This window comes from Candidatus Effluviviaceae Genus I sp., assembly GCA_016867725.1.
Classification (GTDB): domain Bacteria; phylum Joyebacterota; class Joyebacteria; order Joyebacterales; family Joyebacteraceae; genus VGIX01.
This window is the reverse complement of the sequence record VGIX01000006.1, coordinates 1-57671: the sequence shown is the minus strand read 5'-3', so window position 1 is coordinate 57671 and position 57671 is coordinate 1. Positions and strand designations below refer to the sequence as shown.

Annotated in this window: 51 protein-coding genes, 5 tRNA genes and 1 other RNA gene (1 of these 57 running past the window's edge); 3 read left to right on the top strand and 54 right to left on the bottom strand. The window is 70.3% G+C overall.

All coding sequences use genetic code 11. The annotated features are described in order from the left end of the window. The 32 genes from FJY74_03150 to cobO all read right to left on the bottom strand — a co-directional run. Positions 1–391 carry the start of a 3-ketoacyl-CoA thiolase gene (locus tag FJY74_03150; GenBank protein MBM3307300.1) on the bottom strand. The gene continues 851 nt to the left of window position 1, outside the view, so only the first 391 of its 1242 coding nucleotides appear in the window; it begins with the start codon at positions 389–391; its stop codon lies beyond the left edge, outside the window. Further along, the gene (locus FJY74_03145) at positions 388–1758 is read right to left on the bottom strand and encodes a 3-hydroxyacyl-CoA dehydrogenase family protein (GenBank protein MBM3307299.1); all 1371 of its coding nucleotides are present in this window, start codon (positions 1756–1758) and stop codon (positions 388–390) included. The genes FJY74_03150 and FJY74_03145 overlap by 4 nt, the downstream gene beginning before the upstream one ends. 12 nt (positions 1759–1770) lie before the next feature. Further along, a complete protein-coding gene (locus FJY74_03140) occupies positions 1771–2370 on the bottom strand; it encodes a thymidine kinase (GenBank protein ID MBM3307298.1) in 600 nt (199 codons plus the stop codon). After that, positions 2363–3130: a biotin--[acetyl-CoA-carboxylase] ligase gene (locus tag FJY74_03135; GenBank protein MBM3307297.1), complete on the bottom strand. Its 768-nt coding sequence runs from the start codon at positions 3128–3130 to the stop codon at positions 2363–2365. Before FJY74_03135 ends, FJY74_03140 begins: the two co-directional genes overlap by 8 nt. Further along, on the bottom strand, positions 3124–4197 hold the full coding sequence (locus FJY74_03130; protein MBM3307296.1) for a Glu/Leu/Phe/Val dehydrogenase: 1074 nt from the start codon (positions 4195–4197) through the stop codon (positions 3124–3126). The genes FJY74_03135 and FJY74_03130 overlap by 7 nt, the downstream gene beginning before the upstream one ends. A gap of 29 nt (positions 4198–4226) precedes the next feature. Then, positions 4227–5012: an enoyl-CoA hydratase/isomerase family protein gene (locus FJY74_03125; protein MBM3307295.1), complete on the bottom strand. Its 786-nt coding sequence runs from the start codon at positions 5010–5012 to the stop codon at positions 4227–4229. A 50-nt stretch (positions 5013–5062) separates the two neighbouring features. Continuing rightward, positions 5063–6178: a butyrate kinase gene (buk, locus tag FJY74_03120; GenBank protein MBM3307294.1), complete on the bottom strand. Its 1116-nt coding sequence runs from the start codon at positions 6176–6178 to the stop codon at positions 5063–5065. A gap of 3 nt (positions 6179–6181) precedes the next feature. Continuing rightward, positions 6182–7339 carry an acyl-CoA dehydrogenase family protein gene (locus tag FJY74_03115; protein MBM3307293.1) on the bottom strand — a complete coding sequence of 386 codons (1158 nt, stop codon included), beginning with the start codon at positions 7337–7339 and terminating at the stop codon, positions 6182–6184. 56 nt (positions 7340–7395) lie between these two features. Then, on the bottom strand, positions 7396–7971 hold the full coding sequence (locus FJY74_03110; protein MBM3307292.1) for a biotin/lipoyl-binding protein: 576 nt from the start codon (positions 7969–7971) through the stop codon (positions 7396–7398). Further along, positions 7926–9428: an acetyl-CoA carboxylase biotin carboxylase subunit gene (locus tag FJY74_03105; protein ID MBM3307291.1), complete on the bottom strand. Its 1503-nt coding sequence runs from the start codon at positions 9426–9428 to the stop codon at positions 7926–7928. The genes FJY74_03110 and FJY74_03105 overlap by 46 nt, the downstream gene beginning before the upstream one ends. Further along, a complete protein-coding gene (locus FJY74_03100) occupies positions 9425–10216 on the bottom strand; it encodes an enoyl-CoA hydratase/isomerase family protein (protein ID MBM3307290.1) in 792 nt (263 codons plus the stop codon). Before FJY74_03100 ends, FJY74_03105 begins: the two co-directional genes overlap by 4 nt. A gap of 16 nt (positions 10217–10232) precedes the next feature. Further along, a complete protein-coding gene (locus FJY74_03095) occupies positions 10233–11840 on the bottom strand; it encodes a methylcrotonoyl-CoA carboxylase (protein ID MBM3307289.1) in 1608 nt (535 codons plus the stop codon). A 3-nt stretch (positions 11841–11843) separates the two neighbouring features. Further along, a complete protein-coding gene (locus FJY74_03090) occupies positions 11844–12239 on the bottom strand; it encodes a Zn-ribbon domain-containing OB-fold protein (GenBank protein ID MBM3307288.1) in 396 nt (131 codons plus the stop codon). A 19-nt stretch (positions 12240–12258) separates the two neighbouring features. Continuing rightward, positions 12259–13416, bottom strand: a complete 1158-nt coding sequence (locus FJY74_03085; GenBank protein MBM3307287.1) for a thiolase domain-containing protein — start codon at positions 13414–13416, stop codon at positions 12259–12261. A 70-nt stretch (positions 13417–13486) separates the two neighbouring features. Continuing rightward, a complete protein-coding gene (locus FJY74_03080; GenBank protein MBM3307286.1) occupies positions 13487–14533 on the bottom strand; it encodes a hydroxymethylglutaryl-CoA synthase in 1047 nt (348 codons plus the stop codon). A 67-nt stretch (positions 14534–14600) separates the two neighbouring features. Then, the gene (locus FJY74_03075) at positions 14601–15647 is read right to left on the bottom strand and encodes a leucine dehydrogenase (protein MBM3307285.1); all 1047 of its coding nucleotides are present in this window, start codon (positions 15645–15647) and stop codon (positions 14601–14603) included. After that, positions 15644–16087, bottom strand: a complete 444-nt coding sequence (locus FJY74_03070; GenBank protein ID MBM3307284.1) for a VOC family protein — start codon at positions 16085–16087, stop codon at positions 15644–15646. The genes FJY74_03075 and FJY74_03070 overlap by 4 nt, the downstream gene beginning before the upstream one ends. A gap of 11 nt (positions 16088–16098) precedes the next feature. Beyond that, complete coding sequence (locus FJY74_03065; GenBank protein MBM3307283.1) at positions 16099–17760, bottom strand: methylmalonyl-CoA mutase; 1662 nt, start codon at positions 17758–17760, stop codon at positions 16099–16101. Continuing rightward, positions 17757–18293 carry a hypothetical protein gene (locus tag FJY74_03060; protein ID MBM3307282.1) on the bottom strand — a complete coding sequence of 179 codons (537 nt, stop codon included), beginning with the start codon at positions 18291–18293 and terminating at the stop codon, positions 17757–17759. Before FJY74_03060 ends, FJY74_03065 begins: the two co-directional genes overlap by 4 nt. Before the next feature lie 22 nt (positions 18294–18315). After that, positions 18316–19836 (bottom strand): acetyl-CoA carboxylase biotin carboxylase subunit, encoded by a 1521-nt coding sequence (accC, locus tag FJY74_03055; protein MBM3307281.1) that lies wholly within the window; start codon positions 19834–19836, stop codon positions 18316–18318. Between the two features lie 20 nt (positions 19837–19856). Beyond that, positions 19857–21407: a methylmalonyl-CoA carboxyltransferase gene (locus tag FJY74_03050; GenBank protein MBM3307280.1), complete on the bottom strand. Its 1551-nt coding sequence runs from the start codon at positions 21405–21407 to the stop codon at positions 19857–19859. Between the two features lie 49 nt (positions 21408–21456). Then, the gene (locus FJY74_03045; GenBank protein MBM3307279.1) at positions 21457–22314 is read right to left on the bottom strand and encodes an MBL fold metallo-hydrolase; all 858 of its coding nucleotides are present in this window, start codon (positions 22312–22314) and stop codon (positions 21457–21459) included. Positions 22315–22363: 49 nt separating this feature from the next. Continuing rightward, positions 22364–23515, bottom strand: a complete 1152-nt coding sequence (locus FJY74_03040; protein MBM3307278.1) for an acyl-CoA dehydrogenase family protein — start codon at positions 23513–23515, stop codon at positions 22364–22366. 9 nt (positions 23516–23524) lie between these two features. Beyond that, the gene (locus FJY74_03035) at positions 23525–23935 is read right to left on the bottom strand and encodes a cobalamin B12-binding domain-containing protein (protein ID MBM3307277.1); all 411 of its coding nucleotides are present in this window, start codon (positions 23933–23935) and stop codon (positions 23525–23527) included. 58 nt (positions 23936–23993) lie between these two features. After that, positions 23994–25604 (bottom strand): methylmalonyl-CoA mutase family protein, encoded by a 1611-nt coding sequence (locus tag FJY74_03030; GenBank protein MBM3307276.1) that lies wholly within the window; start codon positions 25602–25604, stop codon positions 23994–23996. Positions 25605–25692: 88 nt separating this feature from the next. Next, positions 25693–27684 (bottom strand): CoB--CoM heterodisulfide reductase iron-sulfur subunit A family protein, encoded by a 1992-nt coding sequence (locus FJY74_03025; protein ID MBM3307275.1) that lies wholly within the window; start codon positions 27682–27684, stop codon positions 25693–25695. Positions 27685–27721: 37 nt separating this feature from the next. Beyond that, positions 27722–28696, bottom strand: a complete 975-nt coding sequence (locus FJY74_03020; GenBank protein ID MBM3307274.1) for an electron transfer flavoprotein subunit alpha/FixB family protein — start codon at positions 28694–28696, stop codon at positions 27722–27724. Then, positions 28697–29485: an electron transfer flavoprotein subunit beta/FixA family protein gene (locus tag FJY74_03015; GenBank protein ID MBM3307273.1), complete on the bottom strand. Its 789-nt coding sequence runs from the start codon at positions 29483–29485 to the stop codon at positions 28697–28699. 64 nt (positions 29486–29549) lie between these two features. Next, positions 29550–30674, bottom strand: coding sequence for a (Fe-S)-binding protein (locus FJY74_03010; protein MBM3307272.1), 1125 nt, complete (start codon positions 30672–30674; stop codon positions 29550–29552). A gap of 27 nt (positions 30675–30701) precedes the next feature. Further along, positions 30702–31844, bottom strand: a complete 1143-nt coding sequence (locus FJY74_03005) for an acyl-CoA dehydrogenase (GenBank protein MBM3307271.1) — start codon at positions 31842–31844, stop codon at positions 30702–30704. A 36-nt stretch (positions 31845–31880) separates the two neighbouring features. Then, positions 31881–32831: a methylmalonyl Co-A mutase-associated GTPase MeaB gene (meaB, locus tag FJY74_03000; GenBank protein MBM3307270.1), complete on the bottom strand. Its 951-nt coding sequence runs from the start codon at positions 32829–32831 to the stop codon at positions 31881–31883. Between the two features lie 23 nt (positions 32832–32854). Then, complete coding sequence (cobO, locus tag FJY74_02995; protein MBM3307269.1) at positions 32855–33382, bottom strand: cob(I)yrinic acid a,c-diamide adenosyltransferase; 528 nt, start codon at positions 33380–33382, stop codon at positions 32855–32857. Between the two features lie 521 nt (positions 33383–33903). Here cobO and FJY74_02990 point away from each other — a divergent pair. Continuing rightward, positions 33904–34377, top strand: a complete 474-nt coding sequence (locus FJY74_02990; protein ID MBM3307268.1) for a hypothetical protein — start codon at positions 33904–33906, stop codon at positions 34375–34377. A gap of 127 nt (positions 34378–34504) precedes the next feature. Here FJY74_02990 and ssrA read toward each other — a convergent pair. The 16 genes from ssrA to smpB form a co-directional block, all read right to left on the bottom strand. Further along, positions 34505–34862, bottom strand: a transfer-messenger RNA (tmRNA) gene (gene ssrA / locus FJY74_02985). A gap of 108 nt (positions 34863–34970) precedes the next feature. Then, on the bottom strand, positions 34971–36143 hold the full coding sequence (locus FJY74_02980; protein ID MBM3307267.1) for a 4Fe-4S binding protein: 1173 nt from the start codon (positions 36141–36143) through the stop codon (positions 34971–34973). 87 nt (positions 36144–36230) lie between these two features. Next, positions 36231–37661, bottom strand: coding sequence for a phenylacetate--CoA ligase family protein (locus tag FJY74_02975; protein MBM3307266.1), 1431 nt, complete (start codon positions 37659–37661; stop codon positions 36231–36233). Positions 37662–37698: 37 nt separating this feature from the next. Further along, the gene (locus FJY74_02970) at positions 37699–39084 is read right to left on the bottom strand and encodes a DUF362 domain-containing protein (GenBank protein MBM3307265.1); all 1386 of its coding nucleotides are present in this window, start codon (positions 39082–39084) and stop codon (positions 37699–37701) included. After that, a complete protein-coding gene (locus FJY74_02965) occupies positions 39044–40207 on the bottom strand; it encodes a glycosyltransferase family 4 protein (GenBank protein ID MBM3307264.1) in 1164 nt (387 codons plus the stop codon). The genes FJY74_02970 and FJY74_02965 overlap by 41 nt, the downstream gene beginning before the upstream one ends. Positions 40208–40250: 43 nt before the next feature. Beyond that, complete coding sequence (locus tag FJY74_02960; GenBank protein MBM3307263.1) at positions 40251–41513, bottom strand: glycosyltransferase family 4 protein; 1263 nt, start codon at positions 41511–41513, stop codon at positions 40251–40253. A gap of 71 nt (positions 41514–41584) precedes the next feature. Further along, positions 41585–41661: transfer RNA gene (locus tag FJY74_02955), tRNA-Lys, on the bottom strand. 40 nt (positions 41662–41701) lie between these two features. Continuing rightward, positions 41702–42136, bottom strand: coding sequence for a single-stranded DNA-binding protein (locus FJY74_02950; protein MBM3307262.1), 435 nt, complete (start codon positions 42134–42136; stop codon positions 41702–41704). Between the two features lie 198 nt (positions 42137–42334). Further along, positions 42335–42410, bottom strand: a tRNA-His gene (locus tag FJY74_02945). A gap of 6 nt (positions 42411–42416) precedes the next feature. Then, positions 42417–42493, bottom strand: a tRNA-Arg gene (locus FJY74_02940). Between the two features lie 3 nt (positions 42494–42496). Continuing rightward, positions 42497–42574: transfer RNA gene (locus tag FJY74_02935), tRNA-Pro, on the bottom strand. Positions 42575–42995: 421 nt separating this feature from the next. Further along, a complete protein-coding gene (locus tag FJY74_02930; GenBank protein MBM3307261.1) occupies positions 42996–43547 on the bottom strand; it encodes a non-canonical purine NTP pyrophosphatase in 552 nt (183 codons plus the stop codon). Between the two features lie 74 nt (positions 43548–43621). Next, positions 43622–44488, bottom strand: a complete 867-nt coding sequence (locus tag FJY74_02925) for a glutamate racemase (GenBank protein ID MBM3307260.1) — start codon at positions 44486–44488, stop codon at positions 43622–43624. A gap of 23 nt (positions 44489–44511) precedes the next feature. Beyond that, positions 44512–45060, bottom strand: coding sequence for a GerMN domain-containing protein (locus tag FJY74_02920; GenBank protein MBM3307259.1), 549 nt, complete (start codon positions 45058–45060; stop codon positions 44512–44514). A gap of 2 nt (positions 45061–45062) precedes the next feature. Next, positions 45063–46526, bottom strand: a complete 1464-nt coding sequence (locus FJY74_02915) for an N-acetylmuramoyl-L-alanine amidase (GenBank protein ID MBM3307258.1) — start codon at positions 46524–46526, stop codon at positions 45063–45065. Next, entirely contained in the window at positions 46523–46993 is a 471-nt protein-coding gene (gene smpB / locus FJY74_02910) for an SsrA-binding protein SmpB (GenBank protein ID MBM3307257.1), read from the bottom strand. Before smpB ends, FJY74_02915 begins: the two co-directional genes overlap by 4 nt. 191 nt (positions 46994–47184) lie before the next feature. Between smpB and FJY74_02905 the strand changes: the two genes are divergently transcribed. Then, a tRNA-Leu gene (locus tag FJY74_02905) sits at positions 47185–47272 on the top strand. Positions 47273–47332: 60 nt separating this feature from the next. Then, positions 47333–48424 carry a DUF362 domain-containing protein gene (locus FJY74_02900; protein ID MBM3307256.1) on the top strand — a complete coding sequence of 364 codons (1092 nt, stop codon included), beginning with the start codon at positions 47333–47335 and terminating at the stop codon, positions 48422–48424. Between the two features lie 19 nt (positions 48425–48443). On the opposite strand, the gene FJY74_02895 is transcribed toward FJY74_02900, so the two are convergent. The 6 genes from FJY74_02895 to FJY74_02870 all read right to left on the bottom strand — a co-directional run. Next, a complete protein-coding gene (locus tag FJY74_02895) occupies positions 48444–48749 on the bottom strand; it encodes a hypothetical protein (GenBank protein MBM3307255.1) in 306 nt (101 codons plus the stop codon). Then, entirely contained in the window at positions 48746–51853 is a 3108-nt protein-coding gene (locus FJY74_02890; GenBank protein ID MBM3307254.1) for an efflux RND transporter permease subunit, read from the bottom strand. The genes FJY74_02895 and FJY74_02890 overlap by 4 nt, the downstream gene beginning before the upstream one ends. Then, on the bottom strand, positions 51850–52932 hold the full coding sequence (locus FJY74_02885; protein ID MBM3307253.1) for an efflux RND transporter periplasmic adaptor subunit: 1083 nt from the start codon (positions 52930–52932) through the stop codon (positions 51850–51852). The genes FJY74_02890 and FJY74_02885 overlap by 4 nt, the downstream gene beginning before the upstream one ends. Positions 52933–52942: 10 nt before the next feature. After that, entirely contained in the window at positions 52943–54304 is a 1362-nt protein-coding gene (locus FJY74_02880) for a TolC family protein (protein ID MBM3307252.1), read from the bottom strand. Next, the gene (locus tag FJY74_02875) at positions 54301–54903 is read right to left on the bottom strand and encodes a TetR/AcrR family transcriptional regulator (GenBank protein MBM3307251.1); all 603 of its coding nucleotides are present in this window, start codon (positions 54901–54903) and stop codon (positions 54301–54303) included. Before FJY74_02875 ends, FJY74_02880 begins: the two co-directional genes overlap by 4 nt. A 192-nt stretch (positions 54904–55095) precedes the next feature. After that, a partial coding sequence (locus tag FJY74_02870; GenBank protein MBM3307250.1) for a hypothetical protein occupies positions 55096–57671 on the bottom strand: 2576 nt, incomplete at its 5' end.

Below are 57671 nucleotides of genomic sequence, written 5' to 3'. Positions count from 1 at the left end.
CCGTGTTCTGCACCTCGACGCCGATCGTGAGCACCGTCTCGGCGGTCTCCGCGAGGATCGATCGCACGGCCGTCGCGAGCGCGAGCCCGCCGGAGCCGCACGCGCCCTCGACGCGGATGAGCGGCTTGTACTCGAGCTTCGGGTCCACGAGCGGCATCATCGCGGCGAGGTTGCCCTGCCGGTTGAAGCGCGCCGCCATGAAGTTGCCGATGACGCCCTCGTCGATCGCGTCAGGGCCGCTGACCTGCGCGAGCGCCCCCTGCCCCGCTTCCTTGATGTAGTGCTCGAGCCCCGGCCGCGGCTTCTTGGGGTGGAACTCCTTCCGCCCGGTGCCGAGCGAGATGGTGTTGCTTCCCGCCGTCATGAACACGCGCCGCCTGAGCTTCTTCATCGGACGCCTCCCGCGCCGCCGACCATGGACGCCGCATACTCGTTGATGGGCCCGTAGAGGTGATAGAACCCGTTCGTCATCACGCCGTTCACGTCGTCGGCCGAGTTGGCCACGCCGTCGGCCACGAGCTTCTCGCCGATCTCCATCGAGCGCCTGAGGTACGCTCCGGCGAGCCGCCCGCCCTCGGTGTTCAGCGACGCGAGGGCGGCGAAGTACGACGCGAGCTTCTCCCCCTTCTTGGGGTCCGCGAGGAGCGCGCGCCACGGCGCGTGCCCGGCGGGGAGCGGCCCGAGCTTCGCGTCGGCCTTCGAGGTCCAGTCGCCGTCCGAGAAGAGCCGGTAGCCGCGCTTCGAGAGATCGTAGATGCCCGCCGGCCGTCCCTTCTCGTACTTCACGATGCCGTCCTTCTGGCTTCCGTCGGCGTACTGGCCGCCGAGGACGCCCGCGGCGGCCATCCGGTCGAGCAGGTCGTCCTTGAGCGCCACGCCCGGCGTGTGCTCCGTCATGACCTGCATGATGAACCGGCACACGTCCACGCCGACGTAGTCGATGAGCTGGAAGATGCCCATCGGCCGCACGAGGAAGTCCTGGCTGATGCGGTTCATCGCGTAGACGGCGCCGGTCTCGCCGAGCTCGCCCGACAGCCTCCTGACCTCGCCCGTCGCGTGGAGGATGTCCCGCATGAAGTGGCCGTTGCCGATGAACCCGGCGATGTCGTTCGCGAGGAACACCTTCTTGCGCAGCCGACCGGCAAGCTCGGTCCCGAGCTCGACGACCGCGGGCAGCGTGCGCTTCGAGCTGATGAGCTCGAGGAGCTTCTGGACCGCGGGCGGGTTGTAGAAGTGGTAGCCGATGATGCGGCCGCCGAGGTTCGCGCCCTCGTCCAGCACGGTGATCGGGATGGACGAGGTGTTCGTGAGGTAGTAGGCGCCCGGGCACAGCGCGTCGAGCTTCCGGAAGACGTCGATCTTGATGCCCTTGCTCTCGATGATCGCCTCGAAGATGAGGCGCGACCCGGCGACGCTCTCGAGCTTCGAGCTCGGCCGCGCGATGGACATGGCGCCGTCCACGAACGCGGCGATGACGTCGTAGTTCTCGACGAGGTCCTCGCGGCCCGCGTACGCCGCGCGCAGCGCCACGATGCTCTTCTCCGCGCTCTTCGTGAGCTGGTCCCGCAGGTAGCCCAGAAGCCCCGACAGCGCCTCCTCGCTCACGTCGACCAGGTGAAGGCAGTAGGGCCGCTTCGCATGCTCGGGCTCGAGCTTCCGCATCGCCATCTCGGTGGCCAGGAGCAGCGCGATGCCGCTTCCCATCTTCCCGGCCGCGCCGAGCACGGCGACGTTCTCCAGTCTCTCATCGAGTTTCACTCGCCACCCCCTTCAGGACTTCTCGGACGGTTCCTCGGGCCTTCGCCCGCCTGGTTCCTCCGGGTTCCAGCAGTGCCGGCACCGCGCCTCGTACGCCTCGGACGCGCCGACGACGACCCGCTCGCGCGACGCGATGATGCGCTGCGTCCGGTTCGCGGGTCTTCCGCACTTCACGCACACCGCGAGCGTCTTCGTGATGTACTCGGCCACCGCGAGGAGCGCCGGCATCGGCTCGAACGGGCGGCCGAGGTAGTCCTGGTCGAGGCCCGCCACGATGACGCGCACGCCGCGCCCCGCGAGCGTCTCGCAGACCCGCGGCAGGTCCGGCCCGAGGAACTGCGCCTCGTCGATCCCGACGACCTGAGCGTCGTCGGGCACGCGCCGCAGGATCTCGGCGGCCCGGTCCACGCGCATCGACTCGATGCGGCGCTCGTCGTGCGAGACGATGTCCTCTTCGTCGTAGCGGTCGTCGATCCGCGGCTTGAACGCCACGACCTTCTGCCTGGCGATCTTCGCGCGCCTGAGCCTGCGGATGAGCTCCTCGCTCTTGCCGGAGAACATGCTCCCGCAGATGACCTCGATCGCGCCGGCCTCCTCGCGCCTGTCAGCCATCGGGGCCTCCCGGCACCCTCACGTCCCCGTGCCGGACCTCGGTCCGACGCCCGTCGTCCGTCTCGACCACGAGCGCGCCGTCCGGCGAGAGGTCCACCGCCGTCCCGCGCACGGTCCGCGCCGCGGTCGCCGCCTCGACGGGCCGGCCGAGCGTCGCGGAGAGCTCGAGCCACCTGGCGCGGAACGCGGTGAGCCCGCTCTCGGCGAACAGACGAGCGTCCGCATCGAGGCGCTCGAGGAGCGACCGGAGCGTCTCCTGCCGCGACACGCGGCGGCCCAGAAGCGTCGAGAGCGACGTCGCCGAGAGGGCGATCTCGGCAGGGAACTCGTCGGGCGCGACGTTCACGTTGATCCCGACGCCGACGATGACGCTCTCGACCGCGCCGCCCGCGGCCTGCCGCGACTCGAGGAGCACTCCGCCGAGCTTGCGCCCGCCCACGACGATGTCGTTCGGCCACTTCACCCGGGCGTCCACGCCGGGCGCCCCGCGGAGCGCGCTCGCGACGGAGAGCGCCGTCGCCACGGAGAGCCCCGCGACCTCCGCCGCGGGGCGGTTCGGCCTCAGGAGGAACGAGAACCACAGCCCGCGGCCCGCCGGCGAGAACCACGGGCGCCCGGCGCGGCCGCGGCCGGCGGTCTGCTCGTCGGCGACCAGGACGGTCCCCTCGGGCTCGCCGGCGTCGGCGAGCGCGCGGAGCTCGGTGTTCGTCGAGCCCACGCTCGCGACGCGGACCACGCGCCGCCCGACGACCGTCAGCATCGTCCCCTCACCCGTCCCGACAGCGACGCGACCTCCCGGATCCTCCGCTCGGCGAGCGCGTCGGCGGCCTCGGCCGTGTTGACGCCGCGCTCGCGCGCGACCGCGAAGACCTCCTTGAGCGCCGCGCCGATGTCCTCGGCCCGGCGCATCGCCCGCTCCTGCGAGAACCCGGCGATCTCCTCGGTCACGGCGATGAGCGCGCCGGCGTTGAACACGAAGTCCGGCGCGTAGAGGATGCCCCGCTCGGCGAGCATGCCGGCGTGGCGCGGCTCCGCAAGCTGGCTGTTCGCGGGCCCCGCGACGATCTTCGCGCGGAGCCGCGGGATGGTCCGGTCGTTCAGGATCTCGCCCACGGCGCACGGGCTCCAGACGTCGCACGGGACGTCGTAGATGCCTTCCGGCGGGGCGACCTCGATGTCGAAGGACGCCCGCGCCGCCTCGACGGCCGCGGGGCTTGCGTCGCTCCCGACGACCGTCGCGCCCTCGTCGAGCAGCCGGCGCACGAGGGCGCGGCCGCCCCGCCCGAGGCCCTGCACCGCGACCGTGAGGCCGCGCAGGCTGGGCGGCGCTCCGGTCTCCTCGAGGCACGCCTTCATGCCGGCGATCGCGCCGTGCGCCATGATGGGCGCGGTGTCGCCGCAGCCGCCGTACGCGGCGTGCAGCCCCACGACGTGCCTCGTCTCGAGCCGGACGCACTGCATGTCCTCGACGTTCGTGCCGAGACCCTGCGAGGTGATGTACCGTCCGTTCAGGCTCTCGATCCGCCGGCCCAGCGCCCGGAAGAGGACCTCGGTCTTGTCCCGCCGCGGGTCGCCCATGATGACCGCGGCCCCGCCGCCGAAGTTGAGCCCCGCGGCGGCGGCCTTGTAGGTCATCCCTTTCGCCAGCCGCAGCGCATCCTCGAGCGCCTCCTCGTCGCGCGCGTACTCGCGCATCCGCGTCCCGCCGATGCCGGGCCCGAGCACGGTGCTGTGGATGGCGATGATGCCGCGCAGCCCGGCGGCCTCGTCGAACACGAACGAGACCTGCTCGTGGTCGGACTGGGCGAGCGCCTCGAACACCTTCATCGGGAACCTCCGCCGGCCGCCGTCACGCGTCAGCTCTTCTTCCGCGACCACGAGGGCGTCCTCTTCTCGAGGAACGCCCGGATGCCCTCCTGCGCCTCGCCGAGCGCGAAGCACGTCCCGAAGGTCTCGGACTCGTACGAGCCGCCGACCTCGATGTCCGCGTTCACGCCCCGCACGACGCACGCCTTGATGAGCGCGACCGCGGCCGGGCCGCGCGACGCGATGGTGAGCGCGAGCTCCTTCGCCGCGGCCATGAGCGCGTCGGGCTCGACGACCTTCGTCACGAGGCCGTAGCGGAGCGCGGTCTCGGCGTCGATGGGCTCGCCGACGAGCAGCATCTCGAGCGCGCGGCCGAGCCCCACGAGCCGCGGGAGCCGCTGCGTGCCGGCGAACCCCGGCGTGACGCCGAGCTTGACCTCGGGTTGCCCGAGCTTCGCCTTCGTCGAGGCGATCCTGATGTCGCACGCCATCGCGAGCTCGAGGCCGCCGCCGAGCGCGAACCCGTTGAGCGCCGCGACGACCGGCTTCGGCAGGTTCTCGATGCGCGAGAACGTCTCCTGCCCGAGCCTCGACGCCTCGCGCGCCTTCATCGCGCCGAGCTTCGAGAGCTCGACGATGTCCGCCCCGGCGACGAACGCCTTGCCCGCTCCGGTCACGATGACCGCCGCCACGCCGTCGTCGACGCCGAGCTCCTTCATCGCCTCGTTGATCTCGGACATCGTCGTCGTGTCGAGCGCGTTCAGAGCGTCCGGCCGGTTGACGGTGACGACGGCCAGGATGCCGTCCCTCTCGACCTGGATGTTCCGGTAGCTCACGGTGCGTCCTCCCCCGTCGTGATCGTCGGCCGGCGGCGCCGGCCGCCTGGTCAGTGGCAGCCGCCGTCGTCCACGGTCTCGGGATAGACCCGGACCTCTTCCTCGCCACGGAGCGCGCGCAGGCAGCCGAGGGCCAGCTCGCGGAGCTCGTCCTCGCCGGGCACGACGATGACGCGCCCGAGGAAGCGGACTTTCGCCGCGATGCGCTCCGCGATGACCTCGGACTTCACGATGCCGCCGGTGAGCACGACCGCGTCGAGGTCCTTGCCGACCACGACCGCCATCGCGCCGATCTCCTTCGCAATCTGATAGACCATCGCGGCGAGCACGCCGCGCGCCCGCGCGTCGCCGGCCTCCTCGCGCCGGAGGACCTCCGCGACGTCGCTCGTCCCGAGGTAGGCGACGAGCCCGCCGCCGCCGACGAGCTTCCGCATGACCTCGGCTTCGGTGTACGAGCCGGAGAAGCACATCTTCACGAGATTCACGGTGGGCAGCGTGCCCGCGCGCTCGGGCGTGAACGGCCCAGCCGACAGGCCGTTCGAGACGTCCACCATGCGCCCCTTTCTGAGGGCGCAGACGCTCACGCCCCCGCCGAGGTGCGCGACCACGAGGTTCGCGTCGCAGACGCCCTTGCCGAGGTCGGCCGCGACCGTCCTCGCGACGGCCTTGATGTTGAGGGCGTGCACGAGGCTCGTCCGCTCGATCTCGGGGATGCCGGAGTAGCGCGCGACGGGGTCCAGCTCGTCCACGCACGGCGGGTCAACGATGAACGCCTCGAGGCCGTGGTCCCATGCGATGCCGTACGCGAGCACGGCGCCGAGGTTCGAGGGGTGCGGCCCCTGCACCTCGTCGCGGGCGTCGGCGATCATCTCCGGGTTCACCCGGTAGGTGCCGCTCACGGTCGGGCGGAAGGGCCCGCCCCTGCCGACGACGGCCGAGAGCGACCGGAGCGCGATGCCGTGGTCGGCGAGGAACTCGAGGACGGCCGCCTTGCGGTACTCGTACTGGTCCCAGATGCGCTCGAACCTGCCGAGCTCGAGTGAGCTGTGGCGGACGACCCCCTCGCAGAGGCACTCGTCCCCGTCGAACACCGCGAGCTTCGTCGAGGTGCTCCCGGGGTTGATCGCGAGGACCCTCTCCGCCTTCCGTCCCTTGGGGTCCGACATCGGCTAGTGGCCCCTCTCCCTGTAGACCTCGCGCTGGATGATGAACCGCATAATCTCCGCGGTCCCGCCGCCGATGGTCATGAGCCTGGCGTCGCGCGCGAGCTGCTCGGTCCGGTTCTGCTTCGTGTAGCCGTCCCCGCCCGTCACCTGGAGCGCCTCGTAGGCGATCTCCTGCGCCGCGAGTGTGGCGAAGAGCTTCGCCGTCGCGCCCTGCCGCGTCGCCGGGAGACCTGCGTCGATGCGGCGCGCGGCCTCGAGCGTCAGGAGCCTCGCGGCGTCGAGCTTCGTCGCCATGTCGGCGATCTTGAACGAGATGCCCTCGAACGCGCGGATCTCCTTCCCGAACTGCTGCCGCTTCACCGAGTGCTCGACGGCGATCTCGAACGCGGCGCGCGAGTAGCCCACCGCGCCCGCGGCGAGCGAGGTGCGCTCGGTGTCGAGCTCGTCCATGAGGACGGCGAAGCCCTTGTTCACCTTCCCCACGACGTGACGTGCCGGAACGCGGACGCCCTCGAACTTGAGGTGCGAGACGCGCGCCCCGCGCATCCCCATGAGGTCGTAGTCCTTCACGACGCTGAAGCCAGGCCACGACGTCTCCACGACGAACGCGGTCATGCCGTCGCGCGCCTTCACCGACGGGTCGGTGATCGCGAACACGAGGATGAAGTCGGCCTGGCTCCCGTTCGTGATGAAGCGCTTCTCCCCGGTGATGACGAAGTCGCCGCCGTCCTTCACGGCCTGCGTTTTCATGCCCGCGGTGTCGGAGCCGACGTCGGGCTCGGTGATGCCGATGGCGCCGATCTTCTCGCCCGTGACGATCGGTCGCAGGTACTTCTGCCGAAGCGCGTCCGAGCCGAACTTGTGGACCGGCGGCGCGAAGTAGACCGAGGTCACGCCGCGCGACACGTCCACGACCGGCGAGACCGCCGAGATCTCCTCGGCGATGATGGTCTCGGCGACCATCCCCTTCCCGGTCCCGCCGTACTCCTTCGGGATCATCGCGCCCATGTAGCCCGCCTGGCCCACGCGGCGCAGCACCTCGCGCGGATACTCGGCCGTGCGCTCGATCTCGTCGGCGAACGGCCCGACCTCCTTCTCTGCGAAGGCCCTGACCTCGTCGCGGAACGCGTTCTCGTCCTTCGTGTAGAACATGCTCAGCATGCGCATCCCCTTCTCGCGGCGGCCGGAGCGGCCGCCCGGCGTCGTCGCACCCGGCCCTACGCCGCGCCCGTTTCCGCGGCGGGCTCGATCTCGACCATGGCCTCGGTCGTCCCGACGGAGGCGCCCGGCGCGACCGTCACCTTCCTGACGGTCCCGGCGACCGGGGCCCTGACGTCGTTCTCCATCTTCATCGCCTCGACGATGACGAGGCTCTGCCCGAGGGCCACCTCGTCCCCTTCCTTCACGAGCACCTTGACGACCGTGCCGGGCATCGGCGCCTTCACGCTGCCGCTCGCCCGGCCGCCGTGCCGCGCGCCGCCGACCGCGTCGTCGGCCGCGCCCGTCTCGAGGTCGAAGCGGCGGCCCGCGACCCAGACGGCGAGCCCGCCGTCGCGCCGCGCGACGCGCGCGGTGAGCGACCTGCCGTCCACGACCATCGAGATCACGCCGCCCGGGATCGTGGCCCAGTCGAGGCGGCGCCCGTCGCGTCCGTCGACCGAGACGTTCGCGTCGGAGGGCTTCCCTTCGACCGTGACGACGTGCGCCCGGCCGCCGACAGTGAACTCGAAGCGCAAGGGCTCCCCCTTCAGGATGACCTGCGGCCGATGCTCCACGCCCCAAGCGTGTCCCACGGCGACTGCTCGCGCCGCCTGCCGCCGGCGCGCGCGGGCGCCGACCCGGCGGACAGGAAGATCGCGCCGGCCACGAGCGCGGCCTCGAGCGCGGCGGCGTCGGCCGCGCCCGCCGGCCGCCCCGCCATGTGCTTCTCGATGAAGTCGGTCTGCGTGTCGCCCTTCGCGAACGGCTCGCTCGCGACGATCTCGCGCAGGTAGTCGATGGTCGTCGCGATGCCGAGCACCACGAAGTCGGACAGCGCGCGGAGCATCCTCAGGCGCGCGGTCTCGCGGTCGGCGGCGTGCACGATGAGCTTCGAGAGGATGGGATCGTAGTGGACCGGCACGTCCCACCCCTCGTAGATGCCGCAGTCGTGCCGCACGCCGGGGCCGGCCGGCTCGCAGAGGCTCAGGATGCGGCCGGGCGACGGGAGGAAGTCGTTCGCCGGGTCCTCGGCGTAGATGCGGCACTCGATGGCGTGGCCCCGCTGCGCGAGGTCGGACTGCTTGAGCGTGAGCGGGCGGCCCGACGCGACGAGGATCTGCTCGCGCACGAGGTCCACGCCCGTGACGAGCTCGGTGACGGGGTGCTCGACCTGGATGCGCGCGTTGACCTCGAGGAAGTAGAAGCTCCTGTCCTCCGCGAGAAGGAACTCGACCGTCCCCGCGTTCTGGTACCCGCACGCCTTCGCCGCCTTCACGGCCGTCTCGCCCATCCGGGCGCGGAGTTCCGGCGTGAGCGCCGTCGAGGGCGACTCCTCGACGATCTTCTGGTGCCGCCGCTGGATGGAGCACTCGCGCTCGAAGAGGTGCACGACGTTGCCGTGCCGGTCGGCGAGGACCTGGAACTCGACGTGGCGCGGCCGCTCGATGAGCTTCTCGACGTAGACCGTGTCGTCGCCGAACGCGGACTTCGCCACGCGGCGCGCGGTCGCAAGCGCGTTCGGAAGGTCGGCCGCGCTCCGGACGACCTGCATGCCCTTCCCGCCGCCGCCCGCCGACGCCTTGACGAGCACCGGGTAGCCCATCTCGCGCGCCTTCGCGGCGCACGCCTCGTCACCGCCACCGGCGTCGAGCATCCCGGGGATGATGGGAACGCCCACGCCGCGCATGGTCTCGCGGGAGCGGATCTTGTCGCCGACGAGATGGAGGGCGGCCGACGGCGGCCCGATGAACGTGAGCCCCTCGTCCTCGCAGCGCCTGGCGAACTGCCAGTTCTCGGCGAGGAACCCGTAGCCCGGATGGACCGCGTCGGCGCCCACGGTGCGCGCGGCTCCGATGACGGCGTCCACGTTGAGGTAGCTCTCGAGCGCCGGGGCCGGCCCGATGCGCACGGCCTCGTCGGCCTCGAGCACGTGGAGCGACGCGCGGTCGGCGTCGGAGTAGACGGCCGCCGCCGGGATGCCCGCGTCGCGGCAGGCCCGCGCGACGCGGACCGCGATCTCGCCCCGGTTGGCGATGAGGATCTTCTTCATGAGCCCCTGTTCCAGCGCGCCTTCCGCTTCTCGAGGAACGCCGCCATGCCCTCGCGCGCCTCATCGGAGGCCCGCACCTCGGCGATGACGCGCGCCGTGTGGGCCTTCGCCTCGGACAGCGGCATGAACATCACGTCGTCGAGGAGGTCCTTGCACACGCGGAGCGCCTCCGGCCCGCCCGAGAGCGTGCGCTTCGCGATCGTCGCGACCTCGTCGTCGAGCGCCTCGCGCGGGACGACCGCGTTGACGAGTCCCAGCCGGAACGCCTTCTCGGCCGTCAGCCGCTCCCCCGTGAGGAAGAACTCGCGGCACGCGCCCGCCCCGGCGCGGAGCACCACGTACGGCGAGATGCACGCCGGCACGAGACCGATCTTGACCTCGGACAGGCTGATGACCGCGGTGTCCGCGGCCACGACGATGTCGTTGGCGGCCATGAGCCCGGCGCCGCCGCCGATCGCGTAGCCGTTCACGCGCGCGATGGTGGGCTTCGGGAGCGTGTGGATCGCCTCCATCACGTCCGAGATGACCATGCCGTCGGCGTAGTTCTGCTCGAACGTGTACGCGCCGGTGCGCCGCATGTAGTTGATGTCGGCGCCCGCGCAGAACGAGTCGCCCTCGCCGGTCAGCACGACGACGCGCACGGACGGATCGTCGGCGAAGGCGCGGTAGACCTCGAGCAGCTCGCGCAGCATCGCGTCGTCGAAGGCGTTCTTGACCTCCGGCCGCGAGAGCGTGACCGTCGCGATCTCGCCGGCGACGGCGGTCCGAAGCGTTGTGTGTCCGCCCATCGTCTCCCCCGTGGCCCTACATTCTGAACACGCCGTACTTCTGGTCAGGGACCGGCGCGTTGAGCGCCATCGCGATGCCGAGCGCGAGCGCCGCCCGCGTGTCCAGCGGGTCGAGGATGCCGTCGTCCCACAGGCGCGCCGTCGAGTAGTACGCCGACGCCTCGTTCTCGTACCGCTCGATCACCGGCGCCTTGAACGCCTTCTGCTCCTCGGGCGTCATGACGACGCCCTCCTTCTCGAGCTGCCGCATCTTCACGGTGAGGAGCACGTTCGCCGCTTGCTCGCCGCCCATGACGCTGATCTTCGCGTTCGGCCACATCCACAGGAGCCTGGGGCTGTAGCCGCGCCCGCACATCGCGTAGTTGCCGGCGCCGTACGAGCCGCCGACGATGACCGTGAACTTCGGCACGTCCGCGTTGGCGACCGCATGGACGAGCTTCGCGCCGTCCTTCGCAATGCCGCCGTGCTCGTACTGCCGCCCGACGATGAACCCCGTGATGTTCTGAAGGAAGACGAGCGGGATCTTCCGCATCGTGCAGAGTTCGATGAAGTGCGCGCCCTTGAGCGAGCTCTCCGAGAAGAGCACGCCGTTGTTGGCGAGGATGCCGACCGGGTATCCCATGACGCGCGCGAAGCCCGTCACGATGGTGGGGCCGTAGAGCTCCTTGAACTCCTGGAAGCGGCTGCCGTCCGCGATGCGGGCGATGACCTCCCGCATGTCGAACGCCTTCCGAAGGTCCGTCGGCACGATGCCCAAGAGCTCCTCGGGGTCGTACGCCGGGTCCTCGGGCTCGTCCGCGTCGAGCTCGAACCGCTTCGGCGCGTCGAGGTTCTCGATGATGTTCCGCGCGACGGCGAGCGCGTGGGCGTCGTCGAGCGCGTAGTGGTCGGCCACGCCCGAGATGCGGCAGTGGACGTCGGCACCGCCGAGCTCCTCGTCGGTCACCTCCTCGCCCGTCGCGGCCTTCACGAGCGGCGGCCCGCCGATGAAGATGGTGCCTTGCTCCTTCACGATGACCGCCTCGTCGCTCATCGCCGGGACGTACGCGCCGCCCGCCGTGCACGAGCCCATGACGATCGCGATCTGCGGGACGCCCACCGCCGAGAGCCGCGCCTGGTTGTAGAAGATGCGGCCGAAGTGGTCGCGGTCGGGGAAGGTGCCGGCCTGGTGCGGCAGGAAAATGCCGCCGGAGTCCACGAGGTACACGCACGGGAGGCGGTTCTCCATCGCCACCTCCTGCGCCCGCACGTGCTTCTTGATGGTCATCGGGAAGTAGGTGCCGCCCTTCACCGTCGCGTCGTTCGCGACGACGAGGACCTCGCGCCCGTGGACCCGCCCGACGCCCGTGACCATGCCGGCCCCCGGGGCCTCGTTGTCGTACATCCCGTATGCCGCGAGCGGCGAAAGCTCGAGGAACGGCGTGCCCGGGTCGAACAGGCGCTCGAGCCGCTCCCGCACGAGGAGCTTCCCGCGCTTCCTGTGCCGCTCGCGCTGCGACGTAGGCCCGCCCTCCTTCGCGCGGTCGAGACGCTCGCGGAACTCGTCCACGAGCGCGCGCATCCTCGCGCGGTTCTCCTGGAACGCGGCGCCCTTCGTGTCCACCCTGCTCTCGATGCGGTACATCGGTCACCTCGCAGGCACGAACTTGTACCCGTAGCAGAGGATGCCGGCCTCGCCTTCCTCGCGGAGCTTCCGGAACTCGATGCGGACCGGCATCCCGACCGTGAGCTCGTCGAACTCCACGTCCGCGATCTGCGCGGTCAACCTCACGCCGCCGTCGAGCTCGGCGATGCCCATCGCGTACGGCGTCTCGTTGCTGAACGCGCTCGGGCCGATCCTGATGACGGTGTGCGTGAGAAGCCTGCCGGCATCAGGAAGGACGACCTTCTCGAACTCCCGGCCGCGGCACGTGTTGCAGATGACCCGCGGCGGGAAGTGCACCTTGCCGCACTTCCGGCACTTCGCGGCCTCCAGCCGGTAGCGCTGCGGGATCTCCCTCCAGTACCTTGCTGACGTCGACATCGCGTGACCTCCTCAGGGGCTAGACGGAACCAAGGATGTGGACCGCGCAGGAGCCGGCGACGCCGCCCATGTTCTGCGTCATGCCGATCGTCGCGCCCTTCACCTGGCGCCCGCCGCACTCGCCGCGCAGCTGCTTCACGACCTCGAGCACCTGGGCGACGCCGGTCGCGCCGACCGGGTGCCCCTTCGACTTGAGGCCGCCCGACGGGTTGACGGGGATCCTGCCGCCGACGGCCGTCTCGCCGCTCTCGGCGCCGCGCCCGCCCTTCCCCCTCTCGAAGAACCCGAGCGCCTCGATCGCGCAGATCTCCGCGATCGTGAAGCAGTCGTGCACCTCGACGAAGCTGATGTCCTTCGGCCCCAGGCCGGCGGCCTTGTACGCCTTCTCACCTGCCTTCTCGACCGCCGAGAGCCACGAGATGTCGGGGCGCGAGTGGAGCGCGATCGTGTCCGTGGCGTGCGCGGACGCCAGCACCTTCACCGGCGGCCTCTTCGACAGCCGCTTCGCCATGTCGAGCGGGCAGAGGATCGCGGCCGCCGCGCCGTCGGTGATCGGCGAGCAGTCGAGGATCGTGATCGGGTCCGCCACGAGGAGCGACCCGGCGACCTGCTCGAGGGTGAGCTCGTACGGGTACTGCGCGAGCGGGTTCCTGGAGCCGTTCCTGTGGTTCTTGACGGCGACGTGCGACAGCTGGTCGCGCGTCGTGCCGTACTTGTGCATGTGGTCCACGGCCATCATCGCGTACAGGCCGGGGAACGTGACCCCGTGGTAGACCTCGTACTCGGCGTCGGCCGCGGTCGAGAGCGCGTGGGTCGCCCCGCCGCCGTCGATGTCGTTCATCTTCTCGACGCCGCCCGCAAGCACGATGTCGTGAACGCCGGACGCGACGTCGATGAACGCCTGCCGGAAGGCGACGCCGCCCGACGCGCACGCGCTCTCCACTCTGACCGACGGGATGGGCGCCACGCCGAGATAGTCGGCCATCACGGAGCCAAGGTGCTCCTGGCCGACGAACAGCCCGCTCGTCATGCACCCGACGTACATGGCGTCGATGTGGTCGACGCCCGCGTCGTCGATGGCGAGGAGCGCGGACTCCGTGAAGATGTCGCGGAGCGACTTCTCCCACAGCTCGCCCCACTTCTGCATCCCCACGCCGATGACTGCTACGTCCCTCATGAGTGTTCTCCCAGGTTGATCCGTCGTGTTGAGGCCGCCCGCGTCGGACCGGCCGCGCGGGCTCCCGCCGCTACTCGCCCATCCGGATCTTGCGACGGAACTTCGCGTAGGTGCCGTAGTCGATGTAGCGCTTGTTCGCGTCGAGCATCGCGCGGGTCTTCGGCGCGGCGTCGCGGACCTCCTCGATCCTGTCGGTCACCTCGTAGATGAACCCGTCGCTGCCCGCGCCCGAGCCGTACGAGACCATGAGGATCCTGTCGCCCGGCTTCGCCACGTCGAGCGTCGCCGTGAGGCCCATCGGCGACGACCCGGAGTAGGTGTTCCCGAGCGTCGGCGAAAGCCACCCCGGCTCGATCTGCTCCTTCTTGAATCCGAGCATCTGCCCCGCGCGCATCGGGAACTTGCCGTTCGGCTGGTGGAAGACCGCGTAGGCGAAGTCGGCCGGCTTGGCGCCCGCCTTCTCCATGAGGCCCTTCGCGCAGCCCAGCACGTGCTTGAAGTACGCGGGCTCGCCGGTGAACCGCCCGGCGTGGCGCGGGTAGTGCATGTGCTCGCGGCGCCAGAAGTCGGGCGTGTCGGTCATGAACGCGTACGTGGTCAGGACCTTCGCGACGCCGGGGCCCTTTCCGATGATGAACGCGGCGGCGCCGGCCGCGGCCGAGTACTCGAGCGCGTCGCCGGGGGCGCCCTGCGAGGTGTCGGCGCCGACGGCGAGCCCGTACTCGATCGCCCCGCCGTCCGCGAGGCCCATGCAGACGAACATGGCCTCGGAACCCGCCTTGCACGCGAACTCGAAGTCGGCGCAGTGCACCTCCGGCGTGGCGCCGATGGCGTCGGCGAGCACCGTGCCCGAGGGCTTCACCGCGTACGGGTGCGACTCGGAGCCCACGTAGACCGCGCCGATGCGCTTCGGGTCGATCTTCGCGCGCCGAAGCGCGTGCTTCGTGGCCTCGACGGCCATCGTGATGGTGTCCTGGTCGGGTGACGGGACCGCCTTCTCCCGGAGCATGAGCCCCTTCTTGTAGCTCGGCGCGTCGGCCCCCCAGACCTTGGCGATCTCCTCAACCTTGATCCTGTTCCGGGGCATGTAGGCGCCGTATCCGATGATCCCTGCCATGCTGTCCTCGCTTCCCTCCGCCTCGTGGCGGCGCGAGCGCGCCGCCGGCCCATGCCGACTGCCGGTCTCAGCACATGATGTTCCGCACCGTGCCGATCCTCTCGACCCGCCGCGCCGCCCGGTCCACCGCCACCCGGTACGGCGTCGCGTCCGCCTTCTTCGCTTCGGTGATGAGCGCGGCCATGACGTCGTGGATCCGCGTCGCCTCCTCGCGGAGCCGCTCGCGCGTCGCGTCGCGGAACTCCGGTTCGGTCTGGTACAGCTCCGCGCCTCCGATGACGAAGTCGGGCGCGTAGAGGATGCCCCGCTCCTTGAGCGCGTCGGCGTGCCGCGGCTCCTCGAGGACGTCGGACGCCGCGCCGGCGACGATGCGGCAGCGGAGCCGCGGGATCGTCTCGTCGTTCAGCACGCGGCCCACGGCGCAGGGAGAGAACACGTCGCACGCGACGGACACGATCTCGTCCGGCCGCACGACGCGCACGCCCGCGTGGCGGTCCTGCACCGCCTTGATCTGGTCGTAGCGGACGTCGGTGACCGTGACCTCGGCGCCCTCGGCCCCAAGCTCGTCCACGAGGAGCTGCCCGACCTTGCCGACGCCCTGCACCGCGACGTGCCGCCCCTGGAGGCTCGAGGTCCCGAACAGGTCGCGCACGCACGCCTTCATGCCGGCGATGACACCGACGGCGGTGAGCTCGTGGTTCCCCTCCATGGGCACGACGCTCGTCGTCTCGCGGCGCACGTGGCGGAACTGCCGGTCGGTCGTGCCGAACCCGGGATACGTGAGGAAGAGGCCCTTCAGGCCCTCGACGAACCGCCCGAACGCCCGGAAGTACGCCTCGTCGGGCTCGGCGGGATCGTCGGCCATGAGCACCGCGGCGCCGCCGCCCATGTCGCCCTCGAGCGACGCGCTCTGGAAAGTCATCGTCTCCGAGAGCCTGAGCGCGTCCACGACGGCCTCGTCCTCGCCCGCGTACGCCATGAGCCTCGTCCCGCCCACGGACGTCCCGAGCGTCGTGTCGTGGATCGCGATGATCGCGCGCAGCCCCGTCGGCCGGTTGAAGCAGAAGACGAGTTGCTCGTGGCCGCCCTTCTTCATGCGCTCGAAGATGCTCATGGCTTCTCGAACTCCTTCTTGTCGCACAGCTCGATCATCGCGCCCTGCGTGCTCTTCGGGTGGAGGAACGCGATCCTCCCGCCCTCGACGCCGGGCTTCGGCTTCTCGTCGATGACGCGGATCCCGCCGGCCGCGACGTCCGCGAGCGCGCGCGGGAGATCGGGGACCTCGAACGACACGTGATGGAACCCGGGTCCCCGCTTCTCGAGGAGGTCCTCAAGAGGCCCCGGCCCGAGGGGCTCGATGAGCTCGATCATGACGTCGCCGGCGCGCAGGAACGCCGCGCGCACGCCGTGGAGCTCGGAGTTCTCGACCTTCACGACCTCCATGCCGAGGAGGCCGACGTAGAACTCCATCGCGGAGTCCACGTTCCGGACGAGGATGGAGATGTGGTCCACGCGCGTCACGGCGTTCGCGCGGCCCGGCGCGGGGTTGTCCACGGCGATCCCTCCTACCACGCGCGCCCCGACGGGCGGTACCGCCCGTGCACGCCCTCGAGGGCCGCGGTCATCTCGCCCAGCGTGGCGCGCGCCCGCGCGCACTCGACGAGCGCCGGCATCGCCGGCCCTCCCGCGCGCGCAGCCTCCGCAAGCCGCCTGAGCGACGCGGCGACGGCTGCTCCGTCGCGCCCCGCCCTGAGGTCGGAAAGCGCCTCCGACTGGGCCTCGCGCAGGCGCGCCTTCACGCGCAGCGTCTCGAAGCGCGCCGGCTCGTCCACGCGGTGCCGGTTCACGCCGACGATCCCGCGCGTCCCCTCCTCGATCTCCTTCTGCTGCCGGTAGGCGCTCCGGGCCATCGCGCGCTGGTAGTGTCCCTCTTCGATGGCGGCCGTCGCGCCGCCGAGCGCCTCGATCGCGCGCATCTCCTCGGCCGCCTCGGACTCGATGCGGTCGGTGAGCCACTCGACGAAGTACGAGCCGCCCAGCGGGTCGGCGACCGACGCCGCGCCGCTCTCCTCGGCGATCACCTGCTGGGTGCGGAGCGCGAGCCGCGCGCTCTCCTCGGTGGGGAGCGCCAGCGCCTCGTCGCGCGAGTTCGTGTGGAGGCTCTGCGTGCCGCCGAGCACCGCCGCGAGCGCCTGAAGCGTCACCCGAGCGACGTTCACGTCCGGCTGCTGCGCGGTGAGCGCGACGCCGGCCGTCTGCGTGTGGAAGCGGAGCATCTGCGCGCGGGGCGAGGCGACGCCGAAGCGGTCGCGGACGATCCGCGCCCACATCCGCCGCGCGGCGCGGAGCTTCGCGACCTCCTCGAAGAGGTCCATGTGCGCGTCGAAGAAGAACGACAGCCGCTCGCAGAACGACGCGACGTCGAGGCCGCGCGCCTTCGCCGCCTCGACGTACGCGATGGCGTCGGCGAGCGTGAACGCGACCTCCTGCACGGCGGTCGCGCCCGCCTCGCGCATGTGGTAGCCGGAGACGGACATCGCGTTCCAGCGCGGGACGCGCTCGTTGAGGTACGCCGCGAGATCGAGCGCGAGCGCGACGGACGCCGCGGGCGGGAACACGTAGGTCCCTCGCGCGGCGTACTCCTTCAGGACGTCGTTCTGCACGGTCCCGCGCAGCGAGCGCGGATCCGCGCCGGTCTCCTCGGCGGCCACGACGACCATCGCCATGAGCATCGGCGCCGTGGCGTTGATGGTCATCGAGGTGCTCACATCGGAAAGCGGGATGCCGTCGAAGAGCGCTTTGAGGTCCTCGACCGAGCAGATCGAGACGCCGACGCGCCCGACCTCGCCCTCGGCCATCTCGTGGTCGGCGTCGTAGCCCATCTGCGTCGGGAGGTCGAACGCGACGGACAGGCCGGTCTGGCCGTGCTCGAGGAGGTATCGGAATCGCCGGTTCGTCTCCACGGCGTCGCCGAACCCGGAGTACTGCCGCATGGTCCACAGGCGCCCGCGGTACATCGTGGGGTGCACGCCGCGCGTGAACGGGAACTCGCCGGGCAGACCGAGCGCCTCGCCGCGCGCGCCGCCGAGGTCGCTCACGTCGTACACCGGCCCGACCTCGATGCCGGAGAGCGTGCGAAAGCCCCCCGTCCGCTCGGGCGACTGCTGAAGCCACGGACGGAGCGTCTCGCGCTCCCAGCGCTCCCTGTCGGTCCCGTCCTCCTTCACCGCGCGACCTCCGCCTCGCCGGCGGCCTCCCCGATGACCAGGAGCGGCTCGCCCTGCGCGACGCCCTGCCCCACCTTGACGCGGACTTCCTTCACGACGCCTCCGCGCTCGCAGCGGAGCTCGTTCTCCATCTTCATGGCCTCGAGCGTGACCACCCCGCGCCCCGCCTCGACGCGCGCGCCGACCTCGACCGAGATGCCGACCACGATGCCGGGCATCGGCGCGGCGACGGTCTCGCCGCCGCCGCCTTCCTGCCCGCCGAGCGACGCCGCCGCGATGAGGAGCGCGTGCTCGTCGAGGACCTTCGCCGCGTACGTCTCGCCGTGAAGCACGATCTCGTGGACCCCGTCGCGGCGGTTCACGGAGAACTCGTACGAGCGGTCGCCGAGGAGAAGCGAGTACACCGGCGAGGGGCCGACGCGCACGAGGTCGGCCGCGCGCGTCTCGCCCCCCGAGGTGACCTCGAGACCCGAGGCGGTGCGCTCGACCACGACGCCGATGTCCTCGCCCCCGATCCGGACCACGTACTTCACGGCGCCCCCTCGCGCTCCCGCGTCACTTCTGGTGGAGCTGCCAGCCGCCCCAGGTCCCGGACCGCGGCCCGCGCCGCCATCCGTCGGACGGGCGGGCGTCGCCCGTTGCGAGCGGTCGTTCGCGTCCCGCCTCGCTGTGGGCCACGAGCGCCGCGGCGATGGCCGCGATCTCCGGGATCTCCATCCGCCGTCCGGCGTACTTCGGGAAGAACTCGTGCTCGACGAAGCCCGTGTCGAACTCCCCGCGCCGGAACGCGTCGCTCTCCATGACCGCCTTGTGGAACGGGATGGTCGTCTTGATGCCCTCGATGTAGTACTCGGAGAGAGCGCGCTTCATCCGCTCGATGGCGTCGGCGCGCGTCCGCGCCCAGACGATCAGCTTGGACACGAGCGGATCGTAGTAGACGGGGATCTCGTAGCCCACGTGGAGCCCGCTCTCCACCCGCACGCCGGGCCCCGCCGGCTCGCGGAGCCGCTCAATGACCCCGACGGACGGGAAGAAGTTGTTCTCGGGGTCCTCGGCGCAGATGCGGCACTCGATCGCGGCGCCGCGCGGCGCGACCTGCGACTGATCGAAGGAGATCTTCTCGCCGGCCGCGACGCGCAGCTGCTCGCGGACGAGGTCGAGGCCCGTCACGAGCTCGGTCACGGGATGCTCGACCTGGAGCCGCGCGTTCACCTCGAGGAAGTAGTAGCGCTTCTTCCCCTCCAGGAGGAACTCGACGGTGCCGGCGTTCGTGTAGCCGGCGGCGCGGACCGCCTCGACGGCCGCGCGCCCCATCTCCTCGCGCAGCGCGGGCGTCAGCGCCGGCGACGGGGACTCCTCGACGAGCTTCTGGTGGCGCCGCTGGATGGAACACTCGCGCTCGCCGAGGTGAACCGCGGCGCCGTGCCGGTCGGCCAGGACCTGGAACTCGATGTGCCGCGGCCGCTCGATGAGCCTCTCGATGTAGATGCGGTCGTCCCCGAACGCGGACCCGGCCTCCGAGCGCGCGGCCTTCGCCGCGGCCGCGAGCCCGGCCTCGTCACGGACGACGCGCATGCCCTTCCCGCCGCCGCCGGCCGCCGCCTTCATCATGATGGGGAAGCCGACACGCCGCGCCTCAGCGACGATCTCGCTCTCGCTCGCGAGCGGTCGCTCGCCGCCGGGCACGACCGGGATGCCCGCGGCGGTCATCGTCCTGCGGGCCTCCATCTTGTCGCCGAGGAGCGCGATGGCACGCGAGTCGGGGCCGACGAACGCGATCCCCGCGTCCTCGCAGGCCTTCGCGAACGCCGCGTTCTCCGCGAGGAACCCGTAGCCCGGGTGCACGGCCTCGGCGCCGACCCGGCGCGCGATGGACACGATGGCCTCGATGCGGAGGTAGCTCTTCGCCGGGAGCGCCTCGCCGATGCAGTAGGCCTCGTCCGCGTAGCGCACGTGCCGGCAGGCGCGGTCGGGCTCGGAGTAGACGGCCACCGACGCGATGCCCATCTCCTTGAGCGTGCGGATCACGCGGATGGCGATCTCGCCGCGGTTGGCCACGAGGACCTTGCGGAACAACGTCTCCCCCTGTCGCCCGCCTAGAGCGGGATGTTGCCGTGCTTCCTCGGCGGGTTCGAGTCGCGCTTGTTCCTGAGCATGGTGAGCGCGTCGATGACGACGGGCCGCGTGTCGCTCGGCACGATGACCCGGTCGATGAACCCGGCCTCCGCCGCGATGTACGGGTTCGAGAACTTCTCCTTGAACTCGGCCGTGAGCCGCTTCCGAAGCTCGTTCGGGTCGGCCGCCTCCGAGAGCTCCTTCCTGTAGAGGACGTTCACCGCGCCCTCGGCGCCCATGACCGCGATCTCCGACATCGGCCACGCGAGGTTCATGTCGCCGCGGAGGTGCCGGCTGCTCATGACGACGTAGGCCCCGCCGTACGCCTTCCGCGTGATGACCGTGATCTTTGGCACCGTCGCCTCGCAGTACGCGTAGAGGAGCTTCGCGCCGTGCCGGATGATCCCGCCGAACTCCTGGCCCGTGCCGGGCAGGAACCCCGGCACGTCCGTGAACGTGAGGAGCGGGACGTTGAACGCGTCGCAGAACCGCACGAACCGCGCGGCCTTCACCGACGAGTCGATGTCGAGGACGCCCGCGAGGAACGCCGGCTGGTTGGCGACGATGCCGACGGGCCGGCCGCCCATGCGCGCGAACCCCACGACGATGTTCTTCGCGAAGTGCGCGTGGACCTCCATGAAGTCGCCGTGGTCCACGACGCGAGCGATGACCTGCTTCATGTCGTACGGCTTGTTCGGGTCCTTCGGCACGATCTCGTCGAGCTCGCCGTCGCGGCGCGCCGGATCGTCGGTGCACCGGCCGACCGGCGGGTCCTCGGTGTTGTTCGACGGAAGGAACGAGAGGAGCCTCCTGATGTCGTCGAGGCACGCGGCCTCGCTCCGGCACGCGAAGTGCGCGACGCCGCTCTTCGTGTTGTGGACGGCGGCGCCGCCGAGCTCCTCGTGCGTGACCTCCTCGTGCACGACGGTCTTGATGACGTCGGGGCCCGTGAGGAACATGTGGCTCGTCTTGTCCACCATGAAGACGAAGTCGGTGATCGCGGGCGAGTAGACGGCGCCCCCGGCGCACGGCCCCATGATGGCGGAGATCTGCGGGACGACGCCCGACGCGAGGACGTTCCTGAGGAAGTACTCCGCGTAGCCGCCGAGGCTCCAGACGCCCTCCTGGATCCTCGCGCCGCCTGAGTCGTTGAGCCCCACGACCGGCGCGCCGTTCTTGAGCGCGAGGTCCATGATCTTGCAGATCTTCTCGCCGTGCGCCTTCGAGAGCGAGCCGCCGAACACGGTGAAGTCCTGCGCGAAGACGTACACCAGCCGTCCGTCGATGGTGCCGTAGCCGGTGACCACGCCGTCGCCTGGGTAGCGCTTCTTCTCCATCCCGAAGTCCGCGCAGCGGTGCGTGACGAGGGCGTCCATCTCGCGGAGGCTCCCGTCGTCGAGGAGGACCTCGAGACGCTCCCACGCGGAGAGCTTCCCCGCCTCGTGCTGCTTCTTGATGCGCGCCTCGCCGCCGCCCAGGCGAGAGGCCTTCATGCGGTCTTCGAGGTCCTTGAACTTCTCGTGGTCCGCCATCGGATCCGAGCCTCCCACGAAGCGGCGCCGCCTGCGCGCCGCGCGTCGGTCAGCGCCCCAGGTCCCTGAACACGAACCTGCCCTTCGCGTCCTCGACGATCCGGCCGATGTTGCCGATGGCGTCGTGGTCGAGGATCACGATCCATTCCTCGTCGACCGCCTTCCTGAGGACTTCCTGCTTCCGCGCGATGACGTCGAGCGGAAAGAGGTCGATGCCCGCGACGTACGGGATGCGGACATGGTAACGGCTCGGCACGAGGTCGGCGGGGTAGATCGCTGTCCCGCCCTCGTTGGCGATCACCGCCATGAGGTGCCCGGCGGTGTGGCCGCCGGTGCGCTCGACCGACACGCCGTCGCCGAGGTCCGCCCGGTCGCCGACGAGGTCGAGGAGCCCCCCCTCGCGGAGGGGCGCGAAGTCCTCGCCGCGGTACGCCGCCGCGCTCCGGGGGTCGGGGTCGAACGCCGCCTTCCACTCGGCCTCGTGCACGACGTACCGCGCACGGGGGAACGTCGGCGTGAGACGCCCGTCGTCCCGGAGCGTCGTCGCCGCGGCCGCGTGGTCCGAGTGGAGGTGCGTGAGGACGACGGTGTCGACGTCCTCGGGCGCGACGCCCTCGGCCGCGAGCGCCGTGGCCACGTTCACGGAGGGGTCGAACCCGTAGTACTTCACGTCCTTCGCGACCTGCGAGCCGCCGAACCCCGTGTCCACGAGCACGGTCCTCGACGGGGTGCGGACCAGAAGCGGCGAGATGGTGAGCGGGATGCGGTTCTTCGCATCGGCCGGGATGAGCGTCTCCCACAGCACCTTGGGGACGCCTCCGAACATCGCGCCGCCGTCGTAGTAGAAGACGCCGGCGTCGAGGCTCGTGAGCGTGGCGGGCCCGAGTCTGATCGAGGTGCTGGCCATCGTCGCCCTCCACGCCGCGCGCCGGGACGCGACCCCGGCGGCCTGCCGATCAACGCCGGAGCTCGTGCCCCGCCACGACGAGCTTCTGGATCTCCGAGGTGCCCTCGATGATCTCGAGGACGCGGGCGTCGCGGAAGCAGCGCTCCGCCGCGTGGAGCCCGCGGACGACGCCGGCGCCGCCGTGCACCTGCAGGCACCGCGACGCCGCGAACGACGCGGCCTCGGAGGCGAAGAGCTTCGCCTGGGCCGCAAGCTCGGTGACCGCCGCGTCACCGCGGTCGGCCGCGAGCGCCGCGTGGTACGCAAGCGCCCGCGCGGCCTCGAGCCTGGTCGCCGCCTCGGCGATCATGAACTGGACCGCCTGGTGCTTCGCGATGGGCTGCCCCTGCGTCACTCGCGCCTTCGCGTACGCCTTCGCGCCGTCCAGAGCGGCCTGTGCGATGCCCACGCCCATCGCCGCGGCCGCGATGCGGCCCCCGTCGAGCGCCTTCATCGCCATGGCGAACCCCGCGCCGCGCCCGCCGACCATGCGGTCGGCGGGCACCCGCACGCCGTCGAAGCGCAGGCGCCCGACGGGCGCGGCGGAAAGCCCGAGCTTCGGGCCGACGCTCGACCGCGAAAGACCGGTGGCGCCGCCGTCCACGAGGAACGCGCTCACCTCGTCGCGCGAGACCCTCTTCCCGTCCTTCTCGGTCTCGATGCGGCCCGTCACCGCGAACACGAGAACCACGTCGGCGATCGGCCCGTTCGTGATGTAGCTCTTCGACCCGGTGACGACGAAGCCGCCGTCGCGCTCCTCGGCCCGCGTCGGCGACGACGGATCGTCCTCGGTGAGCGCGAACGCGCCGACCGACCGCGTCGCGAGCCGCCCGAGCCACCGCGCCTTGATCGCGTCCGACGCGAACTCCGCGAGGAGCGCGGTCACGAGCGAGCTGTGGATGCACATGACGAGCGCCGTGCTTGCGTCGGCGCGCGCGAGCTCCTCGACCGCCGTCGCGTACTCCAGCGTCCGCGCGCCGCGGCCCCCGTGGGCGGCCGGCACGAGCATGCCCATGAGGCCGGCGTCGAACATGAGGCCGACGAGCTCGCGCGGGAACTCGCCCGCGGCGTCCATGGCGGCCGCCCTCGGCGCGACCTCGCGCTCCGCGAACTCCCTCGCCCACGCCCTCACGCTCTTCTGCGCGTCGGAGACGTCGAACACGCGCTCCTCCTACCTCCCACCCCGCTTCTTCGCCACCGCCTCGCGGATGTACGCCGCAATGTCCCGCGTGTCCGTGCCGGGACCGAACAGGCGGTCGACGCCCTGCCCCTCGAGCGTCTCCATGTCCTCCTTCGGGATGATGCCGCCGCCGGTGAGCACGACGTCGTCGGCGCCCTTCTCCCTGAGGAGCTCGAGCACGCGCGGGAACATGGTCATGTGCGCCCCCGAGAGGATGCTCATGGCGACCACGTCCACGTCCTCCTGGACGGCGGCGTTCACGATCATCTCGGGCGTCTGGTGAAGGCCGGTGTAGATGACCTCCATCCCGGCGTCGCGCAGCGCGCTCGCGACGACCTTCGCGCCGCGGTCGTGCCCGTCGAGCCCGGGCTTGGCGACCAGCACTCTGATCCTGTCTGCCATGGCCTGTCGTCTCCCTGCGCCGCCGGCCGACCCCGGCCGCGGCGATCGGTCCCGGGCGCTACCAGTAGGTCGGCGGCTCGCGGTACTCGCCGAAGACCTCGCGCAGCACGCCGATCATCTCGCCTTCGGTCGCGTACGCGCGGCAGCACGCGAGGAAGTGCGGCATGAGGTTGTCGCTGCCCGTCGCGGCCGACCGGAGCCCCGCGAGCGCGCTCTCGACCGCCGAGGCGCTGCGCTCCTGCTTCACCGCCGCGAGCGCGCGCTTCTGACGCTCCGCCACCTCGGGCCCGATCTTGAGAAGGTCGATCTTCACCTCCTCGCCCTCGTCCACGAGGTCGTTGACGCCGACGACGATCCGCCGCCTCTCCTCGAGCGCGCGCTGGTACTGGAACGCGGCCCGCGCGATCTCGCGCTGGAAGAAGCCCCTCTCGATCGCCGCCACGACGCCGCCGAGCGCGTCGATCTTCTCGAAGTACTCGAGGCAGCCCTTCTCCATCCGATCGGTGAGCGCCTCGACGTAGTACGAGCCGCCCAGAGGATCCGTCACGTTCGGCACGCCCGACTCGTGCGCGATGACCTGCTGCGTGCGGAGCGCGACGTGCACCGCCTGCTCCGACGGAAGCGCGAGCGTCTCGTCCATCGAGTTCGTGTGGAGGCTCTGCGTCCCGCCGAGCACGCCGGCCAGCGCCTCGAGCGCCGTGCGGACGATGTTGTTGAACGGCTGCTGCGCCGTGAGGCTGCACCCGGCCGTCTGCGTGTGGAACCGGAGGAGCCACGAGCGCGGGTCTTTCGCGCCGTACTTCTCGCGCATGCCGCGCGCCCAGATCCGTCGCGCCGCGCGGAACTTCGCGATCTCCTCGAAGAAGTCCATGTGGGAGTTGAAGAAGTACGACAGGCGCGGCGCGAACTCGTCCACGTCCATCCCCGCGGCGATGCCCGCCTCCACGTAGGCGAACCCGTCGGCGAGCGTGAACGCGAGCTCCTGGAGCGCGGTCGAGCCGGCCTCGCGGATGTGGTAGCCCGAGATCGAGATCGTGTTCCACTGCGGCACCTCGCGCGCGCAGTACGACATGATGTCGGTGATGATGCGGAGCGACGGCCGCGGCGGGAAGATCCAGCTCTTCTGCGCGATGTACTCCTTGAGGAGGTCGTTCTGGATGGTCCCGCGCAGCGCGGTGGAGGCGACGCCCTGCTTCTCGCCGACGCAGATGTACATCGAGAGGAGCACCGCCGCCGGCGCGTTGATGGTCATCGAGGTGCTGACCTTGTCGAGCGGGATGCCGTCGAAGAGCGTCTCCATGTCGCGCAGTGTGTCGATGGCGACGCCGCACACGCCGACCTCGCCCTCGGCGCGCTCGTGGTCGGAGTCGTAGCCCATGATGGTCGGGAGGTCGAACGCGACCGACAGCCCGGTCTGGCCGTGCGCGAGCAGGAACTTGTACCGCCGGTTCGAGTCCTCGGGCGCGCCGAACCCGGAGAACTGCCTCATCGTCCAGAGGCGCCCCCGGTACATGTTGTGCCGCACGCCGCGCGTGTACGGGAACTCGCCCGGATAGCCGAGGTCGCGCTGGTAGTCGAGGCCCGCGAGGTCGTCCGGCGTGTAGAGCGGCGCGACCTCCTCGCCCGAGACGGACTCGAACGCGGCGTCCCTCCGCTTCGAGGACGCCATCGCGTCCTCCCAGGCTTTCCGCGCCGCCGCCTTCTCTGTCGCGCCGGGCGCCGCGGACGCGTCGCCCTTCGCCCTCTTCCTCCCAGCGTCAGCCATTGCGTTCTCCGATGAGCGCCACGACCTGCGCCAGCAGCTGGTCCGAGGTGAAGTGACCCATGGCGATGCTGCCGGACGGGCACGCGGCCGCGCAGGTCCCGCAGCCTTTGCACAGCGCCTCGTTGACCTTGGACACCTTGTCCATCGGATCGAACGCGAGCGCGCCGTACGGGCAGACGCCCACGCACACGCGGCATCCGGAGCAGAGGTCCTCGTCGATGACCGCGGTGAGCGCCTCGGCGGTCACGCTGCCGCGCGCCATCGGGGCGATCGCGGAGGACGCCGCGGCCTTCGCCTGGGCGACCGCGTCCGGGATGTCCTTCGGCCCCTGGCAGCATCCCGCGAGGAACACGCCGTCGATCGAGGTGTCCACCGGCCGGAGCTTCGGGTGCGCCTCCATGAGGAACCCGTCCGACGAGCGGGAGAGCTTGAGGAGCTTCACGACGTCGGCGGTCTCCGGCCGCGGGGTGAGCCCGACGGCGAGGACGACGAGATCGGCCTCGACCTCCACCGGCTCGCCCACGAGCGTGTCCTCGCCGAGCACGACGAGCCGGTCGCCGCGGCGGTAGATCTCGGAGACGCTCCCGCGCACGTAGAGGACGTTCTCCTTCCGCACGCGGTCGTAGAACTCCTCGAAGCCCTTGCCGAACGCGCGGACGTCCATGTAGAAGACCGTGATCTTCGCATTGGGCAGCTTCTCGCGGACGAGGTGCGCCTGCTTCGCCGTGTACATGCAGCAGATCCGCGAGCAGTAGGGGTTCCCGACCTTCTCGTCCCTCGAGCCGACGCACTGGATGAACACGACCGACTTCGGCGGCTCGGGCCGCGAGACCCGTGTGACGGCGCCGGCCGTCGGGCCCGACGCGCAGACGAGCCGCTCGAACTCGAGGGACGTGAGGACGTCCTCGTACCGCCCGTACCCGAGCTGCGGAAGCGTCGCGGCGTCGAACACGTCCATGCCCGTGGCCACCACGATCGTGCCGACCTTGACCTCAACGATCTCGTCCTTGTCGTCGTAGTCGATGCACTTCCTGCTGCAGGCCTTGCGACACCTGCCGCACGCGATGGGGTTGTTCCCGAGGCACTGGTCCATGTCGAGCACAAACGCCGCGGGGACCGCCTGCGGGAACGGCTGGTAGATCGCCTTCCTCGTTCCGAGCCCCTCGTCGAACTCGTTCGGCACGGCCACGGGGCAGACCTTCGTGCAGTCGCCGCACGCGGTGCACTCGTCCGGGTCGACGTAGCGCGCGCGCTTCCGGACTCTCACGGTGAAGTTGCCAACGTATCCCGAGACGTCCTCGATGACGCTGTAGGTCAGAAGCTCGATCTTCGGGTGCCGCGCGGCGTCCACCATCTTCGGCGTGAGGATGCAGGCGGAGCAGTCGAGCGTCGGGAAGGTCTTGTCGAGCTGCGCCATGTGCCCGCCGATCGAGGGCGACTGCTCGACGAGATAGACCCGGTACCCGGACTCCGCGATGTCGAGCGCCGCCTGGATGCCCGAGATGCCGGCGCCGACGACGAGCGCCGCCGGGGTCACGGGAACCTCGCGCGTGCTGAGCCCGGCGAGGTGCCCGGCGCGGGCGACGGCGGCGCGCACGAGGTCGGTCGCCTTGACGGTTGCCTCGGCTCCGTCGTCGTGGATCCACGAGCACTGCTCGCGGATGTTCGCCATGTCGAGGAGGTACGGGTTCACGCCGGCCTCGGCCAGCGCCGCGCGGAAGGTGGGCTCGTGCATCCTCGGCGAGCAGGCCGCCACGACCACGCCGGTGAGCCGGTGCTCCCTGATGTGGGCCTTGATGAGCGACTGCCCCGGGTCGGAGCACATGTAGGCGTAGGTCTTCGCGACCGCCACGCCCGGGAACGACGCGGCCGCCTTCGCGACGGCCTTGACGTCCACCGTCCTCGCGATGTTGACGCCGCAGTGGCAGATGTAGACACCCAGTCTGACCTTGCCGGCGTCTCGAGTCGTCTTGTCCCGGTCCACGCTCTCCCTCTGGGATGGAGGTAACCGCGCAGCCCCGCTACGCCTTGAGCTCCCTGACCTTCTCGGTGAGCGCCGGCACGATCTTCAGGAGGTCGCCGACGATGCCGTAGTCGGCCGCCGAGAAGATGGGCGCCCTGGGGTCCTTGTTGATCGCGATGACCGTCTCGGCGGACTTCATTCCACTGATGTGCTGGAACTGGCCGCTGATCCCGACCGCGATGTACAGCTTGGGCTTGACGGTCTTGCCCGACGAGCCGACCTGCCGGTCCTTCCCGAGCCAGCCCGCGTCCACGACGGGCCGCGAGCACGCGACGACGCCGCCGAGCGCGGCGGCGAGCTCCTCGACGATCGGCATGTTCTCGCGCTCCCGCAGGCCGCGGCCCACGGCGACGAGGACGTCGGCCTTCGCGATGTCCACGCCCCCGGTGGCCGCCTCGACGTACTCGAGGAACCTCCTCGAGGCGGGCTCGTCCGGCACGGCCGTCGCAAGCTCGGTCACGACGCCGCCGCGCGACGCCGTCTCGGCGGGGAACGCGGACGCCCGGACGGTCACGAGCGTCGTGGGCGCGTCGGCGAACGCGACCGTCGCGTTGATCTTGCCCTGATAGACCTGGCGCGTCGCCGTGAACGAGGCGCCGTCGCACGCGATGTCCACGCAGTCGCTGGCGAGCGGAAGGCCGAGCGCGACCGCGAGGCTCGGGGCGAGGTCCACGCCGAACGCGGTGTGGCCGATCATCGCAAGGTCCGGCTTCCGCTCCCCGAGGACGCCCGCGAGCACCGGCTGGTAGACCGCAGAGTTGAAGTTCGCGAGCGCGGGATGGTCGCGCACGAGGACGACGTCGGCGTGGTCCTTGAGGGCGTCGGCGAACGCGCCGACGCCGGAGCCGAGAAGCAGCGCCGCGACCTTGCGGCCGGACGCGTCGCCGAGCGCCCTGGCCTTCCCCAGCATCTCGAGGGTGACGTCGCGCAGCTCGCCGCGCCTGTGCTCGGCGAGAACGAGGATCTCGTTCATCTAGACGAGGCCTTTCTCCTTGAGGATGCCCGCCAGTTTCGCCGACGCCTCGGGCACGGTCCCGCCGATCATCTCGGCCGCCTCGCCCGCGGGCACGTACGCGAGCTTCACGACCCGCGTGCGCGAGCCCCTCTCGCCGACGGCGCCCGCGTCCAAGCCGAGGTCCGCGGCGACCTTGAGCGCGATGGGACGCTTCGACGCCTTCGCGATGCCCATGATGGACGCGTACCGCGGCTCGTTGATGCCGGTCTGGATCCCGAGGAGGCACGGGAGCTTCATCTTCACGCGCTCGACGATGCCGCCCTCGAGCTCGCGGCCGACCGTGACCTCGCCGTCGTTCATCTCCATCTGGACGACGTAGGTCGCGTGCGGGACGCCCAGAAGCTCCGCGAGCGCGACGCCGACCTGCGTGTGGCCGTCGTCCGACGACATGCACCCCGTGAGGACGAGGTCAAACCGGAGTCCCCGGACGGCGGCCGCGAGCGCCGTCGCAGTCGCCACGGCGTCGCCGCCGGCGAACGCGTCGTCGGAAAGCCGCGCGGCCTCGGCGGCGCCTTTGGCCATGCCCATGCGGAGAACTTCGTCGGACGACGGCGGCCCGAGCGTCACGACGGTGACCTGGCCCCCGTGCTCCTCGGTGAGGAGCAGCGCCTGCTCGAGCGCGTAGTTGTCGGGCTCGTTGATTTGGAGGGGGAGCCCCTGCCGCGCGATGTCCCTGCCGTCCGCGGCGAGCTTGAGGTCGGCCTCGGCCGTCTCGGGCACCTGCTTCACACACACGACGATGTTCATGCGTTCTCCGTTCCTTCGTGAGCGCCCCGCCGTCCGAGGGCCGCGGCCGGGGCACGCCGCTCCTCTAGAGCGCCAGCGCCACGAGCTCCGCCAGGTCGACCGCTTCGATCCTGCCCTCGTTGCCGCTCGTCTTCACCGCGTCGTCGAGCGTCTTGAGACAGAACGGGCAGGCCGTGACGATGCGCGCGGCGCCGAGGGCCGCGGCGTCCTTCACGCGGACGTCCGCGAGACGCTCGCCGCGCTCTTCCGCCGGCTCGACCCACATGCGTCCGCCGCCGCCCTCGCAGCAGAGCGCGCGCTCGCGCGAGCGGTCCATCTCGACGAACTCGATGCCCGGGATCGCCCCGAGGACGGCGCGCGGCTCATCGAAGATGTCGTTGTGCTTCCCGAGGAAGCACGGATCGTGGTAGGTCACGACGCCCTTGAGGGGCGTGGTGAGCGTGAGCCTTCCGTCGTCGAGGAGTCCCGCCAGGAACTGCGAGTAGTGCAGGACCTCGATGCCGAGCTCGCCGTACTCGTTCCTGAACGTGTTCATGCAGTGCGGCGAGGCGGCGATGATGGTCCGGACGCCCGCGTTCGCGAACGCCTCGCGGTTGCCCTCGACGAGGAGCTCGAAGAGCCCCTCCTCTCCCATGCGCTTGATCTCGCTCCCGCAGCACGACTCCGCGGTCCCGAGCGTCGCGTACTCGACGCCGGCCGCCTTGAGCACGGCGACGAGGGCGCGCGCGACGGCCTGCACTCTCGGGTCGTACGCGGGCGTGCACCCCACGTAGAGAAGGAGCGACGCCTTCCCCCCGTCGTCCAGGACAGGCACGTCGAGCCCCTCGGCCCACTCCATGCGCTTGTCGCGGATGCGGCCCCACGGGTTCCCGTGCCTAAGCGTGCTCTCGAGCGCGTCGCGGATGGTCGGCTGCGCCTTCCCCTTCTCGATCGCCGCCGAGCGGAGCCCGATGAGAAGCTCCATCGGCTTCACGCCCTTCGGACACCGCTCGGTGCAGTTCGAGCAGGTGGTGCAGTTCCACGCCTCGGGGCGGCCGGAGGCGTCCTTCGCGCCCACCGCCGTGAGCCCCTCGTACACGACCTTCCGGACGTTCAGGTGCGTGCGGCGCGACACCGGGCAGCCGGCCGTGCACCGCCCGCACTGGATGCAGGCGAGCAGCTCGAACCTCTCCTGAAGCGAAGTGGCCATCGTCCTCTTCCGGGGGCTCCGTGCCCTCTACTTGAGCGCCGCGCGCGCGATGACGATCTTCTGGATCTGGCTCGTGCCCTCGTAGATCTCGACGATCTTCGCGTCCCGGTACATGCGCTCGACCGGGTAGTCCTTCGAGTAGCCGTTGCCGCCGTGGATCTGAACGGCCATGCGCGTGACGGCGACGACCGCTTCGGCCGCGTAGTACTTCGCGATGGCGGCCTCGCGCGTGTACCGCTCGATCCCGCTGTCCTTCATCCAGGCCGCGCGGTACGTGAGAAGCCTCGCCGCGTCGGTGAGCGCGGACATCTGGGCGATCATGTCCTGCACCATCTCGAACTCGCCGATGGGCTGGCCGAACTGCTTGCGCTCCTTCGCGTACTTCACCGAGGCGTCGAGCGCGCCCTGCGAGATGCCGACGCCCTGCGCGCCGATGTCGATGCGGGAGGTGTCGAGCGTGTGCATCAGGATCTTGAACCCGTCGCCTTCCTTCCCGAGCAGGTTCTCCTTCGGAACGACGCACTCGTCCATGATGAGCTCGCAGTTGCCCGTCGCCCGGATGCCCATGAGGTTCTCGTGCTTGCCCACGCTGAACCCCTGGAAGTCCTTGCCGACGATGAACGCGCTCATGCCCTTGTGGCGCTGCGCGGGGTCGGTGTAGGCGAAGATGATGAAGGTGCCCGCGGCCTGCCCGTTCGTGATCCACGCCTTCGTGCCGTTCACGACGTAGTGGTCGCCCTTGAGGACCGCCGTGGTCTCCATGCCGGCGGGGTCCGACCCCGCGTTCGCCTCGGTGATGCCGATGGCGCCGAGCGCCTTCCCGGAGCAGAGGTCGGGCAGGTACTTCTTGCGCTGCTCCTCGTTGCCGAAGTGGTAGATCGGGTACGCGCACAGCGAGTTCGTCACCGCCGTGATGACGCCGTGCGACGCGCACACCCGCGAGATCTCCTCGCAGATGATGGCGAGCGTCGTGAAGTCCATCCCCGCGCCGCCGTACTTCTCGGGGATGACCACCCCCATGAGACCCAGGCCGGCCATCTTCTTGAGCGTCGCCGTCGGGAACTCCCGGCTCTCGTCGATCTCCGCCGCGATGGGCTCGAGCTCCTTCGTCGCGAACTCGCGCACCATCTCGCGGACCATCTTCTGGTCCTGGGTGAGGGCGAAGTCCATGCGTGTCGCTCCCTTCGGTGGAGGGCCTCCCGTGCCCTATGGCCGGCGGTCTCTCGCGACGCCGTCCAGAACGTCTCTCGCTATCGCGTACGGGGAACGATGTCCCTTCGACACGTCCCCCACGAACGAGCCCAGCTCCGCGCCCGCACCGAGCCTCGCGTAGAGGTCCTTCTCGAGCTCGGCGACGACGATCTCGCGGACCTGCGCCACGAAGTGGGCGCGCCGTCTCTCGGCGAGCAGGCCCCGCGCGGCGAGGAACTCCCGGTGCGCGTCGATCGCCTGCGCGAGTTCGGCGACGCCCTCGCCCGTCGAGGCGACCGTCCGGAGCACCGGCGGGCTCCAGCCGGCCTGCGCCTTCAGGCCGAGCATCGAGGCGATCTCCTGCACGGTCATGTCCGCGCCGTCCCGGTCGGCCTTGTTCACCACGAAGACCTCGCCGATCTCCATCAGGCCGGCCTTCATCGCCTGGATGCTGTCCCCCGACTCCGGGACGAGCACGATGACCGTGGTGTCCGCGGCGTCGGCGATGTCCAGCTCGGACTGCCCGACGCCGACGGTCTCGAAGACGACGTAGTCGAACCCGAAGGAGTCCATGGCCGCGGCGACGCTCGGCGCGGTCCTCGAAAGCCCGCCGAGCCCCCCCCGCGTGGCCATGCTCCGGATGAACACGCCGTCGCGCGTGCCGATGTCGCGCATCCGCACCCGGTCGCCGAGGAGCGCGCCGCCCGTGAACGGGCTCGTCGGGTCCACCGCGATGATCCCGACCGTCGTCCCGCGGTCGAGCAGGTGCGCGGTCAGCGCGTCAACGAGCGTGCTCTTGCCCGCGCCGGGCGGCCCGGAGATCCCGATGCGATACGCCCGGCCCGTCCGGGGGTACAGCGCGTCGAGCGCCGAGAGCCCCCTCGCGTCCTCGTTCTCGATCCAGGTGATCGCCCTCGCGAGCGCGGCGACCCGCCCGGCGAACACGCCTTCCACGATCTCCGTCACGCCGCTTCCGCCCACGCTCGTCCCTAGTACTCGATGCCCTCGCGGGCCGCCACGCCCGCGTCGTAGTGGTGCTTGATGTTCAGGACCTCGCTCACGAGGTCGGCAGCCTTCATCACGTCCGGGTGCGCCCTGCGTCCCGTCAGCACGAGCTCGACGTGAGGCGGCCGCGCCGCGATGAGACCCAGCACGTCTTCCAGCGTCACGAGCCCGAAGTCCAGCGCCACGTTGATCTCGTCGAGAACGACGAGGTCGTGCCGCCCCTCGCGCAGAACGGCGCCGGCGCGCGCGAGCCCGTCGCGCGCCATCTCGACGTCCACCTGCGCGGGGTTCTTCCTGTCCACGAACTCGTCGCGCCCCGTCTGCACGATCGTGAAGCCGGGGAGCTTCGCCGCCGCGGCGAGCTCCCCGTAGTTGGCGCTTCCCTTCATGAACTGGATCATGCAGACGGACAGACCGTGGCCGACCGCTCTCAACGCGAGGCCGAGCGCGGCCGTGGTCTTTCCCTTGCCGTCGCCCGTGTAGACCTGCACCGTACCGCGCCGTTCCGGCAAGGGTCGCCCCCGGTCGCAGAAGACAGCTCGAGCTGCCCGGTGAATCCTGTCGGTCATGTGGGAGGACGCGAGCGGTCAGGCACCGTCCGCGCCCGCCAGAGCGCACGTAGCCCGAGGATGCTAGCATGCGCCAGGAGAGGCGGTCAACGCTGTTCCAGCGACCGGCCGCGCGGTGACGCGCCCGCCCCGCGCGCAAGTTCGCCACGCGGCGCGCCGCGTGGCGTGGCCCCACCGCGCCGTCTGCGACGGTCGCCGGTGCGACGCCTTCGATAGACGAACCCCCGTTCACGAACCCCGCCGGTGATCGTGTCGCGCGCTCGGCTCTCCCACCGTCTCGACTCGGGCGCGCCACGAGAGGACCGCCTGCGGCCCGCTTGGCGACAGGCAAGGTGGAGGGTCATCCGTCAAAGCGCCGAATCCCCTCTTGACCAACACGCCATGTGAGTGTTAACAGACAGATAGAGGACACGACGCTGTTGATTCTGGAGCTAACACAACCTAAGAGAAGGGAGATGCCGATCATGAGGAGTTCTGCCATCGCATGCCTGTTCATGCTGTTCGCCCTCTCCGCGGTCGCAGGGATCGGGGGCGCCTCGGTGACGCTGCTGTCGCCGGCGATCGTTGCGCCTGGCCAGACGTACACGTTCACGTTCCTTGTGCAGAACACGTCGGCCGACGGTGAGTCGATCACGAACGTTGCCGTGAGCTTCCCGGACGGTTTCACGCTCTTCCCGGCAACGATGTCCTATGTCCCGCTGGTCCCGTCCCCGCTTCGCCCGGACTGGGACATGTACGTTCCGACGATCAACCACACGGCACGGTGGGACGACGCCAACGGGGGCATGGGCGAGCTGTACGGCGGCGAGAGCACGACCATCGCCATCGACGTGAAGGTGGCGGACGTGCTCTACGGCAGCCGATCTTCTGGTGCCTCTGGGGCGACGGAGTGGGCGCGACGCCGCACAGCGTCTGCGGCTGCGTCGATCTCTCCGTGAGCCCGACCGAGCCGTCGTCCTGGACGGCGATCAAGGCCCTGTACAGGTAACACCCCGCGGCGACTGACGCGCTGGCGCCATGAACGACGAGGGGCCCCGGCATCTGGCCGGGGCCCCTCGCTCTTGATGGTGGAGGCGGCGGGAGTCGAACCCGCGTCCGAAAGCGATTCCACGCGAACATCTACATGCGTAGCCCGATCTTTGCTTCTCGCCTGCCGGGCCTCCAACGGGCGGGATGCCCGGCCGGCCAGCCACCGTCTCGGTCTCGCCCTCTCGCCCAGTGGTCAAGCTCGAGCGCTATCCCGTGAGTATGACGTCCCGTCCCAACCCCACGGGCAGAGCCGGGCGGGACGCGTCCGCGTCAGTTAGCAGACGTATGCCGGAGTGTAGTCGGCAGTTGGAAGTTCCCGTTTGTTTATCGAGCCAACGGGACCTCGGCATGCCATCCGCGCTTCTCTCACCCCCGTCGAAACCGGATCGCCCCCATGTTCGGTTGTCAACGGCCGCGCTTCCGCGGCGCTCTCTTCAGTCTAGCTCCGAACGGGCGCGCAGTCAAGACGGGCGGGCCGCCCACGACGCGGCGCCTCGCCCGCCTAGTGCACCTCCCGCACCGATCTCGTCTTGAAGACCTCGTACTCGTGCCCCTCGATCGTGTCCGGCCGCTCGTACGCGCGGCGGATCTCCTCCGGGCCGGTGAGGGAAGGATCGAACTCCACGATGGCCGTGTTCGTCCTCGTGTACACGGTGATCGCGACGACGCCCGGCACGTCCGCGATCTTCGCGGCGAGGAACTTCGCCACGCCGCCGCACTTCAGACCCTCCACCTCGAACTCGACCGTCTTCACGACCCCCGGCCGCTCGTCCATGAAGGCGCGTTCGAGGGTCGGAACGCGGTACACGCCGGCCGTCCCGAACGCCAGAGCGATGAGCGCGGCGATCACGAGGGGGATGACGATCGCCCGCCCAAGCGGCGACCGACCGCCGACCGATCGCCTCCCCGCGAGAGACAGGTCGAGCGCCTTGCGATCCCCGCAGGCGACCACGCACTCGAGGCAGTTCGTGCAGTTCCTCGCGGTCACCTGGTCCGCGGTCGAGACGGCGATCCGATGGGGACATGCCGCGTCGCAGTCGCCGCAGTCCACGCAGGCCGCTGCGTTCCGCCGGACCCTCATGGGACCTAGGCGGCTCATCGGATCCATCACGGCGCCCAGGGGACAGAGGTACCGACACCACGCGAAGGGCACCACGAAGATGAGGGCGAGGATGGCGGCGAGGATGGCAAAGCTCCACGGGAAGGTCCCGTGACCTCCCCACGAGAACAGGATATAGAACGGATCGTACGCGCGGAAGCCCAGGTCGTACTGCCACACCGTCCACGTGAGCGCGACGATCGCGACGAGGACGACGTAGCGGAGGTTCACGAGGACCCTGTCGACCGCCCCCGGGACTCTGATGTCGCGCCGGAGGACCTTCCGCCCCAGCCGCGCCAGCCACTCGGACACCGTCCCGAACGGGCAGATCCACGAGCAGAAGGACTTTTTCGTCGCGAGCGTGAGCACGACGAGCGAGACGAGGAGCGCGGTGTTGAGCTCGGTCAGGCGGCAGGTGTACGCCTTGTGTTTGAAGAGCGGGAAGAGCGCCACGAGTCCGCCGAACGGGCAGTAGGTGTCGCACGTGTTCTGGGTAAGCCCGAGAAGCCCGCGGATGAGCAGCCACAGCGTTCCCGCAACGAAGAGCACCTGCACGCGTGTCCGTAGAGATCTCATGCGCCGTCCCCTCCGTCCGTGTTCGTCCGCGGGCGCCGCCACCGGCGCGCCGATCGTCGCCGGGTTCGGCCGCCCCGTGCGGGCGCGTCAGCGCTCCCGGCGCACCCTCAACCGCTCGTTGAGCGGCATGTCCGACACAACGAACCTGAACTTCCCGCCCGCCGTCCGCTCAACGCGATCGACGTACTCGAAGGCGATGTCCATCGAGGTCCCCAGCCGCTCACGGGTGTTCGCAAGCAGCGTCCGCTCATCGGCCTCCGAGTAGCCTTCGTCGCGCGAGACCTTCAGCACGACCCGGTCCACGGCGGGCTGATAGACCTGCGCCTCCCGCACGTGCCGCACGCCCTTGAGGATGTGATCGAGCCGCCCGACGTGCGCCCCGTCGGGCGTCACGACGTAGTCCTCCACCCTCCCGACGAGCGACCGCACGAGCCTTCCGCCGCGCCCGCACGGACACCGCTCTCCGGCCGGCAGGGGAACCGCCACGTCTCCCGTGACGTACCTGATGAGCGGCATCGCGAGGTTGTCGACGTTGGTGCAGACAAGCACGCCCTCCTCTCCGGGACGCACCGGCGCGCCGTCGTCATTGAGGAACTCGGCGATGCTGTGCTCGGCCATCACGTGGAAGCTGCCCCGCTCGCACTCCCCGATGTACCCGGCCCGCTCGGCATTGCCGTAGTAAGAGTACGCCTTGCAGCCGAACGCGCGCTCGATCTCGGCGCGCTGGTGTTCGAGCAACGTCTCGGACGACGTGAAGACCGCCCGCGGCCGCACCGTCCGGACGCCGTCGTCGTTCAGGCGGAGCGCAACGAGGTAGATCGACGACGGGTAGCCGTGAACGAGCTCGGGCCTGAAGCGCTCGAGCGCGCAGCAGTAGTGCTCGAGGTTCCCCGGAGACATGTGGTACGAGGAGAACAGCATCTGGTTCTCCAGGCGGTTCCTCACCCAGAAGGGCACCCTGTCCTGCTCCGCAGGCACGACAGGGTGGCCCGCCAGCGTCGCGGTCCTGCAGCCGCGCCGGACCCCTGCCCAGGAGCGATGGAACCACCAGAACGCGTACTCCTTCTGGAAGAGGGCGCGGGACTGATAGAGGTCCAGGGGCGTGCCCGTCGTGCCGCTCGTGTGGATGCACACGAGGCGCGCCGGCTCCTCACCCTCGGAGAGAAGGTCGGACGCGTTCCGTCTCACCGCATCCTTCGTGAGCAGAGGAACACGCTCAAGATCGGCCAGCCCGCGCACGCGCTCCGGGTCAAAGCCCTGTTCGCGGAACAGCGCCCGGTAGTACGGGACACGCGCCGCCGCATGGCCGAGCAGCGCCTTGAGCGCGCGAAGCTGGATCCCCTCGAGCTCATCGTTGGAGAGGCGCTCGTGCTCCGCGAGCCGAGCCATGTGCTCGCGGAAGTGGCGGCCGTACTTCAGGGGATAGGTCCTCGCCGCGTAGCAGGTCGCCGCCAGATCCCTCAGCGGTGGCGGGGAATGCCGGTACACGAACCCCTGCGCCCTGCCGCCGTACGCCACGGCTGCCTCCTGGTCACCCCTCGCTCGGCCAATCGACCTACGCGAGCTCGATGTGGTCCTTCCACCCGAAGTGGGGCGCGAAGCGGAACGTGTCTTCGATCCTGATGTCGAGCAGCGCCCTGTCAAACGCCTCCCTGTTGCTCCGAACGGCGATGTCGCGCTCGACGAACGCCGCCAGCGGAAGCCGCGTGATGCCGAGGGCGTTCCCGAGCATCGGGATCTTCCCGGTGTCGAACCCCATGAGCCTGGCGCACACGCAGTCGACCGCCACGGGGTTCCTGCCGCCGATGAGCACGCCGCAGGGCTTCGGATCCGGGGCGAGCGGCCCGGGGCCCTCGCCTCCGACGATCCCGTCCACGATGCTCAGGTACCTCCTCGGGCGCATCGTGTCCGAGACCGCGCCGGTCGAGTCGCCGTAGAAGAGCAGCTTGTTGAGGTCGAGCACCATCCGCCAGGCGGTGTCGTTGCCGTGCCAGTTGCCGCTTCGCACGACCTGCTCGGTGCCCCCGAAGAACCCGTAGCCCAGGTTCTTGATGGCGCGCGTCAGCCGCCCGCCCGTGCCTCCACGCCGCGCAAGCGTGCGCCTGAGGGCCATCGTGGCCGCGGACTGCAGCTCGTTGAGCAGCGACGCGTCGGGATACTCGTCTCCGCCCCGCCGCGGGGTCCCCATCACGTGGTGCGGAAGGTAGTTCCTGTGACCGTGGATCCCCACGAGGTTCTTGAGCGAGAGCGTGACGCCGACCTTCTTGTGGGTCTTGAGCTTCGGGAGATTGATGAACACGTCCGCCTCGACGGCTGTCCTGCCGAGGAGATACCTGTTCACGCCGCGGCTGTGGTGAGACTGGGTCTCACGGAAGTCGGACTCGGCTCCGTAGTAGTCCCGGTCCTTCACGAACTCGCTTCGCTCGGCGAGGTCGAACGGCACGAAGCCCCGAGGGTCGCCGGTGAGCGCGACCCTCTCGGTCGTCACACCGTCGAGCCCTCTGATCCACCGCTCGACGCGGAAGTCGCAGATGGAGAGATCGCACCCATACTCGGCGCGGCAGCGTTCCTGCAGCGCGTCGAGCCCGAGCACCGCGCGGACGGCATCGAAGTCGGCGTCGTTCTGCGGCCCGTCCCCGATCACGACCCTCCCGCGACCCGCGAGCGCCTCGCAGCACAGCTCCGCCACGGCGGCGATCACGGTCCCGTGCGTCATCACCTGCTCCCAGCTCTCGTCGTGCACGTGCGACTGCCTGATCATGTTCGGCTTGATGAGGACCGTGTCCCCGGGCGCGACGAAGCCGCGGAGCGGGTTCGCGTCGCTCGTGCCGAGGACGCCGCGCAGCACATCGAGCACCGCCGCCTTCACGGCGGCGGGCTCGTAGCGGGTCGTCCCCAGGTCATGAACGAAGACGGTCGAGTCCGAGATCAGCGGCTTCATCCGTCCTTCCACGGAGCACTCCGGCGTACAGCTCTCCGTACGCCCGCGTGGCCTCGCCGATGCCGTAGGACGCCTGCACCTCACGCCGGTTGGCGTTCCCCACCGCCGCTCTGAGCGTGGGGTCCTTCGCGAGCCGCTCAATCCGCTCGGCGAGCGCGGCCGGGTCGCGCGGCCCGACGAGGAACCCGTTGACACCGTCCCTGAGAAGGTGGGGCATGACACCGTGCGTCGTGCTCACGATCGGGAGCCCCGCGGCCATCGCTTCGAGCAGGACATACGGGAACCCCTCGTTCCAGCGCGTTGGGAAGACGAGCGCATCGCTCGACCGGTACGCCGCGATCTTGTCCTCGCCTCCCGCGAAGCCGGTGAACCGCACCGTGCCCTCGAGCCCGCGCCGCGCGACGAGCGCCCGGGCGGCACCCAGGTCCTCGCCGGAGCCGACCACCGTGAGCGCGGCCGTCGTGCCCCTGTCGCGGAGGAGGCGCATCGCCTCGATCGCATCGAGCACGCCCTTCTCCCGCGTGACCCTCCCGATGAAGAGAAGGCGAAGCGTGTCGCCGCCGGGGACGCGCTCGGCGGCAAGGAGCGCGGACATCGCCTCGGGCTCGAGGAAGTTCGGCACGACCCGGACATTGGTCAGGCCGGGGCACAGCCCCAGCAGTCGCTCCTCGTGGTAGGGGGCCAGCACGACGACCGCCGAGGCCCTCCTGAGGGTGAGCTCGGCGTACCGCCTGAACCAGGCGGGACCCTGGAGCACCGTGTTGCGCTCGAACCCGCCGTGGAACTCGAAGACCGTCGCGATGCGCCGCGGCACGGTCCAGAGCGCCGCCGCGTCTCTCAGGAAGGCCTTCGCGTCCGGCGCCGAGTTGAAATGGACGAGCGCCGGGCGGCGCGCGCTCAACGCCCGGCGGAAGCGCACGAGCTGCGAGAGCAACCGCACGACGCGGCCGGGCCCGGACGCGCGCCACGTCTCCCCGCCGAGGTCCACAACCTCGAGCCGGTAGGCCTGCGCGAGTCCCGTGGACTGGAGCATCCGGATGTGCGTGTTGATCCCGAACCCGCGAGCGGAGGGCGGGCCGGTCACGAAGACGAGAGGTCTGCTGCACGCCGAGGCGGGGGCCATCGGTCCCTTTCTGCTGCGTTCGCCCGACCACGCCCAGGCGGCGTCAATCCCCGCGCGGCCGGCTCCTGAACCGGTCGGCCCGCTCCGCGTAGTACGCCTCAACCCGGTCCACGATGCGCGGCCAGTCGTACTTCGCCATCACCTCGTCTCGGTATCGGGAGGTCCCGGCGTCCTCCCGCCGCCAGTCGAGCCACTCGATGACCGACCGCGCGATCGCCGCGCTCGTCGTGTCGGCGGTCAGCAGCCGCGCGTCGATTGCGCCCAGGATCTCCGGCGTTGCGCCCGCCGGCGTTCCGACCACCGGCAGATTCGTCGAGAGCGCCTCGACGGTCGAGATGCCGAAACCCTCCAGGGCAACGGTCGGGAGCACGAAGAGGTCCGCGGCCTGGTACCGCCGGACCAGCTCGTCGTCCGTAACGCGCCCGAGCAGCCTGACTGACGCGGCGAGGCCCAGTCGGACCACCAGCGTCTCGAGCGTGGACCTGAGCGGGCCGTCGCCGCAGAGGGAGAGCGTGACGGCCAGGCCCCGCGCAGCCGCCGCCTGAGTGGTCGGCACCATCGCCTCGATCAGGCTCTCAAGTCCCATCCGCGGTGCCAGGTTCCTCACGGTGAGGATCTCGAGCGTGCTCGGGTCCACCCCCAGGCTCGCGCGGACGGCCGCGCGGTCGCCGGCCGGCCGGAACCGCCCGGTGTCGACGCCCCCGGGGATCACCTCCACCGCAGCTCGATCGACCGAGGGGAACTCGCGTTCGATGTGCCCCGCCGTGTAGCGCGACAGGACGACGATGCCCTGAGCGGCCTCCAGAACGCCGCGCTCGAGGGCCCGCTGCGCGCGCTCGAGAAGGGGCGCGCTCGCTCGCAGCGAGAGCCGCTTCGCCGGAGAGGTCTCATGCCGGACCCGCCACGCGGTGTCGAGGCGGAACTCGAGGAACACCGGAGCGTGAAAGGTGGGCACTTGACAGATGGAGCTACCGAGGCGGCTCCGCGCCAGCGCGTACCCAAGCTGAGACTCGTGGACGCTCAGGATGTCCACGGGACGGCGCTCGGCGATGCGGGCGAACTCGCGACGGGTGTTCGCAAGATGCTGGAGCGTGCTCAGGAGGGGCGTCGCCCGGCGAAACGAGTAGCGGTGAACCCGTATGCCGTCCAGATCCACCGGGGGGCCGGCACATTCCTGCCTCGTGCTCGCAATCACGCGGACCTCGTGGCCCCGGGCCGCCAACCGTCGATAGAGCTCATAGATGTAGCTGTACGTGCCCCCGACCCGCTCCGGAACCATGCCGCGGTGCACGCAGACGATGTGCATGGGCGTAGTCTAGCGACCGTGTAGGCGCCTGTCAATGCGGCGGGGCCGGCATCACACCGGCCCCGCCTCGCTGGTACGCCCAGAAGGAATCGAACCTTCAACCTACTGATTAAGAGTCAGTTGCTCTGCCTAGTTGAGCTATGGGCGCACGCTCTCGAGCCGGCGTCTGTTGCCGCCGGCGCTCTCACTCAGAACGGCAGGTCGTCGTCAGGCACCTTGATGGCGTCGGCCGCGAACTCCGGAGTCTCCTCGGAGTCGGACCTCCCCTCTTCCTGTGCCGAACCACGGCCGCCGAGCATGATCATGTTCTGCGCGACGATCTCCGTCGTCTTGCGCTGGCCACCCTGCTTGTCCTCCCACGATCTCGTCGTGATCCGCCCCTCGATGTACACCTGCCGTCCCTTGCGCAGGTACTGCGAGCAGATCTCGCCGAGCTTTCCCCACGCGACGATCCTGTGCCACTCGGTCCGCTCCTGCCTCACCCCGTCCTTGTCGTTCCAACCCTCGTTCGTCGCGAGCGTGAACGACGCCACGGACGTGCCTCCCGGCGTGGAGCGAAGCTCGGGATCGCTGCCGAGGTTCCCGACCAGGATCACCTTGTTGACGCCTCTTGCGCCGGCCATACCGCTTCCCTCGTTAGGGGTTGTCACACTTCCGCTGCCGGTTGCGGCAGCGCCCGGGGCCGCTTCCGCAAGGGGTCTGTCCCCTCCCCGCACCCTCCTCCGCGGCCGGTCGGCCGCCCCCCGGGGGCCGTCGTGGAGCCTACCATCGCGTGGGCTTCGGAGCAAGCCCGCCACGGCCAGCCCGCGCGCTGCAGCAATTGGGGTGGAAGACGGGATTCGAACCCGCGACGACCGGAGCCACAGTCCGGGGCTCTACCAACTGAGCTACTTCCACCGTGTCTGGTACGCCTGGCTGGAGTCGAACCAGCGACCTACGGATTAGAAGTCCGTTGCTCTATCCAGCTGAGCTACAGGCGCGCCTGGTCGGGGCGAGAGGATTCGAACCTCCGACTTCCTGCTCCCAAAGCAGGCGCGCTAACCGGACTGCGCCACGCCCCGCGTCAACGGTCCGACGAAGTCACCCGCCGCTGATGATATGCGCCGACTCCCGCCGTGTCAAGCGCGGCGCCGCGATCGCGGGTCCGCCCGGCCCAGGAAAGAGCGTGGCCGCGGCCCAATGGGAGGCCAGCGGCCACGTGGGAGACCCGACTCTCGTGTGAGAGCCAAGTCGGCCATCTTGCTCCGTCATCGTCGGCACGGGAGCCGATGCGTCATTCTAACACGCGGACGGGGGCTGGGCAAGCCGGTCGACCGGGGACGGTCAGTTGTCGTAACTGATTGCTTGAATGCGTGTTATGAGGGGCGGGGCGGCGCGTGACTGCCCCGCTCAGACCTGCAGCGAGGACGCCGAACTCGCGGGCGCAGTCACACGCCGACCCGCCCCCGACACGCGCCGACGACCATCAACGCGCGGTGGCAGTCACTCGGCGAGCAGCTCCTCGATGGCCGCGCGCGCCGCCATGAGCGCGCGCCCCCGGTGACTCACGAGGTTCTTCTCGTGCGCGGCCATCTCCGCGTAGGTTCGCTCGTGGCCGTCCGGGAGAAAGAGAGCGTCGTACCCGAAGCCGCCCGTCCCTCGCGGTCGCTCGAGGATCGTCCCCTCGGTTCGCCCCTCGACGACGCGCACCGGACGCCCGGGAGAGGCGAGCGCGACCACGCAGCGAAAGGCCGCGCGTCTCCGCGCCGCGGGCACGCCGGTGAGCGCGGCGAGCAGCTTCCTGTTGTTCTCGTCGTAGTTCGCGTCGTCCCCCGCGTATCTGGCCGACCTCACGCCGGGCGCGCCGCCGAGGAACTCCACCTCAAGCCCCGTGTCGTCCGCGAGCGCGGCCATCCCCGTCGCGTCCCGCACGGCGAGGGCCTTCTTGACGGCGTTCCCCTCGAGGGTCGCCGCGTCCTCAACGACGTCGGGGACGCCCGCGAGGTCCAGGCACGACATGATGCGCACCGGGAGCCCCAGCAGAAGGGCTGACATCTCGGCGACCTTGTGGGGATTGCGCGTGGCGAGGACGAGGACCGGCGCTGCCGCTGTCCCGTCGGCAGGGAGCGTCACGGCGCGACGCCCCCGGGACGCGCGCGCCCGTCACCGCAGCCGCCCGTCAGCTGCTCGAGCGTGACGACCGAGACGCCGGGAAGCCGCGCTCGAAGGAAGCGCTCGGCCTGCTCGGTGAAGCGATGGGGCACGTCGCTCACGAAGAACGAGTGCTCGGGCGGATGTCCGGCCGCCCGCGCCGCGCCGCGTGCCGCGAGCCGCTCGCCGACCTCGCGCGCGGTCTCCTCGGCCGAGTCGATCAGGGTGATGCCGGGGCCGAGCACCTTCGAGATGGTCGCCTTGAGGATCGGGTAGTGCGTGCAGCCGAGCACGACCGTGTCCACGCCGGCGTCCCTGAGCGGCGTGAGGTACTCGTGCGCGATGACGAGGGTGACCTCGCGGTCCGTCCACCCTTCCTCGGCGAGCGGGACGAACAGCGGGCAGCTCTTCCCGACGACGGCGACCTCGCGATCCAGCCTGTGGATCTCTCGCTCGTAGGCGCGGCTTGCGATGGTGCCTTCCGTCCCGATGACGCCGATTCTCCCGACGCGGGTCGCCGAGACGGCGGCCAGCGCCCCCGGCTGGATCACGCCGACGATCGGGACGTCGTGGCGCGCGACGAGCGCGTCGAGCGCCACGGCCGACGCGGTGTTGCACGCCACGACGATCATCTTGACGCCCTGACGCAACAGGAAGTCCGTGTTCTGGACGGCGAACTGCGTGACGGTCTCCGCGGACTTCGGGCCGTACGGAAGCCGCGCGGTGTCACCGAAGTACACGATGGCCTCGGCCGGCAGCTGGCGCATGATCTCCGCGGCGACCGTGAGCCCGCCGATGCCCGAGTCGAAGACGCCGATCGGCCGTCCTGCGGCGCTGGGCACCATCGCCTCCGATTCGAAGGCCGCCATCAGCGGTACTGGTCGACGGGGAACGGCGCTGACGCGTCGATGTGCCCGGCGATCGTCTCGATCTCCCTGCCCTCGACGAGAACGCGCACGGACACCACCTCGGGGAAGTTCGACGCGAGCGTCCTCACGATCGACCGGATCGTCATAAGCTCGCCGGTCGAGCCGCCCGGGTGGTTCGCGACCAGCTCCCGCGAGAAGTCCACGAACGCGCACCCCGACTCGTCGAGGATGACCGACAGCACCTTCGTCCCCTCCGGGAGCGTCCTCGCGCTGTCGCCGCCGCGCGGTCCGCGGACGAGCTCCTCGAGAATGCGCTGCGCGCGGGCGGCCGCGTCCTCGGGCACCGCGATCTCCCTGCGCTCCTCCGTCATGGCGATGCCCTCGCGGTCCGCAAACGCGAGGACGACCGCCTGCACGCCCGGCCCCAGGTCTTCCTGCACCGTGCCGCCGGGTCGGATCTCCTGCGGCGCTTCGCGGTCGCGAAGAACAACGATCGCGACGGCAAGCACCAGCACGAGAACCGCGATGACCACATGAACAGGTCGCACGTTCACAAGCCCTCCCGCGTCACGTCGGCCCTGAAATCGCTCACGCCGGCCGCGACGGCGCTCGCGAGCCCTTCCCGCCAGCTTACGTCGGCGAGGAGACGCGCGTCCGCGGCGTTCGTCACGAAGCCGATCTCCACCATGACCGCAGGCATCGAGCACCCCGAGAGCGTCGCGAAGTCGCCCGTCTGCGTCGCCGGCCGCGCGGCCCGGAGCGCCACGCGTCTCCGGATCGCGGCCACGAGGTCGCCGCTCGCCGCCGCGTACCGGTCCTGGACGCGGTCCCATCGCGCCGCTCCTCCCCGCCCGGAGCGCCCGGTGGTGCTCCAGTGGGCCAGGGTCGTCGCGCGCCGCGCGCGCCCGCAGCTCGAGATGAGCGGCCCCGCGGCGCCGGTCGAGAACGACGCCCCGCAGTGAACGCTCAGGAGGATGTCGGCCTCGGCGAGGTTCGCCGTCTCCGCCCGCTGCTTGAGGGGCACCGTGTCGTCCTGGTCCCGCGTCATGAGCACGTGGAAGCCCTCGCGCTCGAGCGCGGGCCTGAGCTGCCGCGCGAACGCGAGGCTCAGGTCCTTCTCGAAGTACCCCGCCGTGATCCACGCGCCGAGGTCGCTCCCGCCGTGCCCGGGATCGATGATGACCGTGTCGATGACCTCGTCGAGGCCGTGCCGCCTGACGTCCGTTGCGGCGCGCGGCTCGCGCGCGGGGCTCTCCGCCGCCCCCCGCGCTCCTCTAACGACCGACACCTCGAGCCGCGTCGGGTCGGCGCGCAGCACCGTCGAGTGGACGCCGGCATCGCCCGAGAGCGCCGCGGTCACGAGCACGCCCGCCCGCAGGCGCTGCACCGCGACGCCGCGGACGAGCCCGGAGCCGTGCGGCAGCGCGAGGCTGTCGGACACGCCCGCCGCGCGGATGAGGACCTCGAGCACGCCCTCGCTGAGGTCCGTCGAGAACTCCGCCTGGCCGGACAGACCGATCGCGAGCGTCGCGCCGTCGCCGCTCTCCTCGATCGCGGCCGAGGTCACGACGACGCGGCGGGTCATCACGCTCACGAGGGCCGCCTCGGCGTCCCAGGTCACGTCGGAGTCGAGCGCCCACGCGAGCGCGTCCGTCAGGTAGGCCGGCGGCGCCCACAGGTCGCCGCGCCCCCGCAGGAGCGGGAGGCGCAGGTTGCGTACGCTGTCGTCGCATCGAACGAACCGGTTGTCCGCCGAGGCGGAGATCCTGCGGCCGTTGACGGAGAGCGTGAGCTTGCCGTTCTGCGGGTTCCAGTGCCTCACGGCTCCCGAGGCGCGCGCCAGGTCGGCCACGCTGAAGTACGTGACACCATCCCGCTCGACGGTCTCCACGGTCTCGGCGCGACCCTCGGCGCGGAACACCATCCGGAAGGCGCCTCCGCTCGCGGGCGAGAGAGAGCCGAGGACGGCGAGCGCCGCGAGCGCGAGCGGGGCGAAGGCGGACGAGCGCGTCACTCCTCACCCCTCCCGCGCCGGCGCAGCGCGCGCGCCATCTCGCGCTCCGCGTCGCGCTTCGCCAGCGTCTCGCGCTTGTCGAACGCCTTCTTGCCTCTGCACACGCCGATCTCGATCTTCACGACGCCGTTCCTGATGTGCGCCGAGAGCGGCACGAGCGTCATCCCCTTCTCCATGACCTGCCGATGGAGCCGCCGGATCTCGGACCTGTGGAGAAGGAGCTTCCGGCGCCTGACGGGATCGACGTTGAAGCGGTTGCCGTACTCGTAGGGGCTGATGTGCGCGCCGTGGAGGAAGATCTCGCCGTTCTCGATCCTGGCGTAGCCGTCCACGAGCTGGATCTTCCCCAGGCGGACCGACTTCACCTCGGTGCCCTTGAGGACGATGCCGGCCTCGATGGCATCAACGACGTGGTAGTCGTGCCGGGCGCGCTTGTTGCGCGCGACGGTCTTCGCCTCGTCGCCCACGGCCCCGCCCCCCGGGCTCCGGACCGGCCCGGTGCCCCCGCCTGACGCCAGCGCGCGCCGTCTGACGCCCGTCCGTCACGCCGCGCCCGCCAGGAACGAATCCTAGCAGAGGCCGCGCGGGGCCGCAAGTGCGGTCCCCCTCGCGGGTTGACTTGGCGCGGCATCCGCGCTAGACTGACCGTCGGCAGTCAGCCGAAGTGGCGGAATTGGTAGACGCGCTGCGTTCAGGGCGCAGTAGGGGCAAACCCTGCGGGGGTTCGAGTCCCCCCTTCGGCACCAGGCGACCCGGGGCGGCGTGCTGCCGGCAGGCGGCAGGCCGCCCTTTGCCAAGGAGGCGCTGTGGCAGGCTCGCGCGTTGCGGTCCTCCGGACGCGTCCGGAGTCGGTGCTCGAGGACTACAGGAGGCTGTGCGATCTCGCCGGCGCGCGGGACGCGCTCGACGCCTCCGCGACGAGCATTCTCAAGGACAACATCAGCTGGCACCTCATGTACCCGTCGTCCAACACGACGCCGTGGCAGCTCGAGGGGACCATCCTCGGTCTCAGGGACGCCGGCCTCTCCGACCTCGTGGACGTGCACAACAAGACGGTCGTCACCATCGCGGACCTCGGCGACCGCTACAACAAGCTCGGACCCGTGCTCGCCAAGCACGGGGTCCCCGTGAAGTACAACTTCGAGCCCGCCGACATGAGCTGGGTGCCCTACCGACCCAAGGCGAGGATGCTCGCGCTCGACCGCGTCTACCCCGACGGGATCAACATCCCCGACTTCTTCTTCGGCAAGAACATCGTGCACCTGCCGACCGTGAAGACGCACAGCTACACGGTCACGACGGGCGCGATGAAGAACGCGTTCGGAGGACTCCTGTGCGTGAACCGGCACATGACCCACACGTGGATCCACGACACGCTCGTGGACCTGCTCGCGATCCAGCGCGAGATCCACTCCGGCATCTTCGCGACGATGGACGGGACGACGGCGGGAAGCGGCCCGGGGCCGCGCACGCTCGTGCCGCACCGGAAGGACGTCATCCTCGCGTCGGCGGACCCGGTCGCCATCGACGCGGTCGCCGCGGCGATGATGGGCTTCGACCCGATGGCCGTCCGCTACATCGCGCGGGCCACCGAGGCGGGCCTGGGGCAGGGCGATCCGAGGAAGATCGAGATCGTGGGCGACGAGGAGGCCGCCGCCGAGCGCTGGGGATTCAAGGTCGGCGTCAACCTCGGGACGGGGACGGGAATGCTCCTGTGGCGTTCGCCGCTCAGGGTCTTCCAGAAGCTTCTCTTCCAGACCCCCATCGTGAAGATCTTCATCTTCGCGAGCGAGACCTATCACGACCGGATCTGGTACCCGCTCAGGGGCAGGCCGGTGGTCGAGCGGTGGAAGCGAGAGAGCCCGTGGGGCAGGCTCTTCGAGAGCTACCCCGGCTGAGCCGCCCGCGCGCCGCGCCTCAGGGGCTTCCTGCCAGCACCGACTCCGTCACCTCGACGACGTAGGCGTCCACACCGCCCTCTCTGATCGTCGCGTTGAACCGCGCGATCGCGTCGAGGACCCGCCGCGCGTGGTCCGCGTCCACGACGACCATGAGCGCCGAGTTCATCCCGGGCCAGACCTGGGTGCCGTCGCGCGCATCCCCGCAGGAGCACCGCCCCTCCACCTCCCGCCACCGCGTGTAGCAGCGCACTCCGCACTCCCTGAGCGCGGCCATGACCTCGTCGTGGAACCCGACGTAGTACGTCATCAGGATGAGCTTCATGCTGTGTTCTCCTCGAAGCGCCTGAACCTGGTCTCGAAGACGGCGTAGACGGTCGGCACGAGCACGAGCGTCACGAGCGTCGCCACCAGGAGCCCCCCGATCATCGCGACGCCGAGCGGCCGCCAGACCTCCGACCCCGTGGCGCGCATGACGGCGAGCGGGATCATGCCGAAGATCGTCGTGAACGTCGTCATGAGGACCGGGCGCAGGCGGCGACGGCCGGCCGCCAGCACGGCCTCCGCGAGCGGAGTTCCCCGCCTCCTCGTGATGTTCGTGTAGTCAACGAGCACGATGGCATTGTTGACGACGATGCCCACGAGCATGATGACGCCGAGGAACGACGTGAGCGCGAGCGTCGTGCCCGTGATGAGAAACGCCCAGATGACCCCGACGAACGCGAAGGGCACCGAGAACATCACGATGAACGGATCGATGAGCGACTCGAACTGCGCCGCCATGACCATGTAGACGAGCACGATGGACAGCATGAGCAACAGCGCGAGGTCGCGGAACGCGCGGCCCTGCTGTTCGACGTCACCGCCGAAGTCCACGCGCACGGACGGCGGCACCTCGATGTCGGCCAGCGCCTTCCGGATGTCGCCCGTCACCTCACCCAGCGGACGCCCGAGGAGGCGTCCCTCGACCTTCACGATCCGCTCCTGGTCACGGTGACGGATCTCCGTGGGGGCGACGCCGAGCTGCACGTCGGCCACGGACGAGAGCCGCACCGCCCCGCCGGCCATCGTGGGGATGGGAAGCGCCAGGATGTCCTCGAGCGTCGCGCGGCGCCCTTGGGGCGCCCTCACGACGACGTCCCACTCCTCTCCGCTCTCGCGAAGCCTCGTCGCGTCGGTGCCCGAGATGTGCGTCTGGAGGGCCGAGGAGATGAGGTACGTGTTGAGGCCGACCGCGGCCGCCCGCTCGCGGTTGACGATGACGTGGAACTCCGGCCGCGGATCGCCCGTGTCGAGTTCGATGTCCACGGTGCCCGGCACCTTCCGGATCGCGTCACGGACAAGAACGCCGATCCTCTCCAGCTCGTCCATGTCGCGGCCCTTGAGCTGCACGGAGATCGGAACGACGCCCATGCCGAAGAACTGGCCGATCGAGCTTCCGGCGCGCACGTTCACCTTGACGACGTCCGGCATGGACTTCGCCTTCTTCCGGAGGAGGTCGCCGACCTCCTCGGACGTCCTCTCGCGCCTCTCCCTGTCCACGAGCTTGAGGCCGACCCGCCCGACGTGCGTGCCCTCCTTCTCGCCCTGGACGACCGCCCAGCCGCCCATCTCGCCGGCGAAGCTGTAGAGGTACTCCCTCTCGGGCACCTCGGCCACGATGTGGTCCTCGATCTCCCCGATGATCTCCATCGTCCGCTCGAGGTGCGTCCCCGGCGTGACCTCGAGGATCATCTCGATCTCGCCGCTGTCCGGCGTCGGGAAGAACTCGGTCTTCACGAACCCCGCGAGCGCCATCGTGACGACGAAGATCCCGACGGCGACGAGCACGGTCCTCTTCCTGCGCCGGAGCGCGGCCGCGAGCAGTCGCGCGTAGCGCTCGTCCACGACCCTGAGGAAGCGCTCCCCCGCGTCGAAGAACCACGAGAGCCGCCCGCCGCGGGCCGGCGCCGCGTACTCGCGCCGGAGAAGGGTGGAGGTCAGCGCCGGCGTGAGCGTGAGCGCCGTGAAGAGCGAGGCCGTGATCATCACGATGATGATGAGGGCGAGCTGTTTGAACAGCACTCCCGTGAGCCCGCTGGCAAAGAGCATCGGCACGAACACGACGATCGTCGTCGCAGCGGCCGCGGTGACCGCAAGGCCGATCTCCGACGGGCCGTATGTGGACGCCTCCCGCACCTTCTCGCCCGCCTCGACGTGCCGCGTGATGTTCTCGAGGACGACGATCGCCGCGTCGACGACCATGCCGACGGCGATCGAGAGGCTCATGAGCGTCACGAGGTTGATCGTGTACCCCGCGACGTACATCGCGAAGAACGCCGTGACGACCGACACGGGGATCGTGAGCGCGATGACCAGCGTTCCCCGGAGCCGCCTGAGGAAGAAGAGCACGATGAGAATGACGCAGAGACCGCCGTAGTACACGGCCGTGCTCAGGTTCCGGATCGCCCGCTCGATGAAGTCCGAGGTGTTCCAGAACGTGAAGATGTGAACGTCCGGCGGCAGATCGTCCTTGATCTGCTCGAGCTTCGCCATGGCGGCCTTCGAGATGGCGACGGAGTTCGTGCCCGCCTGCTTCGACACGAAGAACACGACGCCCGGCTCGCGGTCCGCCCTCGCCTCCATCCAGGACTCCGCGAACGCATCCTCGATCTCCGCGATGTCCCTGAGGTGGATGAGCCTTCCCATGTGCTGCCCGACCACCACGCGCGCGATCTCGTCGGCCGACGTGAGCTGCCCGGGCACGCGCACGGTGTAGTCGGACCAGCCGATGCGGACCTGGCCCGCCGGCATGTCGAGGTTCTCGGCCTTGAGGGCGCCGAGGACCCGGTCCAGCGAGATCCCCGTGGCCTCGAGCTTCCTGGGATCGACTCGCACCTGGATCTCGCGCTGGGGCCCGCCGACGAACATGACCTCGGCCACGCCCGGCACGGACTTGAGCGGGTCGACCACCTGCGTCTTCATGATGTGGCGCAGCCCCGGGTAGCTCTCGCGGGCGGTCGCGCCCATCACGAGGATCGGGATGCTCGCCGAGCTCATCTTCATGAGCGCGGGCGGCTCGATGTCGCTCGGGAGGAACTGCCTGAGCGCGTCGAGCTGCTCGCGGATGTCGCTCGCCGCCTCCGACAGGTCGGTGCCGAACGCGAACTGCACGGTCACGACCGACAGGTTGTTCTGGGAGACCGAGTCCACGTGCTCGACGCCGCTGAGGGTCGAGAGCGCGTCCTCGATGGGCTCGGTGACGTTCGTCTCGATGTCCTCGGAGCCGGCGCCGAGGTAGTAGGTGATGACGCTCACCATCGGGAACTCGAACGAGGGCATGAGGTCGACGGGGAGCCTGACGAAGCTCAGCACGCCGAAGATGGCGATCGCGATGAAGAGCATGAAGACAGCGATGGGGCGCTTGACGGCGAACCCGGAGAGGTTCATCGGCCCGCCTCCTCCTCACCGGCGCTGGCCGCGGCCGGGGCCTCGACGATCTCGACCTCCGCTCCGTCGCGCAGGCGGTAGCGGCCGGCCGTCACCACCGACTCGCCGTCCTCGAGGCCCGCCAGCACCTCGACGGACTCGCCGAAGCTCTCGCCGAGCCTGAGGTCGCGCCGCCGGGCGACTCCTCCGTCGACGACGTAGACGTAGAACGCCGCCGTTCCCTCCTGGCGCACGAGCGCGTCGCGCGGCACGAGGAGGGCCGAGCGTGGAGAGAGCGCCAGGGCGACGTCGGCGAACATCCCCGGTCTGAGGACCTCACCGGGATTGGCCACGACGACGTCCGCCGCGGCCGTGCGGGACATCGCGTCGAGGATCGGGTCGACCCGCGTGACCTCGCCGCGAAGGGTGCGCCCGCGGAGCGCCGAGGACGTGACCTCGGCTGCGAGCCCGCTCGAGACGAGGGCCTTCTCTCGCTCAGCGACGCGGATCTCCACCTTCACCGTGTCGATCTTGACGATCTCGAGGACCGCCGGAGAGGGCGTCATCATGGACATGAGCGTGAAGACCTCGCCCTCGTCCAGGTACCTCGCGGAGACGATGCCGCTGAACGGAGCGCGTAGCCGCGCGCTTCCCGTCACGAGGTCGTACCCGGCCTTGGCGGCCTTGTACGCCGCCTCGCTCTGTTCGAACGCCTGCTCACTGATCGCGCCGCGGTCCGCGAGGACCTTCATCCGCTCGTGGTCGCTCTCGATCGCCGCGAACCGCGCGCGGGCCTCGGTGAGCTGCTCGCCCCCGAGTTCGACCAGGAGGTCGCCCTCGGTGACCCTGTCGCCCACGTCGACATGGAGCTTCTCCACCCGTCCCGGGATCTGCGCCCCCAGAAGGACCTTCCGCCACGGCTTGACGGTGCCCGAATACGACATCACGGGAGACACCGTGCCGGCGCCGACCTGAGCCACCGCGACCGGGACCCTGCCGCGTTCCTCGACGGCGGCCTTCTCGCCGCCGCATCCCCCCGCCGCGACGACCGCGACCAGGGTCAGCGCGACCACGCCCGAGCGTACCGTTGACCTCGTCATGCTCGTCTCCTCACTCCCCGGCCACGCCGGCCGCCAGCAGCAGCCCCGCCTCCGCCAGCCGCAACCCGGCCAGCGCGGCGATCCTGCTCATCTCCGCGCCCGTGAGGGACGCCTGGGCGTCCAGCACGGCGCTGCTCGTGACGACTCCGCTTCGGAAGCTCTCCCGCGCGACGCGAAGGCCTTCGCTGGCCTGCGCGGCCGCGCCCTCCGCGATGGAGAGGGCCGCGGTGGCCTCCTCCCGCGCGAGGAAGCTCCGCCTGACGTCGAGCCTCACCGCGTCCTCGAGGAGCTCCCTCGACCGCTCGGCCTGCGCGAGCCCGGCCCGGGCTTCCCTGACGCGACCGCGGGTCGCGCCCCAGTCGAAGATGCTCATCTCGGCCGCGAGGGTGACGTGCCAGTGCTCGTAGAACTCCGGCTCGTACTGGCGGTCGGGACGGTCCCACGCGTACGTGCCGATGGCCATCACGCGCGGGAGGTACCCCGAGCGCGCGATCGACACGCCCTTGCCCGCGGCGCCGACCGCCTCGCGCATCGCGCCGAGATCGCTCCGCGCGGCGAGCGCGGCGCCCGTCCAGGCCTCGAGGCTCCTCTCCGGCAGCGCCGCGCCTGCCAGAGGATCGGTCGGCTCGATCTCCGTGTCGAGGCTCACGCCGAGCGAGAACGCCAGCGCGGCGTTCGCGAGGCTCACGGCGTGCCGGGCCCTCGTCCGGCCCAGCTCGACCTCGGCCATCCGCACGCGCGCGAGCAACGCGTCGCTCCCGATCATCATGCCCTGCTCGTAGAGCGCCTCAACGTCCGCGAGGTGTCTCGACATCTGCGCCACCGCGTCGTCCATGACCTTGAGGGCCTCGCGGGCCTGCACGAGGCCCAGGTACGCGCCGGTGATGCCGTATCGAGCCTCGTCCTCCGACCTCCGGCGCGCCAGCACTTCGGCGTTCGCCGCGTGCCTCGCCGCCCCGTGAGCCGACAGGAGCGCGCCGCCGGTGAAGAGCGGCTGCTGCACCGTCAGCCCGATCGAGTAGATGTCGTCGTCGCCCAGGTAGATCTTCCCCTCGCCGCCGAACGCCCCGAGGTCCATGGAGGGCGCCTCGTCCAGCCGCGTGTACGAGCCGGACGCCGACAGCTGCGGGAAGAACGTGGACGCGGCCTGGCTTCGCCGCGCGTCCGCCGCCACGACCTTCGAGTCCGCGATAGCGAGCTCTCTGCTCCCGGCGAGTCCGAGCTCGACCGCCTCGCGCAGCGTCAGCTCGAGCCGCTCCGCCGCCGCGGCCGGCCCGCCTCCCATGAGCGCAAGCGCCAACAGGACCGCGACGCCTGCGCGAACCGGCCTCGCGGCGCGCTCCGCCCGCCGCGCTTCGTGTACCTGCCTCATGCGCCCGCCCCCCGCGGCCTCATGCCGTCCATCAGGATGGTGATCACGTCTTCCACGACCGACTCCCTGTCCCCTCCAATGTCGCCCGTCGCGCTTCCCAGGAACAGCCCCTTCAGAAGCAGCACGAGCACCCACGCCGTGCGCGTCGGATCGCCCACCACGATCTCGCCTTCCCTCGCCCCTCGGTCCAGGATGTCCCTGTAGAGGTCCACGAAGCCGTCGACCATGTGCTTGAACTCGCCGCGCCACAGCGCCGGCGGCATGATCTCCGCGAGCACGCCGGCGGTGACGCGGTAGACGTTCACGTTCTCGCGAATGAGGGACATGTGCGTGAGGAGCGCCACCTTGAGGCGGCCCCTCGTGTCCTGCGCTCCGTCGACCGCCGCCCGCACCTCGGAGAGGATGTTCCCGATCTCCCTCTCGAGCACGGCCCGGAAGATCGCGTCCCTGCCGTGGAACATCTTGTAGAACGTGGCGCGGCCGACGCGCGCCTCCCGGACGATGTCGGTGATGGTCGTCTTCTCGATCCCGTGCCGCGCGAAGACGCGCCGCGCTGCAGCGATGATCTCCTCCCGACTCCCCGCCCCCTGATTCCGCATCGTCCCCGACCCTGCGAATCGCCGGGACCACGTCGCATCCCGGCTGCGGCTGCGCGCTCCGTGCGCGTGAACGAGTGAACAGTCAGTGTCTACTCTATTCCGCTCGTGCCTGAACGTCAAGGCGCTCGTCAGATGAGGCCGGGCGCGGCACCGCCGCGCCCGGATCGCCGTAACTTGCCGTCTGGATTGCCGTTACTTGAGGAACAGGAGCTTCATGGAGGCCGCCGTGCCTGCGGACTCAAGCCTGCAGAAGTACACGCCGCTGGCCGCTGGGGTCCCGCCCGCGGCGCGCCCGTCCCACGCGATGAACTGATTGCCGGGGTCGAACACGCCGTCCGCGAGCTCGCGGACGAGACGGCCCGCCGGATCGTAGATCCGCAGGGTCGCCCTCTGGCGTGCCGGGAGCGAGAACGCCACGCGAGTCGCCGGGTTGAAGGGGTTGGGGAACGCGCCGTAGAGCGTTGGGACGGACGGAACCCGCTCGTCGGTTCCGGTCGGGCGCACGCGCAGGGACACGGGAATCACCGCGTCGCCGCCGCTGCTCTCGATGACGATCTCGCCCTCGTAGCTCCCGTCTCTGAGACCTGTCGTGTCGAACGTCAGAAGGACCGGAAGCGCCTCGCCATGCGCGATGCTCCCCGAAAGGGGGGCCGCGCTCAGCCACGCGAGCGGCTCGATGAGCGTGAAGGCGAGGTCGCTCGTATCGACCGCGGGCTCATTCACGGCGACGACTCTCACGAGGCAGTTGCCGCACGCGGTCGGGCCGTTCGTCCAGACATGCGAGCCGTCGTTCGCCGTGGCCCGCGTGATCTCATGCCACCGCTCGCCACCGTCCTGAGACCACAGGAGCGCGACGGAGTCCCCGGCGCCCTCCGAGAGCCACGCGATCGTGTGAGGACCGCCGGCAGCCCACACCTCGCCGCCGTTGGGCGAGACGATGGTCAGCGTCGGCCCGTCGGGCGCCGCCAGGGACGACGTCCCCAGACCGGAGAACCTCGTCTCCCGCCGGTCCACCATCGAGAACGTGTAGATGACCTCAAGGCTCCCTTCGAAGTCCCCCGCGACGTCCAGCGCGATCGCCGCGTGGGCGGTGTCACCCGGGTAGATCGCGTTCCACCAGTCGCCCGCCCAGGCGATCTGCGATCCGGATCCTGAGGCGCCCAGCGTCCGCCCGTCGGTCGCGAGGTCGGTCCAGCCGACGGCGGTCACGCCGTCGGGCAGCCTCACGGTCACGCCGTCCACCCACGCGTCGCCGTCGCCTGCGTTCACGACCGTGAGCGAGCACTCGACGGTCGTTCCGGGCTCGTACGCAGCCGGAGCGATGGAGAGGCGACACGTCTCCTCCTGCCGGGACGTCGGCCGGTCCGCCATCTCGACGGTAAACGCGAGGAGGGACTGCGGCTCGCCGACGTTCGTGAGGACGAGCGTGTCCACGCCCGTCGCGTCCGGCTCCATCCATCGAACGATGGACGCGGGAGCCACGGACAGCACGGGCGTCTGGATCTCGCCGACATGGACCTCGGCGACGTGGGGAACGGCATTGAAGGCCGTCACCGTCAGCGTGAGATCGGCCTGGGCGGGAAGGGGCAGCGAGATCGGGATGACCGCGTTGCCTGACGCGCCGGTGACCGCGGCCCCGTAGATCACGCCGTCGCCGTACAGCGCGCACAGCGCGCCCGCGACGCCCTCGACCGTCACGTCGAAGCCGACGGCGTCCGCGGGCACGGTGTCCTCGTGCAGCACCGAGAGCGTGGCGGGGGCGTCCGTCCTCACCTTGAGCGACGGATCCCCGAAGAGATTCCAGTTGCGGAACTCCTTCCCCCCCGTGTCGGGGTACTCGTCCATCATGTGGTTGGAGCCGTTGAAGCACAGGCCGCCGAACGTGCGCTTCACGCCGTGCACCGACGTCCCGATGAGGAGGTCGGTGATCTCGTCCTGGGCGTCCATGGGCGGGCTCCAGCCTTGGCTGATGGAGGACATGTACGCGCCGATGGCCCCGATGGGCTCGCCGTTCCGCGTGGATCTGAGCCAGGCTTCTCCGAAGCACATGGGCACGGTGAACTGGCCGTTGAAGCACGCCGCGCTCACGATGAACGGCAGCATGTTGTCGTTCTGCAGCGCCATGACGTGGCTGGTCATGAAGACGCCCGTGGACCACCCGCTCGTCGCGCCGTGTCCCGCGTAGTTGATGATGCTGCGCCCGCCGTTGAGGGCGGCCGTGATCATCGAGGCCGTCACTCCCGGGTCGTAGATCTGGTCCACGGCCGTGTAGGTGAACCCGAGAAGCCTGGTCCGGATGTTGTCGATGTGTTCGTGGTCGTACTCGCCGTCGTCGCCGGGGCCCTGGTTCGAGGCGATCCCCGTCCCCCGGTTGTACCACGCCGCGCCGACCTGAGGTGTCTTCTCGTACTCCACCGTCCGCAGCACCTGCGTCTCAACCTGCGCCACACTCTCGGCGGAGAAGCGACCGACGAAGATGTCCGGCCGGTTGTCCGATCCGGCGATGAGCGAGTACGATGGGTCGGACGCGGCGGGTCTGAGAAGCGTCGGGCACTGCCCGGAGTCACCGACGAGCAGCACGTAGGCTAGGTTGCGCGTGTTGTAGTAGTTCTGAATGTACGTCTTGATGCCCGTGGTGTCCCCGCCCGCGTCCGCGACGCTCACCATCGTGCACGGCATCCCCGTCTGACGCTTCCACTCCACCAACGGCTCCATCGCCGCCATGAACGGCCCGTAGCAGATCACCAGCAGCTCGCCGCTCTCGCCCA

Bases quoted from the DNA above. Each gene is read 5' to 3' on its own strand.
- FJY74_03140 (MBM3307298.1), bottom strand. From the start codon at position 2,370: ATGGCTGACAGGCGCGAGGAGGCCGGCGCGATCGAGGTCATCTGCGGG.
- FJY74_03135 (MBM3307297.1), bottom strand. From the start codon at position 3,130: ATGCTGACGGTCGTCGGGCGGCGCGTGGTCCGCGTCGCGAGCGTGGGC.
- FJY74_03130 (MBM3307296.1), bottom strand. From the start codon at position 4,197: ATGAAGGTGTTCGAGGCGCTCGCCCAGTCCGACCACGAGCAGGTCTCG.
- buk (MBM3307294.1), bottom strand. From the start codon at position 6,178: ATGTCGGACCCCAAGGGACGGAAGGCGGAGAGGGTCCTCGCGATCAAC.
- FJY74_03115 (MBM3307293.1), bottom strand. From the start codon at position 7,339: ATGCTGAGCATGTTCTACACGAAGGACGAGAACGCGTTCCGCGACGAG.
- FJY74_03105 (MBM3307291.1), bottom strand. From the start codon at position 9,428: ATGAAGAAGATCCTCATCGCCAACCGGGGCGAGATCGCGGTCCGCGTC.
- FJY74_03100 (MBM3307290.1), bottom strand. From the start codon at position 10,216: ATGGGCGGACACACAACGCTTCGGACCGCCGTCGCCGGCGAGATCGCG.
- FJY74_03095 (MBM3307289.1), bottom strand. From the start codon at position 11,840: ATGTACCGCATCGAGAGCAGGGTGGACACGAAGGGCGCCGCGTTCCAG.
- FJY74_03090 (MBM3307288.1), bottom strand. From the start codon at position 12,239: ATGTCGACGTCAGCAAGGTACTGGAGGGAGATCCCGCAGCGCTACCGG.
- FJY74_03085 (MBM3307287.1), bottom strand. From the start codon at position 13,416: ATGAGGGACGTAGCAGTCATCGGCGTGGGGATGCAGAAGTGGGGCGAG.
- FJY74_03080 (MBM3307286.1), bottom strand. From the start codon at position 14,533: ATGGCAGGGATCATCGGATACGGCGCCTACATGCCCCGGAACAGGATC.
- FJY74_03075 (MBM3307285.1), bottom strand. From the start codon at position 15,647: ATGAGCATCTTCGAGCGCATGAAGAAGGGCGGCCACGAGCAACTCGTC.
- FJY74_03050 (MBM3307280.1), bottom strand. From the start codon at position 21,407: ATGGCGGACCACGAGAAGTTCAAGGACCTCGAAGACCGCATGAAGGCC.
- FJY74_03045 (MBM3307279.1), bottom strand. From the start codon at position 22,314: ATGGCCAGCACCTCGATCAGACTCGGGCCCGCCACGCTCACGAGCCTC.
- FJY74_03035 (MBM3307277.1), bottom strand. From the start codon at position 23,935: ATGGCAGACAGGATCAGAGTGCTGGTCGCCAAGCCCGGGCTCGACGGG.
- FJY74_03030 (MBM3307276.1), bottom strand. From the start codon at position 25,604: ATGGCGTCCTCGAAGCGGAGGGACGCCGCGTTCGAGTCCGTCTCGGGC.
- FJY74_03020 (MBM3307274.1), bottom strand. From the start codon at position 28,696: ATGAACGAGATCCTCGTTCTCGCCGAGCACAGGCGCGGCGAGCTGCGC.
- FJY74_03015 (MBM3307273.1), bottom strand. From the start codon at position 29,485: ATGAACATCGTCGTGTGTGTGAAGCAGGTGCCCGAGACGGCCGAGGCC.
- FJY74_03010 (MBM3307272.1), bottom strand. From the start codon at position 30,674: ATGGCCACTTCGCTTCAGGAGAGGTTCGAGCTGCTCGCCTGCATCCAG.
- FJY74_03005 (MBM3307271.1), bottom strand. From the start codon at position 31,844: ATGGACTTCGCCCTCACCCAGGACCAGAAGATGGTCCGCGAGATGGTG.
- FJY74_02990 (MBM3307268.1), top strand. From the start codon at position 33,904: ATGAGGAGTTCTGCCATCGCATGCCTGTTCATGCTGTTCGCCCTCTCC.
- FJY74_02980 (MBM3307267.1), bottom strand. From the start codon at position 36,143: ATGAGATCTCTACGGACACGCGTGCAGGTGCTCTTCGTTGCGGGAACG.
- FJY74_02970 (MBM3307265.1), bottom strand. From the start codon at position 39,084: ATGAAGCCGCTGATCTCGGACTCGACCGTCTTCGTTCATGACCTGGGG.
- FJY74_02965 (MBM3307264.1), bottom strand. From the start codon at position 40,207: ATGGCCCCCGCCTCGGCGTGCAGCAGACCTCTCGTCTTCGTGACCGGC.
- FJY74_02960 (MBM3307263.1), bottom strand. From the start codon at position 41,513: ATGCACATCGTCTGCGTGCACCGCGGCATGGTTCCGGAGCGGGTCGGG.
- FJY74_02950 (MBM3307262.1), bottom strand. From the start codon at position 42,136: ATGGCCGGCGCAAGAGGCGTCAACAAGGTGATCCTGGTCGGGAACCTC.
- FJY74_02930 (MBM3307261.1), bottom strand. From the start codon at position 43,547: ATGTCAGCCCTTCTGCTGGGGCTCCCGGTGCGCATCATGTCGTGCCTG.
- FJY74_02925 (MBM3307260.1), bottom strand. From the start codon at position 44,488: ATGGTGCCCAGCGCCGCAGGACGGCCGATCGGCGTCTTCGACTCGGGC.
- FJY74_02895 (MBM3307255.1), bottom strand. From the start codon at position 48,749: ATGAAGCTCATCCTGATGACGTACTACGTCGGGTTCCACGACGAGGTC.
- FJY74_02890 (MBM3307254.1), bottom strand. From the start codon at position 51,853: ATGAACCTCTCCGGGTTCGCCGTCAAGCGCCCCATCGCTGTCTTCATG.
- FJY74_02885 (MBM3307253.1), bottom strand. From the start codon at position 52,932: ATGACGAGGTCAACGGTACGCTCGGGCGTGGTCGCGCTGACCCTGGTC.
- FJY74_02880 (MBM3307252.1), bottom strand. From the start codon at position 54,304: ATGAGGCAGGTACACGAAGCGCGGCGGGCGGAGCGCGCCGCGAGGCCG.
- FJY74_02875 (MBM3307251.1), bottom strand. From the start codon at position 54,903: ATGCGGAATCAGGGGGCGGGGAGTCGGGAGGAGATCATCGCTGCAGCG.